The sequence below is a fragment of the Croceimicrobium hydrocarbonivorans genome (assembly GCF_014524565.1).
In the GTDB taxonomy this organism is placed as follows: Bacteria; Bacteroidota; Bacteroidia; order Flavobacteriales; family Schleiferiaceae; genus Croceimicrobium; species Croceimicrobium hydrocarbonivorans.
The window spans coordinates 1858933-1915903 of sequence record NZ_CP060139.1 but is presented as its reverse complement, the minus strand read 5'-3'; the positions used below and the strand labels follow the sequence as shown (position 1 = coordinate 1915903).

At 43.9% G+C, this 56971-nt stretch carries 57 protein-coding genes and 1 tRNA gene (2 of these 58 running past the window's edge); 25 read left to right on the top strand and 33 right to left on the bottom strand.

The genetic code is table 11. From position 1 onward, the window contains the following. The 4 genes in view from H4K34_RS08665 to H4K34_RS08650 are tightly spaced (each overlapping or abutting the next) and all read right to left on the bottom strand, a layout consistent with a single transcriptional unit that may run on beyond the window. A protein-coding gene (locus tag H4K34_RS08665) for a metal ABC transporter permease (protein ID WP_210760427.1) crosses the window boundary here: on the bottom strand, nucleotides 1–95 show its 5' end (the start). 1192 nt of this gene lie to the left of the window's left edge; the window shows 95 of its 1287 coding nt (coding positions 1–95); its start codon is at nucleotides 93–95; the stop codon falls past the left edge of the window. Next, nucleotides 79–918 carry a metal ABC transporter ATP-binding protein gene (locus tag H4K34_RS08660; protein WP_210760426.1) on the bottom strand — a complete coding sequence of 280 codons (840 nt, stop codon included), beginning with the start codon at nucleotides 916–918 and terminating at the stop codon, nucleotides 79–81. Before H4K34_RS08660 ends, H4K34_RS08665 begins: the two co-directional genes overlap by 17 nt. Then, nucleotides 915–1820 carry a metal ABC transporter solute-binding protein, Zn/Mn family gene (locus H4K34_RS08655; RefSeq protein WP_210760425.1) on the bottom strand — a complete coding sequence of 302 codons (906 nt, stop codon included), beginning with the start codon at nucleotides 1818–1820 and terminating at the stop codon, nucleotides 915–917. The genes H4K34_RS08660 and H4K34_RS08655 overlap by 4 nt, the downstream gene beginning before the upstream one ends. Continuing rightward, entirely contained in the window at nucleotides 1817–2482 is a 666-nt protein-coding gene (locus H4K34_RS08650) for a metal-dependent transcriptional regulator (RefSeq protein ID WP_246452220.1), read from the bottom strand. Before H4K34_RS08650 ends, H4K34_RS08655 begins: the two co-directional genes overlap by 4 nt. A gap of 63 nt (nucleotides 2483–2545) precedes the next feature. On the opposite strand from H4K34_RS08650, the gene H4K34_RS08645 reads away from it, so the two are divergent. Further along, nucleotides 2546–4903, top strand: a complete 2358-nt coding sequence (locus H4K34_RS08645; protein WP_210760424.1) for a TonB-dependent receptor — start codon at nucleotides 2546–2548, stop codon at nucleotides 4901–4903. Here the strand turns inward: H4K34_RS08645 and H4K34_RS08640 are convergent. After that, nucleotides 4851–5660 carry a UDP-2,3-diacylglucosamine diphosphatase gene (locus H4K34_RS08640; protein ID WP_210760423.1) on the bottom strand — a complete coding sequence of 270 codons (810 nt, stop codon included), beginning with the start codon at nucleotides 5658–5660 and terminating at the stop codon, nucleotides 4851–4853. The genes H4K34_RS08645 and H4K34_RS08640 overlap by 53 nt on opposite strands. Nucleotides 5661–5785: 125 nt before the next feature. Further along, nucleotides 5786–5859 (bottom strand) — tRNA-Asn (locus H4K34_RS08635). 91 nt (nucleotides 5860–5950) lie between these two features. Between H4K34_RS08635 and H4K34_RS08630 the strand changes: the two genes are divergently transcribed. The 4 genes from H4K34_RS08630 (at nucleotide 5951) to H4K34_RS08615 (ending at nucleotide 10128) form a co-directional block, all read left to right on the top strand. After that, nucleotides 5951–6874 (top strand): PfkB family carbohydrate kinase, encoded by a 924-nt coding sequence (locus tag H4K34_RS08630; protein WP_210760422.1) that lies wholly within the window; start codon nucleotides 5951–5953, stop codon nucleotides 6872–6874. A 127-nt stretch (nucleotides 6875–7001) separates the two neighbouring features. Then, complete coding sequence (locus H4K34_RS08625) at nucleotides 7002–7553, top strand: RNA polymerase sigma factor (protein WP_210760421.1); 552 nt, start codon at nucleotides 7002–7004, stop codon at nucleotides 7551–7553. An 8-nt stretch (nucleotides 7554–7561) separates the two neighbouring features. Then, the gene (locus H4K34_RS08620) at nucleotides 7562–9010 is read left to right on the top strand and encodes a PorP/SprF family type IX secretion system membrane protein (protein WP_210760420.1); all 1449 of its coding nucleotides are present in this window, start codon (nucleotides 7562–7564) and stop codon (nucleotides 9008–9010) included. Continuing rightward, nucleotides 9010–10128 carry a hypothetical protein gene (locus H4K34_RS08615; RefSeq protein ID WP_210760419.1) on the top strand — a complete coding sequence of 373 codons (1119 nt, stop codon included), beginning with the start codon at nucleotides 9010–9012 and terminating at the stop codon, nucleotides 10126–10128. The genes H4K34_RS08620 and H4K34_RS08615 overlap by 1 nt, the downstream gene beginning before the upstream one ends. On the opposite strand, the gene H4K34_RS08610 is transcribed toward H4K34_RS08615, so the two are convergent. Further along, a complete protein-coding gene (locus H4K34_RS08610; RefSeq protein WP_210760418.1) occupies nucleotides 10125–10643 on the bottom strand; it encodes an acetyl-CoA carboxylase biotin carboxyl carrier protein subunit in 519 nt (172 codons plus the stop codon). The genes H4K34_RS08615 and H4K34_RS08610 overlap by 4 nt on opposite strands. A 39-nt stretch (nucleotides 10644–10682) precedes the next feature. Here H4K34_RS08610 and H4K34_RS08605 point away from each other — a divergent pair, with 39 nt between their 5' ends. From H4K34_RS08605 to H4K34_RS08585, 5 genes are read left to right on the top strand one after another with little or no spacing between them, the layout of a single operon-like run. Further along, on the top strand, nucleotides 10683–12350 hold the full coding sequence (locus H4K34_RS08605; RefSeq protein ID WP_210760417.1) for a hypothetical protein: 1668 nt from the start codon (nucleotides 10683–10685) through the stop codon (nucleotides 12348–12350). A 50-nt stretch (nucleotides 12351–12400) separates the two neighbouring features. After that, a complete protein-coding gene (gene rseP / locus H4K34_RS08600; protein ID WP_210760416.1) occupies nucleotides 12401–13726 on the top strand; it encodes an RIP metalloprotease RseP in 1326 nt (441 codons plus the stop codon). Beyond that, the gene (locus H4K34_RS08595; RefSeq protein WP_210760415.1) at nucleotides 13695–16031 is read left to right on the top strand and encodes a TonB-dependent receptor; all 2337 of its coding nucleotides are present in this window, start codon (nucleotides 13695–13697) and stop codon (nucleotides 16029–16031) included. The genes rseP and H4K34_RS08595 overlap by 32 nt, the downstream gene beginning before the upstream one ends. A gap of 47 nt (nucleotides 16032–16078) precedes the next feature. Beyond that, nucleotides 16079–16849 carry a DUF4625 domain-containing protein gene (locus H4K34_RS08590; RefSeq protein WP_210760414.1) on the top strand — a complete coding sequence of 257 codons (771 nt, stop codon included), beginning with the start codon at nucleotides 16079–16081 and terminating at the stop codon, nucleotides 16847–16849. Next, on the top strand, nucleotides 16849–17265 hold the full coding sequence (locus H4K34_RS08585; protein WP_210760413.1) for a Fur family transcriptional regulator: 417 nt from the start codon (nucleotides 16849–16851) through the stop codon (nucleotides 17263–17265). The genes H4K34_RS08590 and H4K34_RS08585 overlap by 1 nt, the downstream gene beginning before the upstream one ends. Here the strand turns inward: H4K34_RS08585 and H4K34_RS08580 are convergent. Further along, a complete protein-coding gene (locus tag H4K34_RS08580) occupies nucleotides 17262–17951 on the bottom strand; it encodes a phospholipase D-like domain-containing protein (RefSeq protein ID WP_210760412.1) in 690 nt (229 codons plus the stop codon). The genes H4K34_RS08585 and H4K34_RS08580 overlap by 4 nt on opposite strands. Before the next feature lie 75 nt (nucleotides 17952–18026). Here H4K34_RS08580 and kbl point away from each other — a divergent pair, with 75 nt between their 5' ends. Further along, nucleotides 18027–19220, top strand: a complete 1194-nt coding sequence (gene kbl / locus H4K34_RS08575; RefSeq protein WP_210760411.1) for a glycine C-acetyltransferase — start codon at nucleotides 18027–18029, stop codon at nucleotides 19218–19220. A gap of 3 nt (nucleotides 19221–19223) precedes the next feature. Here the strand turns inward: kbl and H4K34_RS08570 are convergent, their stop codons facing one another. Further along, nucleotides 19224–22397, bottom strand: coding sequence for a UvrD-helicase domain-containing protein (locus H4K34_RS08570; RefSeq protein ID WP_210760410.1), 3174 nt, complete (start codon nucleotides 22395–22397; stop codon nucleotides 19224–19226). A gap of 46 nt (nucleotides 22398–22443) precedes the next feature. On the opposite strand from H4K34_RS08570, the gene H4K34_RS08565 reads away from it, so the two are divergent. Continuing rightward, complete coding sequence (locus H4K34_RS08565) at nucleotides 22444–23241, top strand: SDR family NAD(P)-dependent oxidoreductase (protein WP_210760409.1); 798 nt, start codon at nucleotides 22444–22446, stop codon at nucleotides 23239–23241. A 175-nt stretch (nucleotides 23242–23416) separates the two neighbouring features. After that, nucleotides 23417–24025 (top strand): superoxide dismutase, encoded by a 609-nt coding sequence (locus tag H4K34_RS08560; protein ID WP_210760408.1) that lies wholly within the window; start codon nucleotides 23417–23419, stop codon nucleotides 24023–24025. 112 nt (nucleotides 24026–24137) lie between these two features. On the opposite strand, the gene H4K34_RS08555 is transcribed toward H4K34_RS08560, so the two are convergent. Next, nucleotides 24138–24821, bottom strand: coding sequence for a LytR/AlgR family response regulator transcription factor (locus H4K34_RS08555; protein ID WP_210760407.1), 684 nt, complete (start codon nucleotides 24819–24821; stop codon nucleotides 24138–24140). Between the two features lie 228 nt (nucleotides 24822–25049). Between H4K34_RS08555 and H4K34_RS08550 the strand changes: the two genes are divergently transcribed. Together H4K34_RS08550 and H4K34_RS08545 are read left to right on the top strand one after the other, a co-directional pair. Next, nucleotides 25050–29006 (top strand): T9SS type A sorting domain-containing protein, encoded by a 3957-nt coding sequence (locus H4K34_RS08550; RefSeq protein WP_210760406.1) that lies wholly within the window; start codon nucleotides 25050–25052, stop codon nucleotides 29004–29006. Between the two features lie 145 nt (nucleotides 29007–29151). Continuing rightward, entirely contained in the window at nucleotides 29152–29523 is a 372-nt protein-coding gene (locus tag H4K34_RS08545; protein WP_210760405.1) for an RNA-binding S4 domain-containing protein, read from the top strand. On the opposite strand, the gene H4K34_RS08540 is transcribed toward H4K34_RS08545, so the two are convergent. From H4K34_RS08540 to porW, 15 genes are all read right to left on the bottom strand, one after another. Then, complete coding sequence (locus H4K34_RS08540; protein WP_210760404.1) at nucleotides 29504–30172, bottom strand: alpha/beta hydrolase; 669 nt, start codon at nucleotides 30170–30172, stop codon at nucleotides 29504–29506. The two genes, H4K34_RS08545 and H4K34_RS08540, sit on opposite strands and share 20 nt — an antisense overlap. Continuing rightward, the gene (locus tag H4K34_RS08535; RefSeq protein ID WP_210760403.1) at nucleotides 30169–30942 is read right to left on the bottom strand and encodes an enoyl-CoA hydratase-related protein; all 774 of its coding nucleotides are present in this window, start codon (nucleotides 30940–30942) and stop codon (nucleotides 30169–30171) included. Before H4K34_RS08535 ends, H4K34_RS08540 begins: the two co-directional genes overlap by 4 nt. Before the next feature lie 57 nt (nucleotides 30943–30999). Then, entirely contained in the window at nucleotides 31000–32409 is a 1410-nt protein-coding gene (locus tag H4K34_RS08530) for a sensor histidine kinase (protein ID WP_210760402.1), read from the bottom strand. A 101-nt stretch (nucleotides 32410–32510) separates the two neighbouring features. Further along, nucleotides 32511–33191: a hypothetical protein gene (locus H4K34_RS08525; protein ID WP_210760401.1), complete on the bottom strand. Its 681-nt coding sequence runs from the start codon at nucleotides 33189–33191 to the stop codon at nucleotides 32511–32513. Continuing rightward, on the bottom strand, nucleotides 33188–33625 hold the full coding sequence (locus H4K34_RS08520) for a hypothetical protein (RefSeq protein ID WP_210760400.1): 438 nt from the start codon (nucleotides 33623–33625) through the stop codon (nucleotides 33188–33190). Before H4K34_RS08520 ends, H4K34_RS08525 begins: the two co-directional genes overlap by 4 nt. 236 nt (nucleotides 33626–33861) lie before the next feature. Further along, nucleotides 33862–34725: an ATP synthase F1 subunit gamma gene (gene atpG / locus H4K34_RS08515; RefSeq protein ID WP_210760399.1), complete on the bottom strand. Its 864-nt coding sequence runs from the start codon at nucleotides 34723–34725 to the stop codon at nucleotides 33862–33864. Nucleotides 34726–34789: 64 nt separating this feature from the next. Then, nucleotides 34790–36364: a F0F1 ATP synthase subunit alpha gene (atpA, locus tag H4K34_RS08510; RefSeq protein ID WP_210760398.1), complete on the bottom strand. Its 1575-nt coding sequence runs from the start codon at nucleotides 36362–36364 to the stop codon at nucleotides 34790–34792. A 21-nt stretch (nucleotides 36365–36385) separates the two neighbouring features. Beyond that, complete coding sequence (atpH, locus tag H4K34_RS08505; RefSeq protein WP_210760397.1) at nucleotides 36386–36943, bottom strand: ATP synthase F1 subunit delta; 558 nt, start codon at nucleotides 36941–36943, stop codon at nucleotides 36386–36388. A gap of 1 nt (nucleotide 36944) precedes the next feature. Further along, nucleotides 36945–37442 (bottom strand): F0F1 ATP synthase subunit B, encoded by a 498-nt coding sequence (locus tag H4K34_RS08500; RefSeq protein WP_210760396.1) that lies wholly within the window; start codon nucleotides 37440–37442, stop codon nucleotides 36945–36947. A gap of 85 nt (nucleotides 37443–37527) precedes the next feature. Continuing rightward, nucleotides 37528–37725: an ATP synthase F0 subunit C gene (atpE, locus tag H4K34_RS08495; protein ID WP_210760395.1), complete on the bottom strand. Its 198-nt coding sequence runs from the start codon at nucleotides 37723–37725 to the stop codon at nucleotides 37528–37530. A 30-nt stretch (nucleotides 37726–37755) separates the two neighbouring features. After that, nucleotides 37756–38853: a F0F1 ATP synthase subunit A gene (gene atpB, locus H4K34_RS08490; protein ID WP_210760394.1), complete on the bottom strand. Its 1098-nt coding sequence runs from the start codon at nucleotides 38851–38853 to the stop codon at nucleotides 37756–37758. A gap of 97 nt (nucleotides 38854–38950) precedes the next feature. Continuing rightward, the gene (locus H4K34_RS08485; RefSeq protein WP_210760393.1) at nucleotides 38951–39343 is read right to left on the bottom strand and encodes a DUF6168 family protein; all 393 of its coding nucleotides are present in this window, start codon (nucleotides 39341–39343) and stop codon (nucleotides 38951–38953) included. After that, nucleotides 39330–39569, bottom strand: coding sequence for an AtpZ/AtpI family protein (locus H4K34_RS08480; protein WP_210760392.1), 240 nt, complete (start codon nucleotides 39567–39569; stop codon nucleotides 39330–39332). Before H4K34_RS08480 ends, H4K34_RS08485 begins: the two co-directional genes overlap by 14 nt. Next, nucleotides 39523–39939 carry a bactofilin family protein gene (locus H4K34_RS08475; RefSeq protein WP_210760391.1) on the bottom strand — a complete coding sequence of 139 codons (417 nt, stop codon included), beginning with the start codon at nucleotides 39937–39939 and terminating at the stop codon, nucleotides 39523–39525. Before H4K34_RS08475 ends, H4K34_RS08480 begins: the two co-directional genes overlap by 47 nt. Before the next feature lie 11 nt (nucleotides 39940–39950). Next, complete coding sequence (gene porW / locus H4K34_RS08470) at nucleotides 39951–42551, bottom strand: type IX secretion system periplasmic lipoprotein PorW/SprE (protein ID WP_210760390.1); 2601 nt, start codon at nucleotides 42549–42551, stop codon at nucleotides 39951–39953. Between the two features lie 173 nt (nucleotides 42552–42724). On the opposite strand from porW, the gene H4K34_RS08465 reads away from it, so the two are divergent. After that, on the top strand, nucleotides 42725–43591 hold the full coding sequence (locus tag H4K34_RS08465; RefSeq protein ID WP_210760389.1) for a M23 family metallopeptidase: 867 nt from the start codon (nucleotides 42725–42727) through the stop codon (nucleotides 43589–43591). Here H4K34_RS08465 and rnhA read toward each other — a convergent pair. Together rnhA and purN are read right to left on the bottom strand one after the other, a co-directional pair. After that, complete coding sequence (gene rnhA / locus H4K34_RS08460) at nucleotides 43588–44049, bottom strand: ribonuclease HI (RefSeq protein ID WP_210760388.1); 462 nt, start codon at nucleotides 44047–44049, stop codon at nucleotides 43588–43590. The genes H4K34_RS08465 and rnhA overlap by 4 nt on opposite strands. Further along, nucleotides 44049–44615 (bottom strand): phosphoribosylglycinamide formyltransferase, encoded by a 567-nt coding sequence (gene purN / locus H4K34_RS08455; RefSeq protein WP_210760387.1) that lies wholly within the window; start codon nucleotides 44613–44615, stop codon nucleotides 44049–44051. The genes rnhA and purN overlap by 1 nt, the downstream gene beginning before the upstream one ends. 111 nt (nucleotides 44616–44726) lie before the next feature. Here purN and H4K34_RS08450 point away from each other — a divergent pair, with 111 nt between their 5' ends. From H4K34_RS08450 to pyk, 5 genes are all read left to right on the top strand, one after another. Next, nucleotides 44727–44963 (top strand): acyl carrier protein, encoded by a 237-nt coding sequence (locus tag H4K34_RS08450; protein WP_210760386.1) that lies wholly within the window; start codon nucleotides 44727–44729, stop codon nucleotides 44961–44963. A gap of 9 nt (nucleotides 44964–44972) precedes the next feature. Further along, the gene (fabF, locus tag H4K34_RS08445) at nucleotides 44973–46223 is read left to right on the top strand and encodes a beta-ketoacyl-ACP synthase II (RefSeq protein ID WP_210760385.1); all 1251 of its coding nucleotides are present in this window, start codon (nucleotides 44973–44975) and stop codon (nucleotides 46221–46223) included. Nucleotides 46224–46292: 69 nt separating this feature from the next. Further along, nucleotides 46293–46979, top strand: coding sequence for a ribonuclease III (gene rnc, locus H4K34_RS08440; RefSeq protein WP_210760384.1), 687 nt, complete (start codon nucleotides 46293–46295; stop codon nucleotides 46977–46979). Then, complete coding sequence (locus H4K34_RS08435) at nucleotides 46960–47460, top strand: IPExxxVDY family protein (RefSeq protein WP_210760383.1); 501 nt, start codon at nucleotides 46960–46962, stop codon at nucleotides 47458–47460. The genes rnc and H4K34_RS08435 overlap by 20 nt, the downstream gene beginning before the upstream one ends. Then, nucleotides 47450–48880, top strand: a complete 1431-nt coding sequence (gene pyk, locus H4K34_RS08430; protein WP_210760382.1) for a pyruvate kinase — start codon at nucleotides 47450–47452, stop codon at nucleotides 48878–48880. The genes H4K34_RS08435 and pyk overlap by 11 nt, the downstream gene beginning before the upstream one ends. An 84-nt stretch (nucleotides 48881–48964) precedes the next feature. On the opposite strand, the gene pheS is transcribed toward pyk, so the two are convergent. After that, a complete protein-coding gene (pheS, locus tag H4K34_RS08425) occupies nucleotides 48965–49984 on the bottom strand; it encodes a phenylalanine--tRNA ligase subunit alpha (protein WP_210760381.1) in 1020 nt (339 codons plus the stop codon). A gap of 79 nt (nucleotides 49985–50063) precedes the next feature. Between pheS and H4K34_RS08420 the strand changes: the two genes are divergently transcribed. Continuing rightward, nucleotides 50064–50435, top strand: coding sequence for a hypothetical protein (locus H4K34_RS08420; protein WP_210760380.1), 372 nt, complete (start codon nucleotides 50064–50066; stop codon nucleotides 50433–50435). Between the two features lie 2 nt (nucleotides 50436–50437). Then, complete coding sequence (locus H4K34_RS08415; protein ID WP_210760379.1) at nucleotides 50438–50827, top strand: hypothetical protein; 390 nt, start codon at nucleotides 50438–50440, stop codon at nucleotides 50825–50827. Here H4K34_RS08415 and H4K34_RS08410 read toward each other — a convergent pair. Then, nucleotides 50824–51183, bottom strand: a complete 360-nt coding sequence (locus H4K34_RS08410; protein ID WP_210760378.1) for a hypothetical protein — start codon at nucleotides 51181–51183, stop codon at nucleotides 50824–50826. The two genes, H4K34_RS08415 and H4K34_RS08410, sit on opposite strands and share 4 nt — an antisense overlap. A 48-nt stretch (nucleotides 51184–51231) precedes the next feature. Between H4K34_RS08410 and H4K34_RS08405 the strand changes: the two genes are divergently transcribed. Then, entirely contained in the window at nucleotides 51232–51759 is a 528-nt protein-coding gene (locus H4K34_RS08405) for a CvpA family protein (RefSeq protein WP_210760377.1), read from the top strand. Here H4K34_RS08405 and H4K34_RS08400 read toward each other — a convergent pair whose 3' ends face one another. Continuing rightward, the gene (locus tag H4K34_RS08400; protein WP_210760376.1) at nucleotides 51760–52950 is read right to left on the bottom strand and encodes a phosphoglycerate kinase; all 1191 of its coding nucleotides are present in this window, start codon (nucleotides 52948–52950) and stop codon (nucleotides 51760–51762) included. Nucleotides 52951–53006: 56 nt separating this feature from the next. On the opposite strand from H4K34_RS08400, the gene H4K34_RS08395 reads away from it, so the two are divergent. Beyond that, the gene (locus tag H4K34_RS08395; protein WP_210760375.1) at nucleotides 53007–54143 is read left to right on the top strand and encodes a DNA polymerase III subunit; all 1137 of its coding nucleotides are present in this window, start codon (nucleotides 53007–53009) and stop codon (nucleotides 54141–54143) included. Nucleotides 54144–54146: 3 nt separating this feature from the next. Here the strand turns inward: H4K34_RS08395 and H4K34_RS08390 are convergent, their stop codons facing one another. The 3 genes in view from H4K34_RS08390 to ybeY are tightly spaced (at most 41 nt apart) and all read right to left on the bottom strand, a layout consistent with a single transcriptional unit that may run on beyond the window. After that, complete coding sequence (locus H4K34_RS08390; RefSeq protein ID WP_210760374.1) at nucleotides 54147–55028, bottom strand: class I SAM-dependent methyltransferase; 882 nt, start codon at nucleotides 55026–55028, stop codon at nucleotides 54147–54149. A gap of 13 nt (nucleotides 55029–55041) precedes the next feature. Continuing rightward, nucleotides 55042–56913 carry a tRNA uridine-5-carboxymethylaminomethyl(34) synthesis enzyme MnmG gene (mnmG, locus tag H4K34_RS08385; protein WP_210760373.1) on the bottom strand — a complete coding sequence of 624 codons (1872 nt, stop codon included), beginning with the start codon at nucleotides 56911–56913 and terminating at the stop codon, nucleotides 55042–55044. Between the two features lie 41 nt (nucleotides 56914–56954). Continuing rightward, nucleotides 56955–56971: the end of an rRNA maturation RNase YbeY gene (ybeY, locus tag H4K34_RS08380; protein ID WP_210760372.1), read on the bottom strand. It continues 406 nt past the right edge of the window; only the last 17 of its 423 coding nucleotides appear in the window; its start codon lies off the right edge, out of view; it ends in the stop codon at nucleotides 56955–56957.

The window sequence follows — 56971 nt, the reverse complement described above, 5'->3', positions numbered from 1 at the left end:
GAGCCCACCACGGCAGCCGATACCGCTAAAAGAAAAGTTCCGGCGGCCACCAGTATTAGGCTACTATCCAATATCCAGCTACTTGCTTGCTGCATCGCCCTCCCCACTTTTTTCTTTAAAGCCCTTTTCTCGCACGGGAAACTCAGAGCGAGCAATTAAATCAGACAGTTTGGACAAAACGGTTAAACGACCACCGTAGGCTTCTTGTAAATTCTCCCGGGTAAAAACATCGTCTTTGGCACCATAGGCCACCAAACGCGTATTGAGCAAAACCATGGCATCAAAGTACTGATAGGCAGTTTGTAAATCATGATGCACAATCACCACCGTTTTTCCTGCATCGCGCAGCTCGGAGAGTACCTTTAAAATGGCATCTTCCGTAGCAGCGTCTACTCCCACAAAAGGCTCATCCATTAAATAGAGATCGGCATTTTGAGCCAGCGATCGTGCCAGAAAAACCCTTTGCTGCTGCCCACCTGAAAGCTGGCTTATTTGTCGAGCTGCATATTCCAACATCCCCACTTTCTCAAGGGCCAAGTCTACCAAGTCCTGATCTGCGCTGTGCAGGCGACGCATCAAGTTAGAAGGTCGATAACGCCCCATTTCCACTACCTCACGCACCGAAACCGGAAAATTCCAATCTACCGACTCCCGCTGCGGCACATAACTAACCCTCTGGCGTACCTTATTTAAGTCCTGGCCAAATAAGCGCACATAACCACTATCGGCTTCCATTAAGCCCATGATATTGCGGAGCAAAGTGGTTTTACCGCTGCCATTCGGTCCCACAATTCCGATCAATTGACCACCCTTTAGGCGAAAGTCAATATCCCATAAAACCGGCTTGCGATTATAACTGGCGCTTAAATTATGCACCTCTAATACCGTGTCTTTATCTAATTGATTTTCAGACTTCATTTTAATGCACTAAGAATGGTTTCAACATTAGATCGGAACATTCCATAGAAATGATCGGCTCCACTTTGAGGCGGCCCCATGGCATCGGAGTACAATTCACCTCCAATCTGTAAATCCCATCCCCTTCTTTTTACCGCTTCACGCACAGCCTCAATGGCACGGGGCGATACAGAGCTTTCAACAAATACGGCCTTGACCTTTCGTGAGCTGATGAATTCGGCTAGATCACTAATATCGCGCAGGCCAAATTCAGCCGTTGTTGAGATTCCTTGTAAGCCCTTTACCTCCACTTGATAAGCTCTGCCGAAATACTTAAAAGCATCATGCGCAGTTACCAATACTCTTTGTTTTTCAGGTATTTGTGACAATTCTTTTAAAGCCCAATTGTGTAGATTTGCTAATCTCTTACGGTATCTTTCGGCATTATTTGCGATTAAATCTTTATGATCTAGTAGCTTCTCCTGCAGTTTAAGCTCCAGGCCTAAACAGATTTTTGACCATAAAGTCAAATCAAACCACACATGCGGATCATAGGCCTGCTGATAGGCGCTAGCATTTATTAAATCATTTCCGGAAAGCACCTCGGCCGCAGGATAAACACGCCCTTCCGGGAGCTTGTGAAAGAGCTTGGCCATTTTACCTTCGAGGTGTAGGCCATTAAAAACAATGAGGTCGGCTCTACTTAAGGCAAAAACATCAGCCTGACTGGCTTTGTATAAATGAGGGTCGGTTCCCGGACCCATTAAAGATTGAATTTCTAGAGAATCTATTCCCTGGCAAAGGGCGCTAGTCATATCAGCCAACATACCTGTGGTGCAAACGATCTGATATTTATCGCTATTGGGAGCTTCCTCGCAGGAAATGAGAAAAGCGACCAGGAGCAAAGACCACCAGATTCTCATATCCTGGAAATATAAATATTAGAACAGGCCATGGCCGAAAGACGAAACTCCTCACCTTGATGACTTACTAAAACACTGGAATCGAATGGCTCAATATGAATCACCTTCATTTCATCCCCCAATCGAATACCCAGCTTTGCGACATAGCTCAAAAAGTCGGGCGAGCTATCTTTTACGCCCTTTACCAAAACCTGTTCTCCGGCACTGGCCTTATCGAGAGTAAGATTTTCGCGCATGGGAAAAATTCCTCTTTCATCCGGAATAGGATCTCCATGTGGATCGAATTGGGGATTACCTAAATATTGAGATAGGCGCTCGGTTAATTTCTGAGAGCGCACATGTTCCAGCTGCTCTGCAATTTCATGCACTTCCTCCCAGCCGAAACCTAGTTTGTCTACCAGGAAAGTTTCCCAAAGTCGATGCTTTCGTAAAATGCGAATCGCCAAAACTTGACCTTCTTCACTTAAGCGACTACCCTTATAAGGTTGATAATGGATAAGCTCCTTTTGCTTGAGTTTTCGCAACATGTCTGTTACCGTTGCCGCCTTGGTATCCAAGCGCTCCGCAATAGCATTGGTGTTTACCAAATTGCCTTCCATACCACTGATAAAAAATATGGCTTTGAGATAATTCTCCTCGGTTAAGCTTATTTCCAATTTCAAAGGGAATCTAGAATTTTTTCAAAAGTATAAAAATCATTTTTAGATTTGCCTAAAATTTTTCTTTTGCGAACAGCAATTTCCTCATTATTAATTTTTTGGACCTTAGGCATAAGTGCTCAAGGTATAAGTGGACATATTCACACCAGTTCCGGCCAAGCCCTAGAAAAGGTAAATGTTCAGGTAAAATCGCTAGGGATCGGTACTAGCTCCGATGCAGAAGGGCACTATCATTTAGATTTGAAAATCCCGGCTCAAGGGCTAATCATCGAGTTTAGCCATGTGGGCTATTTAAGTCAGAGTCTTAAGCTTAAGCCTGGAAACCATCATTTGGATATCCAATTGCAAGAAGACCATTTAGGTCTGGAAGAAGTAGTGGTGAGTGGTAGCCGGCAAGCGATTAAGCGTCATCAATCACCTGTGATAGTTGAAACCATAAACAATAAACTTTTTGAACGTGTATCGGCATTGAGTTTAGCCGAAGGGCTTTCCTTTAGCCCGGGCTTAAGAGTGGAGAACAATTGTCAAAACTGCGGCTTTACCCAGCTTAGAATTAACGGTTTAGATGGAGCTTACTCCCAGGTCTTACTCAACTCCCGTCCCATTTTCTCCAGTCTTATGGCGGTTTATGGTTTGGAAATGATTCCGGCCTCCATGATCGAAAAAGTGGAGGTTGTACGTGGTGGTGGATCTGCTCTCTACGGCGGAAACGCTATTGGTGGAACGGTAAATATCATTACTAAAGAAGCCACCGAAAACGGCTTTCATTTGCAAAGCCAGGTTCAAGCTATAAACGCAGAGGCCTGGGAACAGAGTCATAGCTTAGGTACCAGCTACGCTGCCGATGACTTGAGTTACGGTTTTAACCTATTTGCCTTTAATCGAAATCGACAAGACTGGGATGCCAATGCCGATGAGTTCTCGGAAATAACCCGGCTTCGAAATCAAACCTTGGGTCTTAATGCCTTCTGGAAACCTAAAGCTCGGAGCAAATTGTCGCTTGACCTCTTTCATATTTCTGAATTTCGTCGAGGAGGCAGCGATTTTGATCTTCAAGCCCATCAAAGTCGAATTGCCGAGCAATTGGAACATCAGATCCTTGGTGGAGGACTGGCCTGGGAGCAACTTTCCAAAGATGCCAGCCGACAAATCTCCATTTACAGCTCTGCTCAAAATACCCAGCGAAATAGCTATTATGGTGCTGGTGGACGGATTATTCCCGCTGGTGATAGCATCCGCGAAAGCGATCTACTGGCGCTTAATGCCTATGGCGACGCCCTGGATTATACTTTAATTGGTGGCTTCCTTATCAATCAAAAACTAGACGAACAGTGGCAAATAAGCCTGGGAAGTGAATACCAAAACAATAAGGTGAAGGAGCAAATGCCGGGTTATCAGCGGAGCATTGATCAAAGCTTAAATACCTGGGGCAGCTATTTACAAAGTCAATTTGAACTAAATGAACGCTGGAAACTACATGCCGGTATTCGTTTGGATATCAGCAATCTTAATGGAATCTATCAACTGTCTTCCACTAATTTCAATCAAAATAGCCAATTCATTAATTGGTCACCAAGGTTTAACCTCCAATATATACTTAATGAAGATTGGCAATTTCGAGGTTCCTATGCCAGAGGTTTTCGCATACCACAAGCTTTTAATGAGGATTTACACATTGAAACTGTTGGTGGAGCCGCTCTCTTTATTCAGTTGGATGAAAATCTAAAATCTGAAGAAAGTCATAGCTTTACTGCATCCTCGGAATATTTGATTATCAATATCTTTGGAGAACATAAGCTATTATTTTCGGGATTTTACACCTTACTTTTGGACCCCTTTGTGTTAAGCAATCGACAGGCCTTAGCCAATGGCACCGCGGTTCAAACCAAAACCAATGGTGATGGAGCGGTGGTAAAAGGCCTCAACCTGGAATATCAGGGAGCCTTGCGCAGTGGATGGCAGTGGCAGGCTTCCTTCACAGCACAGCAATCTTTGTATACCAAAGAGCAACTTCTTTGGCAAGATGAAGAAAGCGAAGCCAATTCGGTAGGGAGCAAATATTTTCTGCGTAGCCCCAATCTCTATGGCTATCTAAGTTTGGCTTATGACCTCAATCCAAACTGGACCTTAAGCTCTGCTCTTAATTATACAGGACCTATGTATCTAAGTAGATTGGTAAATCCAGTTTCTGAAGAGTTGGAAATACTACAGAGCGAGGATTTCCTTGATTGGCAAATAGCGGCCGAGTTTAAAATCCTCCGCAGCAAAAAATGGAAGACTTCTATTAAAGCAGGAATTAAAAATCTAATGAATGCTTATCAGGATGATTTGCCCTATGGTCCAGAACGGGACGCCTCTTATATATACGGACCTATTGTACCGCGGACTTATTATCTGTCCATAAAACTGGACTTCCTCCCTTAAGCGGGTACTCCATCAACTGCATTTGTTCACCATCGAAAACCCCATAGGTGAAATATTGAATCCAGTCGCCGAGATTAATGTAGCGACTGCCAGCCTCATTAAGCTGTATATCCAAGGGCAGGTGACGATGGCCAAAAATGAAATAATCTCTATAAGCCTCTTGCAGCATTTCTTTGGCGTAGATCGCCAACCATTCATCATCCTCACCTAAGAAAACTGCATCTTTATGCCCGCTTTTTGCTCTGGAACTGCGCGAGAAATAATCGGCTAGACCGATGCCAAAATTGGGATGCAATCGGGCGAAAGCCCACTGCAAGAAGGGATTCTTAAATATTTTCTTGATGAACTTATAGCCATGGTCTCCCGGGCCTAAGCCATCACCATGACCTATATAAAAGCGCTTTTGGTTCCATTCTCTTTCTTGCGGCTCCCGATAGAGTTTTAAACCAATCTCCTTCGGCAAGTAATCAAAAATCCACATATCGTGGTTTCCGGTAAAAAGGTGGATAGGTATTCCGGCATCACTGAGTTCCGCCAGTTTGCCTAAGAGGCGTACAAATCCTCGTGGCACAGCCTTGCGGTATTCGAACCAAAAATCGAAAACATCGCCTACCAGAAAGAGCTCGGCTGCATCCGACTTAATATGGTCGAGCCACTGCACAAAATGCTTTTCACGCTCCAAGCTCGAAGCATAATCGGGCACACCCAGGTGCAAATCACTGGCGAAGTATATCTTTTTGCCGGGCTCTAATTGCATGGCAGCGAAGATAGGTAATGCTTACAATCCTTGCAGCCTGAATTTTGACTGAGGAAATAAAGGAGGCGCCTGAAAATCAAGACATAAAAAAAGGCGTCTATTTCTAGACGCCTTCGCTGTTTTTGCGCTCCCTCTTGGGCTCGAACCAAGGACCCTCTGATTAACAGTCAGATGCTCTAACCAACTGAGCTAAGGAAGCATTGTTGTGAATCCCTCATAAAAGGGCTGCAATATTAGCACCTTCCGATAAATTACACAATATTTGCGGCAAAATTTTTAAGCCTTCTTTTATGAGTCTTTTAATCGTAGGCACAGTTGCCTTTGACGAATTAATCACTCCCTTCGGAGAGTCTGGCAGAATTATCGGAGGATCAGCGACTTACGCCTCTCTATCTGCTTCTAATCTTTGTAAAGATATTTCGATCGTTTCCATCATCGGAGAAGATTTTCCGGAAGAAAAATTAGCCTTAATGCGTTCCAAGGGCATCGATACCGAAGGAATAAAACGCGTAGAAGGAGGCAAAACCTTTTTCTGGAAGGGTAAATATCATAATGATATGAACTCTCGCGACTCCTTAGCGACCGAATTAAATGTCTTAGCAGATTTCGATCCGATTTTACCCGAAAAAGCGCGCGAGGCCGAATACCTGATGCTGGGAAATTTAACCCCGGCCATCCAGATGAAGGTATTAAAGCAAATGAAGCAACGTCCGAAGTTAGTGGTTATGGATACTATGAACTTCTGGATGGATATTGCCATGCCCGAATTAAAAGAGGTATTAAAGGAAGTAGATCTGCTTACCATTAATGATGAGGAGGCCCGCCAATTAAGTGGCGAATATTCTTTGGTGAAAGCCGCCGCTAAGATTTTTGAAATGGGCCCTAAATACCTGATCATTAAGAAAGGGGAACACGGCGCTCTATTGTTCCATGGTAAAGAATTATTCTATGCACCAGCCCTTCCTCTGGAAGAAGTATATGATCCTACCGGTGCGGGCGACACTTTTGCCGGCGGTTTTATTGGTCATGTTTGCGATTCGGATGAAGTAAGTTTCGAGAGTATGAAGCGCGGAATTATTTACGGATCTGCCTTAGCTTCCTTCTGTGTAGAAGAGTTTGGCACCCATAAATTGCGCGATTTAGACCGCGGAGATCTTCACGATCGGGTGATGCGATTCATCAGTTTGACAGATTTCGACATGAAAATGTCTTAATTCTTAGAATCTTACCCAACTTATCAACAAGATTAAACGTCATTCTTTTCCCGGGGAATGGCGTTTTTTATTGAACCGAGGGCAAAACCCTTTAAATTCAATAAATTAGCCGGAAGAATTGGGATCCATGAACATCGAAAAGCATTTGCTGGAAGGTTGCATCCGCGGTGAGCGGAAGGCCCAGTATGAGCTCTACAAGCTCTGCTACGGGATACTTATGGCTGTGTGCTTTCGATATGAAAGGAATAAGGAAGATGCTGAGTTTCTGTTGAATAAGGCCTTCCTGAAAATTTTAAATAATCTGGAGTCTTACTCCAGCTCTGTGCCTTTCGAGGCTTGGATTCGGAGGATTACCATCAATACAGCAATTGATGAATATCGAAAGAATCAACGCTCGAAAGTGGATTATGTAGAAGAACCCATGCAGCTGGCTTCGCTCAGTGAAATGGACTACAATGAAGCAGAAAAACGCTTTGACGCCGAGGAATTATTAGCCCTGGTGCAAAAGCTTCCGCCAGTGAGTCAGAAGGTTTTTAACCTCTATATCATTGACGGATACAACCATAAAGAAATTGCTGAAAAGCTGGGAATGAGTGAAGGAACCAGCAAATGGCACCTCAGCAGTGCCCGCAAGAAATTGCAAGAGATGATGCGTAACTTAATGGACAACGTAGCCTAAGAGCAGTAATGACCGAAAAGGATCTAAAAAAGCTGTTTGAAGATAAGCTGGAAGGCCAGAACTTTGAGTTCAATGAGGCCAATTGGGAAGCATTTGAACAAATGTCTGACCCCGGCGAGCCTATGTCTGAGCAAGAGTTTAAAAAGCTCTTCCGCGACAAAATGGCTCAAGCCTCCTTCCCCTTTAATCCTGCTAACTGGGACGCTCTGGAAGAAGAGATGGGCCCAGAACATGGTATGTCCGATTCTGAGCTACAAACACTCTTCGACAAAAAGATTAATCAGTCACAGTTTGCCTATAATCCCGATAACTGGGCGCGAATGGAGGCCATTCTCGACCAGAGAGGACGCAAACCATTGGCTTTCTACTGGCGCAGTGCCGCCGCTATTTTAGCCGCTGCCGGAATTAGTAGCCTATTGCTTTTCCAAAATCAGGCGAATCAATTTGGGCCTGTAGAAATAGCAGTACCTCAGCAAAATATTGTGGAAACTGCTCCTGCCGCGAAAAGCCCGGTAGCAGCCGAAACTGTGGAAATGCCTGTCAGCCAAAGCTCCGAAACTGTTGAGAACAATAGTCCGGCCTTAAGCAGCAATGATGCCTCAACTACTGGCAACGGAATTGAAAGTCAGGATTTGGCTTATGTTCAGGATAATAGTGCGGTAGTAATAGGTGCTCGTCCAAGGGAAAGCAGTCCAGCTGTTCAAGCATTGTACATTGAACCAAATCCCAATTTACAGGCGAGTGATTTGCATCCTATCAATGTAAATCTGGATGCTGAATTAGCCCCCCGCCATTTTGTAATACAGGATCTTCCATCGTCAGAGCCAGTAATCGAACCTTATATTCCGCAAGCCTATTCTAAAGTTTACGCTAGTGGCGGCCCTGTTATTAGCCAAGCTTTAAACGGCAAAATGGGCGGCCCAGGCTTTAGTGCCGGTTTAGAGTATGAATATGGATGGAACAAAATCTCGTCTATCCGCACAGGAATTATCTATACTCAGACTGGTGATATAGGTTTGGAAACCATGCACGATAGCACCTTCTTCGGCTTGGGCCGTACCGAGGTACAAACGCAACGCCATTATAAGAGCTTGCAAAGTATTCGCATTCCTGTAGCCTATCAGTATAAACTGAACTCACAGCACAGCTTTGGATTAGGTCTTAATACAGATGTCCTCCTTTCAGTGCGAATGGATGAAACCAAAACCACCACCGTATTTAAGCAAGATCCAAAGGTTGAGCATAAAGAATACAATCAATCCATGAACAGCTTTGCTCCGGTGAACTTCTCTGCCAGCCTGAGCTACGAATTTCAATACTCCGAACGTTTGAGCTTTGCCTTAAGCTATGCTTTGCCGCTCAACGATATTACCCAAGACCAAGCTCAAAATTTTGCCGCTGACCACCGTCCGGGTCAGGCCAACCTCCAACTACGATACCTCTTATTCAAGAACTAATGAAAAAGGTATTTGGACTCCTTGGTATTACAGCGCTTCTTTTATCCAGCTGTAAGGATGATGATGGCATGGGTCAAACCAGCTTTATCGAAAGTCCTCGCTTCTACATCAACGCCACCGTAGATGGACTACCCCTAAACTTAAGGGCCGGAGAAAGTGGTTATCAGATGTATACCAGTTATGAGGTGCAAGATTCTGTTCTAAAGATGAAAGGCATCCTCGCGGTAGATACCCCTCAACTTAAAAGAGCATTATGCATCGTGATCCGGGGATCGGAAATCATCGCTAATAGCAGCTCACCCGATCCAGGAACGGCCCTTCAACAAGGACCATTGCCCTATAGCGACCCTAGTGGAAGTACCGTACAACCTGGTTATTACGATTATTTCTTTGCGGCTGATACTATCAACGGACATATTCCATTGATGTGGAAGACGCCCAATAGTAGCTATTATGGCGACAGCTGTAGCCTTATTGGAATTAATCAGGAGAATTACAATAGCTTCAGCGTAGAAATGCAAAGCCAAGGGCCCTTATCCTGCACCCCCTCGGTTAAGCACACCATTTACACCGGCCAGAGCGATAAAGCCCAGGTTTATATTTTAAAGAGCACCAACTCCGAATTACAAGCGGAGGTTCAAAGTCGAATTGGCAATGTGAAAAATGTAAACTGGCAAATCGCCGGTCAAAATGCAGGAAGCGGAACCATGGTAAATCATTCTGTGATTGGCTTTCAGCCAGGTTACCGCGTAAAAGCGGAGATTGAGTTTGAATCGGGAGGAATAGAGATAATCGAAAAAGTAGTACTTCCGGGTAGCCCTACTTGTGATATCAATATCGATTACCGTAAACAAGGTCACCGGGTTCCCAATGCACACAATTTAGCCACGGTAGAATTGCAATACTTCGACCAGAATGGTAAGATGTACAGCAGTGCCTACCCCAATGCTCAGGGCTATTTCGAAATTGAATCTTTGGGTGAATACTTAGATGCCGCCGCATCCAGCCACAAACATAAACGCTTTAGCTTCTTGGGTGATGCCATCTTAAAAAGTGCCGATGGATCTACCTTGCAGGTAAATAATATCTTCGGAAGTTTCGCAGTAGCCTATCCCTAGGCTTCGAACTCAATTAAGATCTGATTCTTTTCTACCGCTTGGCCGGTTTCGCAGCGTATTTCTTTTACCACGGCATCACTTTCAGCTTTAAGAACATTCTCCATTTTCATGGCTTCCAGTACTAATAAAGCCTGGCCTTTTTTGATGCTATCTCCGGGCTGTACCTTAATTTCCAATACCAAGCCTGGCATAGGCGCTTTCAAATCATTAACCGCAGCATTAGCTAAGTGCTCCATGCCCAAATCCTTAAGCAAGAGGTCGAAACGGTCAGCTCCTTTTACGGGGTAAGCCTCACCATTTACCTCAATTAAGAATTCTTTGCTGTCATAGTCCGCTTCCAAAATTTGAATTTGGTAGCTCTTTTGATCTTTTAAAAGGTGGAAACCTTTGCGGGCATCGCCCTTCAGGTCTAGCTCCAAAGGCAATCCATTCATGCGGATTTCACCACTATTGGGAACTACCTCAACCTTATAATCCTGGTCATTGACTTTAACTTGATACTTTTCACTAGCCATGATCGCCTACTTTTGCAACAGCTAAATTAAGCATAAGCCATGCATCGATCTGCTTTTTGGGCCCTTTTATTCATTCTCTTTTACGCATCAAGCCTTAGCGCCCAGCAAGGCAGCCTTGAAATAAACTGGCATTATCAGGAAGGCCAAAGTCAAACCATAGAAGCCTGGATTCATCCGGCCGATCGTGGAGAATCCTGTTATATTCTGCGCTCTGCAATTATTGAGGAAGTAAGGCTTAGCGAAGGTCGTTTAAAAGAATTGCTGCCTTATCAATATGAGGAAGATCGCCTTTGTTTTCGCCTTCCGGCGGAAGCCGATACTAAAGCCAGAGCTTATATCCGATATCGAATTGACTGGTCCAGTATGGAATCTTCTGCCTTTATCGCCTTGCTCGAACCGGGATTTGTTCTCAATGCGTTAAATGTAGAAGCGCCTTCCGCCAATGGAGATGCGGGTCAACTTTTTCCTGCACCTGCAGATGGAGACAAACAACATATTCGCTTAAACCTGTCACTTCCTGAAAAGCTACGCTTGGAATCTCCTTTAAAGGCAGAATTTGAAGTAGTTCAGGAAAAACAACTTTCACACTTTTTAAAATCTGAGCAGGCCCTTCGCATGAGCGACTTTTACCTGGCCATCGGCGATTTTCGGCATTTTGATCTTGATGATGTACAAGAAAACATTGCCGATCAAAACATGATTCTGGAAGATCAAAAGATTGAGGATTTTCAGGGTCGACATCAAAATTTGATCAATTATATAGCACGTGAAAAAGACTGGATGTTTACCCGCGAAGGCTTATTGGGTCTATCCGGCATAGAAGCTTCCACCGCAGTTCCAAGCTTTCCCAAGAAAGAGGATCTCAAGGGAAGTGCCAATCATCTGGCTATCCAAATTGCCATTTTGGAAGAGTTTTTTAGTGAGGATTGGCAGCAGCATTGGGCGCAATACTGGAAAGGGCAAATGAGCGATACTGATTGGCAGGAAATGCTTCGCAAATACAAAGCAGAAGGAAATGAAAATCCATTGTTTTGGCACTACTACCTAGCCTTTTATCTGGAAAGCAAAGGATTAAGCTGGGCAGACACCAACCAGGTTATTAGCCCACAGGATTCTCTCGAAATTGCGAAAGCAGGCTATTTTCGAAAATCACGAAAAGCCTTGATTGTTGATATTAACTACCGCTTGATGGCCCGCGAAAATCGGCTTTATCTCTACACTGAAATTGCCGATAGTATAATCCTGCCAACTGAAATAACAGGTCAGCTGAGCTTTCAAGCAGATAGTCAAAGCTTTGATATAAAAGCAAACTTGAAGCAGCAGGATACCCTCTTTATTGAAATTGCGGAAGCTCCCCGAAGCTTGTATCTTGATCCAGACCCATGGGGTTTAATTAGCTGGCGCGAAAACCGTCCTTTAACCTATTTACTTTATGACCTATCTCAGGGTCCTAATCCTGAAATTCGACGCCAGGCTTTGCTTAAATTATTGGAAAGTGCACAGCCCAAATTGCTAACTACCGTAGTAGGTGTAGCGCTGGATAGCGAAGATCCAGAACTCCGAAAACTGGGGCTGGAAAAGTTCTCGTCCCTAAGGCCGGATGGCAAAAATAGATTGCGCTCCAGCCTTGAAGCTATGGCCCAAGATGAAGCGGATGTTAAATTGAAGCAAAAGGCCCAAGAGCTCTTGCTCGAAATGGAACCTTGAACCATAAGGAATTGGTAGATTTGCTGCTTCCGAAATTTTGAAGATACTCGATGGAAATCATTATACAGGCCTCCCAGTTTTTACTCTCCTTATCCCTGCTCATTATTCTGCATGAGCTCGGACACTTTATTCCGGCTAAGATTTTTAAAACCAAGGTGGAAAAATTCTACCTCTTCTTTGATTATAAGTTCTCGCTCTTTAAAAAGAAGATTGGAGAAACGGTTTATGGCATTGGCTGGATTCCCCTGGGCGGCTATGTGAAGATTGCCGGGATGATCGATGAGAGCATGGATACCGACCAGATGAAGGAAGAACCCAAACCCTGGGAATTTCGTTCAAAGCCGGCCTGGCAGCGATTGATTATTATGGTAGGTGGGGTAACCGTGAATGTGATCTTGGCGATTGTGATTTATATCGGAATGTTCATGTACTATGGTGAAGCATACCTTCCGATAGATAATATCGAAAACGGCCTGATGGTAGGTGAAAAAGGTAAAGCTATTGGCCTGGAAACCGGTGATTTGGTTACTAGTGTTGATGGTAAAGCCATTGCCCGTTATTCGGAAATCAATAAAGAGCTAGTTTTAAGTGAAAACAGCATTGGTATTATCCGCAATGGTGAAGCCATGGAAATTCAGGTTAATCCAGAAGATAAAGCCAAACTTTTAGAAGGAGATGGCGCCATCGTTCAACTGCGTTTTCCCTTTGTAATTGAAGCATTTGGCGATACTTCTTCTGCTAAAGATGCAGGGGTTGAAGTTGGGGATTGGATTAAAGCTGTAAATGATCAAGAGAACCTTACGGCTGATATGATCCATGACATTATCCCCGAATATGCTGGCGATACCATTCAATTAGGTCTTTTACGTGGTGATGAATATCTGAATATCTCTGTAGCTGTGCCCGAGAGTGGGAAAATTGGCATCGCGCCTCAGAATAAAATTGAGCTGAAAAAATACTTCCAATTAGAAAGTCAAAAATTCACCCTGGCAGAAGCTATTCCCGCAGGATGGAACAAGACAACTGGTGTTTTAAAGGATTATATCCGTCAATTAAAAATGATTTTCACCCCCAGCACCGGTGCGTATAAGAAAGTGGGTGGTTTTATCGCAATTGCATCTCAATTCCCTAATGAATGGGATTGGGAATGGTTCTGGGGCATTACTGCCTTCCTAAGCATTATGCTCGCCTTCTTAAACATATTGCCTATCCCGGCCCTGGATGGAGGCCATGTGGTATTCGTTTTAATTGAAATGATTACCGGCCGCAAACCATCAGATAAGGTGCTCGAATATGCGCAAATGGTAGGCTTTTTCATCTTATTGGCGCTAATCGTACTGGCCAATGGTAACGATATCCTCGGCTTATTTAAATAGAGCGCTAGGCTTAGTTTTTTTCCTCCTTTGGGGCTGGAACTCCTATGCCCAGGAAGCTACCTTAGAAGTACAGCTCAAAGACCTTTACAAAGGAGAGGCCTTAGCAGGGGTGCGTCTTACCATTCACGAAACGGAGCAATCCAGCTTTAGCGACAGCAGTGGTTTTATCCGGATGAGTTTACTGCCGGGCCACTATCATTTGCATTTCGAAAAAGAAGGCTACCTGGCCGAAGAAAGGGATCTACATTTTCCCGAAGAGAAGAGCCTTATTCTGGCCATGATCCCCAGTAGGATTGAGCTAGATGAGCTTCTCATTGAAGATGGAATGCTCAATCAAAGTCGAAAAAAGTATTCTCAGGAAATGCTCATTCTGCATCCCAAAGAGGAAGAGCAAGCCTCCCAAATTGATTTGGCTTCAATACTGGAAAGAATGCCCGGGATTAATGCCCTCAATACAGGCCAGGGTATTTCGAAACCTGTTATTCGCGGTTTTATGGGAAATCGGGTAGCGGTTATCGATCAAGGAATTAAGCAAGAAGGTCAGCAATGGGGCTTGGATCATGGTTTAGAAATCGACCCTTTCCAAGTGCAAGGTATGGAACTGATCAAAGGACCGGCCGCGCTTCAGTACGGAAGTGATGCCCTGGCTGGTGCCCTGAGACTATTGGCGGAGGATCTACCGGAAAGAACCTGGTCTGGCGGACTGCAAAGCGTTTATCATAGCAATAATCAGGCTTGGGGAAATTCGGTACATGCTGCCTATCGAAAAGATAAATTCAGCACTAGCCTACGCCTTAGCCGCAAGCGCTACAGCGACTTTAGGGTACCCGCTGAAAGCTTTACTTATAATGGCTATATCCTACCCATTACCGATCACACTTTAAAAAACACTGCTGGCGAACAACAATCTGCGCAGTGGAATATTAACTGGAACAGCAATCAATACCGGGCGCGTTATAGCTTCTCTGTTTATGATCAGAAGCAAGGAATGTATCCCGGAGCAACCGGCATTCCTCGGGCATTTGATGTGGGCAATATCGGGGAAACCCGCAATATTGATTTGCCACGCCAGGAAATTCAGCATTACAAAGCCTATACCCTGCAAAACATTAAAATTCAGGATCATTGGTTGGAAATCGAAGCCGGTTATCAATTTAATGACCGGGCCGAAAAAAGCTTGCCCCACGCTCATGGCTTTGCTGAACTCGACAGTAATGACTATCTCGCGCTGGGACTTAAACTCCACAGCTTACAGGCCAATGCGCGCTATCGTTTCCATTGGCTAGAGCAAGATTTCGTCGCAGGAATCGCCCAGCAATATCAACGCAATCATCAAAGTGGATTCGAATTTTTAATCCCGGAATATGGAGCCTATCAATCCGGGCTATATGTACTGAGCAAGGGTAAATTTCAAAGCAATCTCTTTTGGGATGGCGGCTTGCGTTGGGAATACCGCCAACATCAATCTCCCCAAGGTATAACTCGTTGGTGGAATAATATTGATAGCCTGGTGCTGCGCTCTCCGGCGATAGATCGCCAATTTTCTAATCTGGCTGCTGCATTTGGTCTCTCCTATATCCTACGCGAATCCTGGCAATTGAAATTGCATCTGGCCCGTAGCTTCCGAGCGCCAAATATTGCTGAGTTAAGCTCCAATGGTGTGCATCATGGTACTTTTAGACATGAAGTAGGCGATGCCCAACTTAATCCAGAAATCGCTTGGCAAGTAGATGGCCTGGTCGAATATCAGAATGAAGAATGGTTAATTCGACTAAGCCCTTATTTCTACTATTTCGAGAATATGCTCTTCCTGCGGCCCACCGCGCGATTTTCCAATTTGCCAGAAGCTGGCCAGGTGTATGAGTATCAGCAAGCACCCGCTCTACAAGGCGGGGCCGAACTTTATTGGGACTGGCATCCCTGGAAACAATTGCATTGGAGTAATGCCAGTGAATTACTGGTCAATCGAAATCTCAATACCCAATTGCCTCTTCCCTTTAGTCCACCCTGGTCTAACCTTAGTACTTTAAAATGGGAGGCGAATAGCTGGTACCTTTCGGCGGATTGGCGCTATACCTTCGCTCAAAACCGTACCGATCGCAATGAAAAGGCCAGTCCTGCTTATCATCTATTTGGACTCCAAGCCGCCTATAAATTGAAATGGGCCGATCAACAACTGCAGGTACATATTGCCGTGCACAATCTCTTTGATACTTTCTATCTACGGCATCTTTCCCGTTACCGCATATTAAACCTGCCGGAACAAGGTCGAAATATAGTGGCCGGCATTTCTTACTCTTTTTAATTGCAACATTGTTGTAAAAGCAATATGTTTGCGCAAAAGAAAAACACATGCGTAAAACTGCTCTCTTTCTATCTGTTTTAGCTCTTGGCTCTGCTTGCTCTAATGACTCTGACAATCAGGATCTGGACGCGCCAGTGATCCTTTCTGCTACTTTAAACGGAGAAGATCATGATTTAGAATTCAATGCTGGAGAAGCCATTAACCTGGCGGTAGAGGTTTCAGACAATGAGGCCTTGGGTCAATTAAAGCTTGATTTGCACGATCAATTCGATGGCCATAGTCATGGTAAACTTTCCAGCACCTGGACCCTTAGTGAAGTTTATAATTTAAGCGGTAGCCAAACTACTTTTAAGGAAAGTCTGCAAGTGCCCGATCCGGTAACCGCCGGTCCCCACCACCTCATCTTAAGGCTATTGGATGCGGCTGGAAATGAATCTGAATTCACCGAACTCGACTTTGTCCTTCGCAATGGCAGCGAACCTCAAATTAGTATTACCGACCCTGATTTCTCTCAAGGTTTCCAGATTACTAAAGGTCAAAGCTTTAATCTTACTGGTAGCGTGACCGACAATATCGATCTGGCCGAAATAGTAATTCAAGTGCGCGAAGAATCTGAACACAGCCATAAAAGCTATTCCAGCACCATTTTCTCCTTTGATAAGGATTTGGATGGAGGCTCCGACCTCAGCTTTGATTTAGGAAGCCTTAGTATCAGCATTCCTTCTACAGCCGAGATTGGACATTATGAATTGTACATTAGCGCCAAAGATTCAGAAGGAAACTACGGTATTTATACCGCCGAAATTGAAGTGATTTAATGACAGATACAGCTGAAGAAATCTTACGCTCCCATGGCCTGCGCAGAACGCTGGGCCGTATTCAAGTACTCCATTTTGTGATGCAGCAAAAAGCCGCTGTTTCACATAGCGAACTCAGTCAGGCCTTTGAAGGAAAACTCGACCGGGCCAGCTTATACCGCACTTTACAAGATTTCGAACAGCAGGGTCTTATTCACAAGGTTCCGGATGATGTGGTTTCGGTGAAATACGCCTATTGCCACGGTTCTTGCTCTCCGGAGCATCATCATGATTCGCATTTACATTTCAAATGCCACAATTGCGATCAAACCTATTGTTTGGAGGAAAACACCTTACCTAAAATTGCTGTGCCAGAGGGTTTTATCCCAGAAAGCACGGAGGTTTTAATTCATGGTATTTGCCGGGCTTGCGCCTAATCCAAATGCTCCCAAATACGATCAAACTCTAAGCGGAAGGCCCTCAGCAATACAGGGTCTTCGCTTAATACAAGGTTCTCATAATTGCGCTCCGCCGCCGAACGGGTCCAATTATAACTGCCCGTTAGCAATACCTTATCATCAAAGAGGGCGAATTTATGATGCATGTGATCCTCGGTTTTATCCAAAAGAATAGGAATCCCAATTCGGTGTAAAAAATCGATATCCGAGCCCATATCTTCACTCTTGTCATTATCGCTAATAATGCGCACCCGCTTTCCTACTTTGTAGGCCGAAACTATGGCATCACGGATAATATCGTCGCTAATGGTAAATACACAGATATCGATACTGTGGGCGGCAGATCGCAACTGACTTAGAATAGCATCTCGACAATCCTCTCCCGGACTAAAATAGGCCCGGCCATGCGTAGATTCCGAACCTGCCGGTTCCTTTAAAAGCTTCACACATTCGTAAAACCAGCCCAAGATCAATTCGGTTTTAGCTCCCTCTACCCGATCCATCGCGAAATCTCGCACTCTACTAAGCAGCCAGTCCCGCTGTTGAGCGTTTAATTCATGTTCAGCTAGTAAGGCTTTAAGGCTGCGTTTTTCACTGCGCGATAAAATCAGATCTTCCAGACTGAGCAATAGCTCTTGCTCCAGATTCTTAAGGTGGCTATTCATGCGCCTAAATTAGCAGAAAGCGTGCGGTCATTGGGCATGCTTTTTATCTTTGTGGCCTCACCTAAATGAAAAACTATGTACGGTAAACTACAAGCGCACTTACAATCAGAACTTCAACAAATTGAAGCTGACGGACTTTATAAGCGCGAACGCATTATCACCGGCGAACAAGGCGCCGAAATTACCGTGCAGGGTGGGCAAAAAGTGCTCAATTTCTGCAGCAATAATTACCTCGGTCTTTCTTCACATCCTAAAGTAATTGAAGCAGCCAAAGCAAGTTTGGATACTCATGGTTTTGGCATGTCGTCCGTGCGCTTTATTTGCGGAACTCAAGATATTCATAAGACACTGGAGCAAAAGATCGCCGACTTCCTCGGAACAGAGGATACCATCCTTTATGCTGCAGCCTTCGATGCCAATGGTGGTGTATTTGAACCGCTTTTAGGTGCCGAAGATGCCATTATCTCGGATAGCCTCAACCATGCTTCCATTATCGATGGAGTTCGCTTATGTAAAGCCGCGCGCTATCGCTACGAGAACAATAATATGGAAGACCTGGAAAAACAATTGCAGGCCGCTTCCGAAACCGCTCGTTTCAAAATTATTGTGACCGATGGAGTATTTAGCATGGACGGCTATGTGGCACAATTGGACAAAATTTGCGACCTGGCCGAAAAATACGATGCGCTGGTAATGGTAGACGAATGCCATGCTACCGGCTTTATCGGTAAAACCGGACGTGGTACCCATGATCTTAATAATGTAATGGGTCGAGTAGATATTATTACCGGAACCTTAGGAAAAGCTCTTGGTGGCGCCATGGGTGGCTTTACCACCGGTCGAAAAGAAATTATCGACTTACTGCGTCAGCGCTCTCGTCCCTACTTATTCTCTAATTCCTTGGCCCCAGCTATTGTAGGTGCCTCTATCGCGGTATTTGACCTTTTAAGCGAAACCACCGAATTACGTGATAAGCTGGAGAATAATGTGAATTACTTCAAAAAAGGAATTCGCGAAGCAGGTTTCGATATTAAAGACGGAGACTCTGCTATTGTTCCCATTATGCTTTATGATGCCGCCCTTTCACAACAATTTGCCGATGCACTTCTTAAGGAAGGCATCTATGTGATTGGCTTCTTCTACCCCGTTGTACCAAAGGGTCAAGCCCGGATTCGTGTACAATTAAGTGCCGCCCACGAACAAGAACATTTAGATCGCGCCATTGCCGCCTTTACCAAAGTAGGTAAGGAGCTTGGAGTTTTAAAATGATTATCAGAGCTTTAGCTTTACCACCTTTAGCTCCTCCCCTAAATAAATTAGTACCGCTTTTTGTAATTCTATGCCGGCTTCTTTAAGAAGTTGGGCATAGTCTTGCAGCTGTTGCTGATGCGCCGCTAACTCAACCCCAGTCTTGTAATCGGCTAGGTACCACCGATCATTTAAAGACACCAAACGATCGGGAATCCGCTTTCCTTGTCCAGGTACCAATAAGCTTCTTTCATTATAAACCCGGCCATCAGGGTGGTAGAGTTCCGCCAAATCTTTGTGATTCAATAAATTATTAAGCTGAGGTTTCAGCTGAATCAAGTCCTCTTCATCCAACCAGGATTCATTTTGAGCTCTTTTTAATACCTGATCAAGGTCACTAGACTTGCGGATTTGCGCTAGTAATTGATGCATCTTGGTTCCCCAACGGGCATCTGCCAGTTTATCGTGTTGCCAGTGCCTAGGCACATTGCTTATAAGTTCCAGTTTTTCCATCCAGGGCAAAGCCTTAAAGCTTTGGGGTTCGAAACCAAACTGTTCTGCCTCTTCCTTAACTGGCCCCTGGCGGCTTCCGATCTCATATATACCCGGTTCTTCTGCTTCGAAATAGCGGCTTAAGAAAGATTCGAAGCTTTGCTGATTACCAGTCTTGGACGGCATTTGGCTGATAATATGCAGCTCCTGTTCCGCACGGGTAAAAGCCACATAATAGATATTAAGGTTATCCATCATTATCCTCGAAAGCTCCTCCTCATACCAAGCTGTATACTGCGGTTGAAATTCGGGGATTGGTGGTTTTACCAAATCAATAAAGCTAAAAGAGAGGCCAAAGCTATCCGGATCCAAATCTACCCAAGCGCGAGGATTAGTAGAGCCACCACCGCTTTGCAGGGCGCCATAAGCCGATAGATAAATCACCACCGGAAATTCGAGGCCCTTCGCTTTATGCACACTCATAACTTGAATGGCATTGGTGTCTTCCGGGATGCTCAAACTTTTTTCAGATCCGGTTTCTTGCCACCATTGCAAAAACTCCGCGGTTACTGGGCGACTATGGCTTTGGTACTCCTGAATCTGATCCAAGAAGAATTGCAAATAGGGATCATTTTGCCAGGGCATTTCGAAAAGCTGCATTAATTGATAGCATTTTTCCAAAAGCTCCTGGGCCTGCCATTGGTCAAAATCAAAGGAACCAAACAAGCTGTTTAATCCCTCCCCAATCTCCTTCAAGTTCTTTTCAGACCAGGCCTTTCTAAAATCATGTGGGTCTTGACCAAAAGGGCAGAAACGCTCCGCAAACAAAGCTAGCCAAGCCCGACGACGTTCTTTATCTTTTGGGAATTCCGACATCTCCAAAAAGGAAATAATAGCCTGCACTTCAGCGGAAGCGCCAATTAAAAGGCTATCGGCAGAAAGAATTTGCAGGGCCTCTCCGGGAGCTAAGTCCAAATTTGCCTCTTGTTCCAAAAGAAATTTGGCGGCTCTACGTCCGGTTTTATTGCTTCTCGACAAAAGACAGATATCCCTTTGCCGATAACCAGCTTGGAGCAAATCGTTTATCCTGTTTAGTAAGGCCTCGTCCTCCATTTCCGGGCTGGGCCTATTGTCTAAAAGCTCCAGACTTATATAGCCTCCTTCTGCCTTTGCGGGTACTTGTTTACCCTGTTTATAAATCTCACGGTACTCGGCATTGGGCAACTCTGCACTTAAGGTTTCAAAAAAGCGGTTATTAAAATCCACCAGGCCTGAGCGCGAGCGCCAATTATGCTCCATCGGAACTACCTTTCTTTGGTAGAGCTCCCGACCAGCGACTTTATTACTAGCATCTTTATCACTAAAAAGGTCCACAAACAATTGCAGATCGCCTCCTCTAAAGCGATATATACTTTGTTTGGCATCTCCCACAATCATAGTGCTACTGCCTTCAGATGCCAGAGCATTATTTAAAAGGGGTAAGAGGTTTTCCCACTGCAGGCGAGAGGTATCCTGAAACTCGTCAATAAAAAAGTCTTGAAAACGATCCCCTAAACGTTCGTAAAGGAAGGGCGCTGGTTGCTCTCGTAGTTCTTTAGAGATAATCTTGTTGAAATCGCCAATGGGCATTCGGCCACTTTCCTCCTTTATCTGGTCTATTCGTACTTCGATTTCCCCTAATAGGGCTAAAGCATGAATTCCTTTGAGAACTCGATCTAAAATCCAATATTCTTCGAAACTACCTTCCTCTAAGTCTTTGATTTTCTTAGCTCTTTCATAAAGATCCTGGAGTATATTGGCATCATTTAAAGCCGGCTTCTTTTTCCCCTTGGTAGATGGGATATGCTCAGGCCCTTTCTCTTCGAAAGTTTCAATCTGAGTCTTATTAAATGGCTTGAAGTCCGCTTGGCTTATCGCCTGAACCCAAGAATATAAGCCTCCTCTTCTAAAATCCTCCCCAGCTAGATCCAATTCCTCGCATCGCTGTAAAAAGTCAGAAGCCTCTTTTTGAAAAGATCCCCTTAACTGATTTAACCGTCCCCGCAGTGCTGCTTCAATGTTCAGCAAAGTTTCAGGGTCTAATTCTTTGAGAGCTTCCAAATAGGGAAAGGCCCGCTCTTGAAACAGTTCCTTTCCGCGATTTATCAAAAGCCTGCGACTGTCAAATGCGCTTTCATCATCAAGCTGTTGGCGGATATAACGTCGCAATACTTCCGTAAAAGGACCTTCCTCTTCCAATTCATCCAAAAGACGATCTACCGCCTCTTCCAGGATGCGGTCATTATCCAGCTCTACTTGAAAATGACCATTAATATTAAGGTCCTTGCTAAAGCTGCGAATCAGGCGATTGGTAAAACTGTCGATGGTAGACACATTAAAGGCCGCATAATGATGCAGGATGCCCGATAAGGCAGCACTAGCTCGGTGTTTTAACTCGATGGGATCAATCGCTAGTTCAGCGGCTAATTCCTCGGCATAAGCCCGATCTCCTGCTTCAATATCCGGATAGGACTTTAAGAGCTTTAATTGCTTGATGAGGCGAACTTTCATCTCACCAGCGGCCTTTTTAGTAAAGGTGATGGCCAGGATATGCATGAAGCGCTTTGCATCTTTAGTACTCAAACAACGCTTTAAGTAATTGCGCACCAGTTGAAAGGTTTTTCCCGAACCGGCTGAGGCATTGTAAATAAGGAAGCGTTCGTGCATGGAGGACATTTGAGCCTAAATTAGCAAATAAGAAAAGGTCTAAAGGATGGCGGCAAATTACTTTGAAAACAAGAAAACCTGGATAACCGGAGCCAGTTCCGGAATTGGCAAAGCCATGGCTGAAGAGCTAGCCAAAAAGGGAGCCAAGCTGGTTATTAGCGGACGTCGCAAAGAAGTTTTAATGCAATTGGCTAAGGAACTTTTAGTCTTTGGAGCTCAGCAGGTAGAAGTGTTGCCTTTTGATTTAGAAAAGGAAGCGGAGCGCCAAAATGCTCTTGCCGAATTGCAAAAAATTTGGTCGGCACCCGATATTCTCATCCTATCTGGAGGCCTATCACAGCGCTCCTTAATTAGAGACACAGAATTAAAAGTGTACCGCCGTTTAATGGAAGTTGACTATTTGGCCAATGTAGAACTCAGCAAAGCCTTTATGGACCGCTGGCAAAATGGACAAGGGCAAGTGGTCGTCATCTCCAGTCTGGTAGGTAAAATCCCCACTCCCTATCGCTCGGGTTACGCCGCCGCCAAACATGCCCTGCATGGATTTTACGAAAGCCTGCGTGCAGAAGAACCCCATATTAAGGTAAACTTGATCTGTCCGGGATTCATTCACACTCAAGTATCAGTAAATGCCCTCACCGGAAACAATGAGGCCTTGGGTGAGATGGATCAAGCCCAAGCCAATGGGATGCCCGCAGAAGTCTTTGCCAAAAAAGCTTTAAAAGCCATTCAAAACAACAAAGCCGTGGCACTAATTGGCGGGAAAGAGGTTTGGGGCGTTCAGCTCTTTCGTTTTTTCCCAGGCCTTTTTAGAAAAATTATTGGCAAGGCCCGTGTTCGTTAAAGCTTATATCGACTCAGGAAATCTATTCATAGTCAAAAACTAAGCAATTCTATTTTTTAATAAGTAATTTTGATGCCGCTTCAACAAAGAATAATTCCTGTTGAAGTTTGGGACAAACTTTCTTAGCGATAGATTTGTTTCGATTACATAAAGTATCAACTAAAAAATATCAAACATGGCTTTTGAATTACCAGCATTACCTTATGCTCACAACGCTTTAGAACCACATATTGACCAGCAAACCATGGAAATCCACCACGGTAAACACCATGCTGGCTATACCACCAAATTAAACGCCGCTATCGAAGGCAGTGATTTGGCAAACCAATCTATCGAAGACATCCTTGCTAATGTTTCCAAGCATGGCGGTGCCGTTCGTAATAATGGTGGTGGCTTCTACAACCACAGCTTATTTTGGACTGTAATGGGTCCTAATGGAGGTGGAAACCCTTCAGGTGAATTAGCCTCTGCTATCGACGAAGCTTTCGGTTCATTCGAAGCTTTTAAAGACGCTTTCGCTAATGCCGCTGCTACTCAATTCGGTTCAGGTTGGGCCTGGTTATCAGTAGATGGCAATGGTAAGCTTCAAGTAAGCAGCACTGCCAATCAAGATAATCCTTTAATGGATGTGGCCGAAGTAAAAGGTACTCCCATCTTAGGTTTAGACGTTTGGGAACACGCTTACTATTTAAAGTATCAAAACCGTCGTCCCGACTATATCGAAGCTTTCTTCAATGTAATTAACTGGGACGCTGTAGCTGCTAATTACGCTGCTGCGAAATAATTTAATTTCTGACTTCGAAATCCCTTTAAGGGATTAGAAAAATAAGCCCCGTCTCTCAGCAGAAAGACGGGGCTTAATATTTTTATAGGGCCCTAATGTTTTGGGTCCCTAGCTATTTAGACTCTGAAATTCGATCGATCAGAATCTTTTTATTATTCCGGCTAACAGGAATTTCCTGACCCGCTAAAAAGACCGTGTTTTCCTCCAGCTTCTGAATCTTATCGAGGTTTATAATATGTGATTTATGCACACGTAAAAAATTATCCGGAAGCTTCGCAACAAAGGCTTTCATGGTACTATGCACGATGTAGCGCTTCTCCTCAGTAACCACTTTAATATAGTCACCCAAGGCCTCTACAAAAGAAATATCATCCACGCTTAACTTCACTAAAACACCGTCTGATTTAATGAAAAGTGAATTTTCAATTTCTTGTCTTTTCAGGTTTTCTTCATAATAACGGGCTCTTTGCACCGCCGATGAAAAGCGATCCATGTCGATGGGCTTAGAAATATAGTCGGTAACATCGTATTCAAAAGCTTCAAAAGCGTAGTGCTTTTTAGCGGTTACCATAATAACTTGAGGAACTTCTTTAAAGCTAGCGAGAAATTCAATGCCACTCATTTCGGGCATTTCAACATCTAGAAAGATCAGGTCTACCTCCCTCTTTTGCAAAGCGATACGTGCCTCAATGGCATTAGGATATACACCTACCAATTCAAGGTCGCTAACTTTTGAGATGCATGACTTTATCGCTTCCCTTTGAATGGGGTCATCATCAACAACAATACACTTCATGTGAGAGGAATGAATTCTTAACAAAAATGGCTCTAAAATGTATAGTACGCAAGAATTCCTCTATTTTAGCGCTTAAGCCTTGCCCCACAAGCCTTTGAGCTTGTTTCTTTTTATTCGTTTCAGGCTTTCTTTCAACCACTTATCGACACATTTTGCAGTTCATCTAATAATTAACAGGCCTTGTTAATAAGGAGATTAGGTTTGCTGGGTAATTCAATTATTACAGCTATGAAATTCTGGGGTATTACATTTTTTGTAGCGTTGGCCTTAAGCTTACAAGGTCAAGTTTTAACCGTGACCAACACGAATGATTCGGGTCCCGGTTCGCTACGTCAAGCAATCACCGATGCCAATGCAAACTGGAGCATCGATCGTATCGAGTTTAACATTCCTACTTCCGACGCCGGTTACAATGCCAGCACCGGAGTATTCACCATTCTGGTAACTTCCGCTGAGTTGCCCAGCATTAACAACCGTGTTTTAACCATCGATGGCAGCACTCAAACTGCTTTCACTGGTAACACCAATACCACCATCTTCGGAGCCGGTGGTACTGTAGGTTGTGATGCCGTGGCTTTAGCGCAGGTAGACGGTCCCGAAATTGAGATCGTTGACGGTGCCGGTAACTTGAAGTGGGGATTACAAGCTACCGAGCGTTACATTACTATTAACGACCTGGCTATCCACAGCTTCGGTAACGGATGGTTCATCTATGACAATGCCAACCTTTTGGTTCGCGGTGGCGGTGGCTACTTCGAAGCCTTTAATATGGTTTTGGGTTCTGAAGCTCATCAGGATATGGCTCCTGCCGGAAGCGATATCAATGGTGCTCCTAACTTCCAAGCTTTAGGCGTTGACGATGGTAAATTCCACCACAACTATGTGGCTTATGGATCTACCATGGGTGGCTTCCTTCGCACCGGTTGTGCCGACTGGGAAGTTTATCAAAACGACTTTGCCCACAATGGTTTGGTAGATCAAATTACCGATGGTTTAGATGTAGCTGATTTCACTGAAAACTGTGTAGTTAAAGAAAACCTTTTCCGTAACAATGGTGCCAACGGTTTGGATACCTACAACTCTCACGGTGGTCACCAAATTGAGAACAACACTTCTTACAATAACGGTCGCTTAGGTAACGAAACTTCCGGTATGCGTATCTATGGAACTTACGGCGACACTATCGTTAAGAACCTTATTTATGACAATGTGGGTGCCGGTATCCTGGTTACCAGCGCGGCTGAAAAACACCATATTACTCAAAACTGCATTTACAACAATGGAAACGTTATTCCTGCTGTTGCTCCTTTAACTACTTCCAAGCAATTAGGTATTGACTTATTAAGCTCTAGCGATAACCATCGCAAGGGAACCGGTACCTATGTTACTTTAAACGACAACAATGATGTTGATGCCGGAGGTAACCAATTGCAGAACTTCCCTATTATCGATGCGGTAATCATTAACGGTGCTAACCTTACTGTAAAAGGATTTGCTCCTGCCGGTGCTACCGTAGAATTCTTCGAAGCTGATGAGTATACTGGTGCTTATATGCCTCAAGGTAAAAGCTTCCTTTTCTCTAAAGTTGAAGGTAGTGGCGATGATATGGATGCCAGCACCGGATCTTATGGTCCTGGTTTAGTAAATGGAATTGCACAGGGTACTGAAAGCAATGCCAACCGTTTCGAGTTTACCGTTCCTGTTCCTGCTGGCTTTGTAGCTGGAGATGCTATCACTGCTACCTCTTTCCTTACTGCCAATGGTACTTCTGAATTCTGTGGTGCTTTCACCGCTGTAAACGGAAGCGGAACCTTAAATGTAAACCCAGAATTGAACTGTGTTTATATCGACGTGAACAATGACGTGGTGGCTAAATTCGGTTACCACAACCCTAATAACTTTACTGTAAACATTCCTGTTGGAGCTAATAATAGCTTTAGCCCATCTCCACAAGGTCGTGGCCAAAACACCAGCTTTATTGCCGGTACCCACAGCAACGAGTTTACAGTTACCTTCCCTTCTATCAGCGCTTTGAGCTGGTACTTGGATGGAACTACTGTTACAGCAGACATTAACAGTGTTCGTTGTCCTGCCGACTTGCAGGTTACTCAAACCGTTACTAATAACACTCCTAATGTTGGTGATTTGGTAACCTTTACCATCCACATCGACAACCTTACTTGCGGTGTACCTGCTACTGCCGTACAGATTCAATATGTTATTGATGCGAACTTCACTTATGTAAGTCATGCCGGACCTAGCAGCGGAACTTACAATGCCGGAACTGGTTTATGGACTATTCCTGAAGTGGTTTGTGGTACTGGTCAAAGCTTACAAGTTACCGTTCAGGTAAACGGAAATGGTAGCAACACTGCCTCTGTATTGAGTCAAAATCAACCCGATCCTGTAAGCAGCAACAACAGTGCTAGTGAAAACTGTGCTACTGGTTCTTCAGGTTCCAATAACGGTGGTATCGAAAGTGAAGGTTCAATGGCCCGTTTAATTGCCGCCCGTAACTACGAGCGTATCATCCGCGGACAGCATACTTTCTACGATCGCATTGCTCAGCAACCTACTTTGAGTGATATGCAAAGTCAGCAATTAGGTAAAACCGGAGCTTTAAGCGACTACTTACCTGCGGTAGGTCCTCAAAACGCTCCTGCGGTAATTGCTACTCCAACCGATCTAATTGGTATCACCAATGCCTTAAACGTATTCTCTGTAGATTACTTAAACACTGCTCAGAACCGTTTAGGAAGCATCCTGGCCATCGAAACTCAGAATGAGGTGTATAACCACACCAAAGTGATTTGCGACCGCTTAAACGGTGCCACTTTAGAGAATATTAAATTGATCAATATCAAGGGTCACACCTTTATCCTTTCTCACTTAGATCAAGGTGAAGGTTTGGTAGACATGGCTGTAACCTTTGTAGCCTACAAGAAAGCCAATGGCACTATTGAAATCGATGCTCGTTGGAACCAACAAGAATATGATATCCAGCCTTCTGATAAAGTATACAACTTCCAGGTTTGGTCTGTATCTGAAAGCTTAACTCGCCAATTGGTAGAAGACATCCTTACTTTAATGGAAATGGATGGTCCGGTAAGCAGCTTAACCAGCAGCAACGTTGCAGTACCTACTGCCTATGTTAAAACCGGTCACTATAAGGATGGTAAAATCTTCCTTACTATGGTAAACACTGTAGGTGCCAGCGAGATTAACATCATGGCTAACCGTACTATCAACGAGCAAGCTACCCGTACTCAGTTTGGTGAATTGATCAGCCTTGATCCTGCTAAACGTGAAGAAACTGTAGTTTGGAACACCGGATACTTATTCGACTCTGGATTCGAAATCTTGAACGATATCGGTGGTGGTCGCGATGTATTGTACTTAGCCGATGGTGCTTGGGGAATTGACTTCGAGCGCGTAGTAGGTGCCAACAGCACTAACTTCAATACCCTTACTGAGAGTGGCTATACCTTCGATAACTCTAAAAAACACTTAGAGCGCGATGTACAGTTCACCGGTAACTTAAAGAACTATGTGAGCATTTACCGCATGTTGCGTCCTGGTCACAAATCTGTAGACTTAAGTGCCTACAACCAAATGACCTTTGAAGCCAGCTTAAGCGGATTGAACGAGATTATTGTAACCTTGGTAAGTGGCAATATCACTAACTGGAGCGAGCAATACCGTATCACTGTGCCAGTGCAAAATGCCGCTATGGGAACATACAGCATTGATTTTGCCGACTTGGTTTCTGCCGGAAACACCCCGCTTGACCTGAGCAATATCTTAAACGTGACTTTCTCACTTGTTGGTGACTATAACAACTTCGTTCCGGTAAGCTTCGACATCGCCAATGTAGAATTCAATGGCAATGGCAACCCTGTAAGCACTGCCGAGTACGGACAAGTACAAAATGGATTGAATGTTTATCCTAATCCATTTAGCGGTGCTGCTCAAATTGACTTGCACTTAGACAATAGCAGCGATGTGCGCGTAGAGCTTTACGACTTAAGCGGTAAGATGGTAGATCAGGCAGCTTTAGGCTTCCAATTTAAAGGAACCAACACCATGGTTTACCAACCTCAAGCCGAATTACTGGAAGGTGTTTACCTGATGAAGGTGATCACTGATAACCGTAGCTACACCCAAAAAGTGGTGTACCGTAAATAGTGTAATTACCCCCTCTATATCCGAAGGATCCCGGCACCCACTGTCGGGCTTCCTTTTTCAGCAGAGAAATTATAACGTGTAAATACCCCCTCTATATCCAAAGGATCCCGCGCAGTACGCTGCCGGGATTCTTTATTTTTGGCCCATGCGTATAGATAAGTACCTCTGGTGTGTTCGCAAATACAAAACCCGCAGCCTGGCTACAGATGCCCTAAAAAAGTCGCGGGTAATTATTAATGATGAGCCGGCCAAAGCCTCACGAGAAGTGAAGGTGGGCGATAGAATTGGTTTCCGTAAGGATGGTGTGCTTTACCAGGTTGAAGTTTTGGACATTCCAAAATCGCGGGTGGGCGCCAAATTAGTTCCAGATTTAATCAGAGATATCACCACGGCTGAAGAGCTCGAAAAGCAGCAATTCATCAATATGATGCATAAGCTGAGCCGACCTCGTGGCACCGGTAGACCCACCAAAAAGGAGCGTCGGGATCTTAATGACTTTATGGATGTGGATGAGTAGGAAAAACCTCCTCCAACAAGGCCTTTAAAGGCGCGTTATAAATATCATGCTTCCCTTCAAAACGATGAAGGTCGGGATGAAGACCCTTTTCCTTCAAAAAGTTTAAATGCTCCTCTAGTCGTTCCTCACTAATAAATTCATCATCATCGCCGCAAAGCATATGTAATTCCTTGGGGCGAAAGTTTTCGAGGGCCGCTTCAAAATCGAGATCGGGAGGAAAGGCTCCGGCCCAATTTATCAAGGTTTCGAATTTTAATTTGGTGCTATTGGCCCATCGGCAAGCGGTAGCTACGCCCTGCGAAAAACCAAATATGGCCACCTTTTCAAAGCGCTGGTACTCCATTATCATCGCCGCCACTTGATCTAACATTCGGCAATAGTCATCAATATCATTGAGGCGATCTTCCTTAGTCATCCAACTGGAGCCAACTCGGCCCGAAGATCCTTGTAAATAAAAGCGATGCAATCCTTCGGGTGCCACAAACAGAATATCGGAGCGCTGCGCCTTTTCAAACTTGCGCAGGAAGAATTCCGGATGCTGCCCATATCCATGCAGAACAAAGCAGAGATAGGGCTGTAAAGACGACGGCTCGTTACTGAGGTAGTAGCGAGCCGTGCGTTCTATTTTAAAGTCTTTGCGAATGCTCAAAACTGAGGTTTGCGTTTTTCTAAAAAGGCGGTGGTCCCTTCAGTAAAATCTTCGGTGCCGAAGCATTTTCCAAATTCTTCAATTTCCACCTTAAAGCCATTCATGCCATCGGTATAACCGGCATTCACACACTTAATTGCACTGTGAATAGCATTGGGTGAATTTTGGGCAATTTTAGCCGCTAAGCCTTTGGCCGTAGGAAGCAATTCGTCTAATTCAGTAAGGTGATTTACCAGACCCATTTCATAGGCACGATCGGCCTTGATCATTTGGGCGCTGAGAATCATTTCCAGGGCTCGGCCCTTGCCTACTAATTGAGCTAAACGCTGGGTACCGCCATATCCTGGAATCAAGCCCAGAGTAACTTCAGGTAAGCCTAATTTGGCATTGTTGGAGGCGATGCGAATATGTGCACTCATCGCTAATTCCAAACCACCTCCCAAAGCAAAGCCATTTACGGCAGCGATTACGGGCTTACTATAGTTCTCGATATAGTCGAAAAGACTCGTCTGCCCTAAGGCCGCTAATTCGGTTCCTTCGGTTACGGAGAAATTGGCAAATTCTTTAATATCGGCGCCAGCCACAAAGGACTTTTCGCCACTTCCCGTTAAGATCACCACCCGAACTTCAGCATCATTTTTCAGTCCTTCGAGGGCCTGATGCAATTCGGCGATAGTTTCTTTATTTAAGGCATTAAGTTGCTTAGGGCGATTAAGGGTAATTACCGCAATTGAATCGCTTATTTCCAGTAGCAGATTGTTGAATTCCATGATTGTTTCATTGGGTGCCCTGCAAAAGAAATGAATTCCCTCGGATTTAAAAACTTCCTAGTCCTCGCTTTGCGCGGATAGAGGCAGGTATACTCGAAAACAAGTTCCTTCACCCAATTTGGTTTCGAATTCGATGCGCCCGGAAAAGCCATCTACAATTCGTTTTACCAAAGCCAGGCCTAAGCCCATTCCACTGGATTTGGTGGTAAAGCGAGGTTCAAAAATCTTGGTATGCTGCGATTCCGGAATTCCACTGCCATTGTCGCAAACTTCAATAAGGGCCTGTTCTCCCTTCCGCGAAAGCGAAACTACCACCTGCTCCTTTCTACCCTCGGGCACGGATTGCAAGGCATTGTTGATGAGGTTATTCATTACTCGAATAAGCTGATCCGGATCAGCATAAATCTGCAGATCCTCATCTTCTGCCTTAAACTGCACATTATGCTCTGGATATAACATAGCCACCCTACGTACCAATTCCCTTACGGGGAAGAGTTTTAAGCGTAGTTCGGGCATAGAGGCAAAGCGAGAGAAAGCAGCGGCGATATTGCTCAGAGTGTCGATCTGATCAATCATGCTTTCCGAAAACTCACGCAGTTTCTCAGGGTCATCAGTGCGCAGGCTCTTTTCGAGGTATTGCACATTGAGTCGCATAGGCGTAAGCGGATTTTTAATTTCATGCGCCACTTGTTTGGCCATTTCACGCCAGGCACTTTCCCTTTCGGTTTGAGCCAATTTAGCAGCGGAGGCCTCCAGCTCTTGAAGCATGCGGTTGTATTCCGCCACCAGAGTCCCAATCTCATCCTGGTATTTCCATTCCAGTTGATAATTTCCTCCTTTGAGTCGGGTGTTTTTTATGTGCTCACCAATGAGTTGCAAGGAACCGGTGATGTAATTGGAAAGGAAATAGGCCATCAAACTAGCCCCTAAAAAGAGTAGGAAGTATATTTCCGTTAATCGCCAGAGAAAGTTCCTTAAATCCTCTCTGCTGAGGTCCTCCGCATCGAAATAGGGCAGGTTAATAATCGCCACTGGCTTGCCCTGGTAATTCCGGATAAAATCGAAAGTGGAGAGGAAGTCTACCGAATCGGTTTTATAACGACGTAATACCTGATCGGCGGTTTGGTAAAGACGCTCCATCAGGTCGGGATCAATCTTGGTCGGAATAATGCCACTTTCGTGGAGATGGGGTGTAGAGGCGATGAGCAAATTCCCGTTAAGCCCATAGATATTGATATCCAAACCATTGATCTGCGCAAGATCACAAACCTTGGTATCAAAGAGGCTTACAATGCTATCGGTATTGTTGATGAGCTCTTGATCGCGCAAGAAAAAGTTAATGGATTCCAATACTGCGAACTCCTTACGTTTGAGGCGTTCTTCGTGGTATTGCTCATTTTCTTGTTTAAAGTGATAGAAGGAAATGGTTCCGGTTAAGAGGAATGAAATGGCGAGGATAAGCAGCATCGAAAAAAAGATGCGTCCTCTAAGGGTAAAGGGTATCCAGCTCCTGTTGATCACGTGGGGAAGTTAGCAAAATGCGGGCCGGAAAACTTGATTCTAAAAAATCAATAAGGCCGCCCGCGACCTAAATTATAATGCAGTCCCATTTGCAAGGAAAGCGAGTAAAAAGGATCGCGTCTTTCGACCGTATTTAGGAACCAATACCATTGATAAGGAATGGCTAGGTGCAATCCCCACTTGCTTTTAGACCAGGGGTTCCATTCGAGGTAAAGCTCCGCCAATGCACCTAAACCTCCGTGTTTATCGTAGTTGATCTGAACTTGAGAGCCTGTCCAGCCTCCAGAATACAATAAGTTTGGCTTACTTACTACCGGCAGAAAGCTAAAGAGACCTAATTTTGGGTAAATGCTAAAGCTGCGACTCCAACGCAGTCTATAGCCATAAGCCAAAGAAAAGTCTAAATAGCGAAGCACATCCGATTGATATTCTGCGGGATCATTATTCTGACTCTTGATCTGCAAATCTTGATACTGAATATCTCGGAATACGTAGGCTCCTGCAAGCCATAAACTGGAGTGATCTTTTATTTGCCAATTAAACTGAAGGCCGGCCAGCAATTGTTGGCGAGGCAGGGCCTTATCATTTAGGTACTCTGCAAAGGATTTATAATGCGGACTATAAGATTCGCTTAATATGCCAGCCCCGATATTTAATGATAAAGAACTTTGGCCTGTAACATTTAGGCTGATAAGGAGTACGAAAATTTTAAAAATCAAAAACTTCATAGGCTATATGTCGTGCTAATTCCTATTGTTATTGCGCCGGTCGTAAAAGCTCCCACATAAAGCCCTGAAGAAATATGCTGGTTGATAGCATAACTATACTTTGCCCTTAAGCCCAAAAATGGACCGAACTTCGAAGGCACATGAGCGTGTCCACGGTATTCTTCAAAATCATTATCTGAAACTAAAACACTTAGGCCCAACGGCATAAGTAATTGAAACCGATGCTTTTGAAATTGAAATTCCTTAGCGAGTGCTAAATAAAAGTCATAATTACGGGCATGATTGATTGGCTCATATTGATCCTCCATAAACCAGCGATGATACTGAAAGCCCACAATTGTTTGAAGTTTACCCCGGTTTCGTATTTCGAGTTCCAGATAGCAGGAATATCCATTCTTGTATTGACTTCGATAATCTGTAAAAAATACTTCCAAAGTACTTAGGCCTATTTCAATTGCTGTCAGGGATGGCCAGGCTTTCGAGTTTTGCGCTTGCAGACTTGCTACGCTGAATAGAAAAAGCCAAAGGAAGTTTCGCATCAATACAGTAATAAAAAAGGTTGAGGTTCTTAAATGTACATTTTCCCATTAAAAGTTCCCAAGGCAAAAGTTAAGGCATAAAAAAACCCCGACTGTAAAAGCCGGGGTCTTTTAAACAATAACAAGAATTTCTAGCCGTCGGCCAGGGCATTGGCACCACCTACGATCTCGAGAATTTCGTTGGTAATAGCCGCCTGACGAGCTTTGTTGTATTCCAGACTCAGGTTACGTTTCAGTTCCTGAGCGTTGTCTGTTGCTTTATGCATAGCGGTCATACGCGCTCCGTGTTCAGAGGCATTGCTATCCAATAAAGCTTTGAAAAGCTGTGTTTTTAAAGACTTAGGAATCAAATCTTCCAAAATCTCTTCTTTGCCGGGCTCATAGATGTACTCACCAGCAGCAGTACCCTCGCTTTTAACCTCGCGAATAGGTAAGAACTGCTCACATTGTACACGCTGAGTAGCAGCATTAACAAAGCGGTTATACACTAATTCGATGCGGTCATATTCGCCATCAAGGAATTTCTGCATTAGCATTTCTGCTACTTCACTGGCATTGTCGTAGCTCAAATCTTCATAGATAGAGTTACGCTCACCAATGGGAGCAGAGGAACCACGTTTTACCAGAATTTCTCCGGCCTTCTTACCCATAAAGAAGGTGTCTACCTGGGCATTGCTTTCGGCTTGATAAGCCATTACGCGTTTTACCACGTTGGCATTAAAAGCGCCACAAAGACCACGGTTCGAAGAAATGGCAACCAATAAAACCTTTTTAACGTCGTCAGTTTGGCGGCTGTACTGCCCTTCTGAAGAGTCCAAAGTCGCACTTACGTTCACCAGAATTTCTTCTAGCTTTTGCGCGTAAGGACGGAGTTGGGTAATCGCATCCTGAGCTCGCTTGAGCTTAGCAGCAGATACCATCTTCATGGCAGAGGTAATCTGCATGGTGCTACCTACCGAGGTGATCCGACTACGTAGTTCTTTTAAGTTGGCCATATTTTAAGGCTTAAAGCTTTTACCGAAGCCCTCCTGATGGAAGGCCTCGGAAAAGAGAATGCTATTAATATTTAGCTGCCAGTTCTTTAGCAACTTTCTCGATAGTTCCGGTGATCTCGTCGGTAAGTTTACCGGCTTTCAATTGATCCAGAACATCGCGATGCTTATTGTCCATGAAATCCAAGAACTCTACTTCGAACTCGCGGATTTTCTCCACCGGTACATTGTTCAATAAAGCTTTGGTTCCAACGTAAATAATCGCAGCTTGTTTCTCTACTGGAAGCGGGCTGTTTACACCTTGCTTCAAGATTTCCACGTTACGCTTACCTTTATTAATTACCGCCATGGTAGCAGCATCAAGGTCAGATCCGAATTTGGCGAAAGCCTCTAATTCGCGGTACTGAGCCTGATCAAGCTTAAGGGTACCAGAGATCTTTTTCATGGATTTAATCTGAGCGTTACCCCCTACACGAGATACGGAGATACCTACGTTAATCGCAGGACGTACACCCGAGTTAAAGAGATCAGATTCCAAGAAGATCTGTCCGTCGGTAATCGAAATTACGTTGGTCGGAATATAGGCAGATACGTCACCCGCCTGAGTTTCAATAATTGGCAATGCAGTTAAAGAACCACCACCTTTTACCTTGTCTTTTAAAGACACAGGAAGGTCGTTCATGTTCTTCGCTACATTATCATCAGCGATCACCTTAGCTGCACGCTCTAATAAACGTGAGTGAAGGTAGAATACGTCACCAGGATAGGCCTCACGACCTGGAGGACGACGTAAAAGCAGAGATACCTCACGGTAAGCTACCGCTTGTTTAGAAAGGTCATCATATACGATCAGAGCAGGACGACCTGTATCGCGGAAGTACTCACCAATCGCAGCACCAGCAAATGGAGCATAGAACTGCATTGGAGCAGGATCAGAAGCGTTAGCCGCAACGATTACAGTGTAATCCAAAGCGCCTTTTTCTTCTAGGGTTTTAGCAATACCGGCTACGGTAGAACCTTTTTGACCAATCGCTACATAGATACAGAATACAGGCTCGCCAGCATCGTAAAATTCGCGCTGGTTAATGATGGTATCCAGAGCAACGGTAGATTTACCAGTCTGACGGTCACCAATAATCAACTCACGCTGACCACGACCTACAGGAATCATCGCGTCGATCGCTTTGATACCAGTTTGCATAGGTTCGTTTACTGGTTGACGGTAGATTACACCCGGAGCTTTACGCTCTAAAGGCATTTCGAAAGTTTCACCTTCGATTGGTCCTTTACCGTCGATTGGGTTACCTAAGGTATCCACCACACGACCCAACATTCCTTCACCTACATTGATAGAGGCAATTTGTCCGGTACGTTTTACGGTAGACCCTTCTTTAATATTTTCGTCGGCACCAAGCAATACGATACCCACATTGTCTTCCTCGAGGTTCAGTACGATACCGCGTAATCCGGAATCGAACTCTACCAATTCACCAGCCTGAGCATTGCTCAGTCCATAGGCACGGGCAATACCGTCACCTACCTGGAGGATGGTTCCTACTTCTTCGAGGTCTGCTTCACTTTTGAAACCAGAAAGTTGGTTTCTCAGAATTGCTGATACTTCAGCGGATTTTACTTCAGCCATGTTGCTTGAGCTTATTGATCCTTAAAAATCTTTGATGTAGTGATTGTCTTTAAACTGGCGACGCAGGGTTTCCAACTGATGCGCCAAACTACCGTTGTAGCGTTTATCGCCAACGCGTAATACCATACCGCCGATGATTTTCTCATCCACGTTCTGGGCTAATTCTACTTGCTTACCAGTATAAGCTGATGCTTTTTCGGTAACCGCTTTAACCTCATCATCACTAAGGGCATAGGCAGTGGTTACACTTACCTTTTCAATGCCTTTGTGCTGAAGGTACATATTTTCAAAAGCCTGAGCGATTACACGCAGGGAACCTTCACGACCGTGATCTACCACAATGTTCAGGAAACGAGCGCTTAAATCGCTGATTTTCTCCTTGAAGATTTCTTGGAGAATTGCTTGTTTTTTGTCGCCTTTTACGATGGGGCTACTCATCACGCTAGTCAATTCGCGGGACTCATTCAAAGTAGCAGAAACCAAACGCATGTCTTCGCGGATGGCTTCTACCTGGTCCTGTTCTTTGGCCAGATCGATGAGGGCTTTGGCGTATACGCGACCTAACTTGGTTACTACCATGTTAGTTTAATTTAAAATTGTCTAACTGGTCTTTTACCAAATCACCTTGCTTGGCTTTGTCATCGAGTTCGCGACGTAAAACCATCTCTGCGATTTCGATAGACATTTCTGCCACCTGGTTTTTAAGATCGGTAACGGCCGCCATTTTTTCGTTTTGAATTTGCTCCTTGGCGTTCGCAATAATCTTTTCGGCTTGGGCGCCAGCTTCAGACTTAGCATCGTTGATCATCTTGTCTTTGATCTCACGCGCTTCTTTCAAAATAGTATCACGCTCTGCGCGGGCTTCGGCTAGGATACGCTCATTGTTAGACTGAAGAAGCTCCATTTCGGCACGGGCCTTTTCGGCGGAAGCCAAAGAATCTTCAATGCTTTTTTCACGCTCTTCTACTGCACCTAAGATGGGTTTCCAGGCAAATTTGCGTAAAACAAACAGCAGGAGAATGAACAAAATAAGTTGCCAAAAAAACAGGCCAACTGAAAAATCTTCTAATAATGCCACTTTATAATCTTTTATTCGGTTCGTTCAAAAATCAGGGAACCAAAGGCGACAGCCAACCGCTGCTCACCTTTGGTCTTTAAGTTTCTTAGGCTGCAAACAGAGCAGCGAAACCAATACCCTCGATAAGAGCCGCAGCAATAATCATTGCAGTTTGGATCTTACCAGAAGCTTCAGGTTGACGAGCGATAGCTTCCATAGCGGAGCCACCAATACGACCGATACCTAATCCGGCACCGATTACGATCAAACCTGCACCTACAATTTCAGGAATTGCACTTTCCATGGTCTTTGTGATTTAGCATTAATAAAAATCTTAGTGGTGTTCATCATGTACCTCAACCGCAGAACCGAAGTAAAGGGCAGAAAGCATGGTGAAAATATAAGCCTGTAAAAAGGCCACCAGTAATTCGATAATCGATAAGAAGAAGGTTAATCCGAAAAAGGCTCCCGTTGCGAACCAATTTCCGAAAATAAAGATCAAGCTAATGATACTCATGATCACTACGTGTCCCGCCAGGATGTTCGCATACAAACGAATCATCAGAGAGAAGGGCTTTACAAATAATCCCAAAATCTCAATTGGCATTAAGATTACACGCATCAAATAAGGCACGCCTGGCATCCAAAAGATATGCGCCCAATAATCCTTTCTACCAGAGAATTGAGTCAAGAAGAAAGTAATTAAGGCCAGGCCCATAGTAACAGCAATGTTACCGGTAATATTAATTCCCAATGGAGTTTGACCGATCATATTGGCCATCCAAATAAAGAAGAATACGGTAAGGAGGTAAGGCATAAAGCGCTTGTAGTCCTTCTCCCCGATATTGGGCTTGGCAATATCATCGCGAACGAGGATTACCAAAGGCTCCATAAATTTTGCAATACCACGTGGTACAGGGTCTTTGCGGTATTTTTTAGCCACCGCTCCGAATAACCAAAGCAATAAAATGCCTACCAGAATGGTACTGAATACGGTTTTGGTAATGGAAAAGTCGATGGGTTTTGCGTTGGTCGCATGATGCTCCTCATCGTAATGAATAGTACCTTCAGCATCGGTTTTGTAAATCTTACTATGGTATAAACGGAAGTAAGAACCTTTGCTTTCTACGGTTTGATTTTCACTGTGATGGAAGGCCGAAGACATGAAGAAATGCAGTTCGCCTTCATCCCAAAGGATTATGGGTAAAGGAAACTCTACAGAGGTTCCGCTGGCATGATCGCCCCAAAGGTGAAAGCTGTGACTGTCTTTGAGGTGGTGCTCTTTAACTTCAGCAATCTGCTCTTTGATAGATTTCTCATCCTGTTCCTCATGGTGTCCATGTTCATCACCATGTTGATTGCTCGCATTAGCCGCCCAAGAAAATGAGAAGGCTAAGAGGAAGGCTAAGAATCCGAATCTTTTGATCTGCATAACTCGGCGTTCAGAGGTCGTTTAAAAATCAGCGCAAAAGTAAACATATTTGCTTTCCAAGTTGCCAATTTTTAAAGCTTCTTTTTTTCGCAGATTTTCAGGCCTTATTTAAGCTGCGTAATAAAACGAATGATTTGAAGGCCAAACAGATAAGATAGGGAACAAAAAATGAGCTGAACTCGAGGCTAGTGATTTCTCCGTCTTCCTTATACACCGGGTAAAAGGCCAAAAAGAAAACCAGGAACTTTAAAAGGCTGCCAGCCATGAATATAAAGCCCAAATAATCTTGTTTCTTTTGGGCGATTCGCAGCATTACCGTTAGTATAATTTGCGCGGCCAGGAGGTTAAAAAGGTAAGCTTGCCAGGTAAGGCTGGCCCCGATGGGTATCTGGAGATAGTTTAAAACGGCGTAGTGTATACCAAATGCCAGAGCTAAAATGAAGAGCAAAACGGCCTGCGGATATTGCGAAAGGCGATCATTTATCATCATCGGACTGAATTCCTTTTAAGAATAGATAAAGGCCCAAGCCCATACCTATAAGAGTGCCCAGCATAGTAAACCAGGCTTTGTTGAATTCGTATCGGGCATCCAGCCACTTGCCACCATAGGCCCCTAAAAATATCAAGGCACCCATTTGCAAGCCCAGTCCCGAATACTTGGAATAGGACTTAAGAGATCTTTTCAGATCGTCTTTCTTCTTTTCGGGCGGAGTCATTTTTATGGATATCGCGCACCACAGCTCCCATTTTACAGGATCCACTGAATTCTGCGCCGGGTTCAATCGCCAATTTAATAGTAAAGATATCGCCTTCTACACGGGCAGATGCTTCCAAATTAAGCAGGTCTTCTACCACCATAGTACCTTCCAAGCGACCGGAAATACGTGCAGATCCGCACTTCACCTCTCCCTTCACTCGGCCTTTTTCTCCGATAACCAGTTTGCCAGAAATACTAATGTTTCCTTCAATCTCACCATCCACCCGAAAGTCGCCCTCAGAGTGCACATTTCCTTCAATAGAAGTACCTTGTAGGATTCGGTTGCTACTGCTTGGTGCGACGTTTACTTCCTTCGTTTTTTTAATCATATCCCCTTATCCTATTTATAGTTCTCGTCAAAAAAGGCTTGGTATCCTTTAATGTCCTGATTTTTATAGAAATCTGTAAAGTTAGCGTTCGAAATTACAAATTGTTTAAAATCCACAGAGATCAACAATTTCTCCAGCGCTTTTTCACTGTTCAAAGTGCGATAGTACTCCTGCGCTTGTTTTTGATTGGCCAAGCCACTTACCATTACGACTTGCCATTCAGTACCCATTAAAATACTCTTTACCAAGAGGCGATTATTGGGGAAGTACTTACTGTTAAAGTCCGAAAGGTTAATCTGTACCTGATTGGCACTTACTTTTCCATTCGGTACTAATAAAACATATCGATGCTGCGAACTAAAGTCACTGCGATAGGTGGCAGTCTTTTTAGCGGATTTTTCATCGCCCTCCGCCTTGGCATCCTGACCCATGGCGTTCAATATTTTTTGAGCTTCCGCAGATTCTGGGGTTCGTGGGAAACGCTTTAGTACCTCTTCCAAGCTGGTACGAAGCTCCTCCATTTTACGCAGGCCGGCCTCGCAATAGGCTGTTAATAAGAGGAAGCGGGCACCATAACGACTGTCTTCATAGGCCTCGAAGCCAGTCTTGGCCGCGCTTAAAGCTTGGCGATAACGCTTGGATTCATAATCCTGATAAGCTGCAGCATAAGCTCGTTTGGCTTCCGACTCATCTACATCCTTCACATCTTTTCCTTCATTAAGGATCAGGTAGGCGTATTCGGATTTAGGATAAGTACTTAAAATGAGGTTCTTATATTTCGTGCTATTGGCCTCATCCTCCTTTAAAAGGTAAATACGATACAGTAAATACCAGGCCCGAGCGCGATCTTGATAGTCTGGATAGCGTTGTAAAAGCTCGAGTACACTTTCGGAGGCAGCCAATAAATCTTTAATATCCTCTTTATATAGGATGGCATTATCCAAGAGAGCCATTTGAATTAAACTATGGCTGGTATCCATCGCCGCAGAATCATTGGGGATTTGTGCCAAATAAGTTTGAGGATCATACCTAGGATCCAGTTCTTTTTCGCCCGTAGCCCCCTCGCCATTGGCTCCCGCCTCAGTATTGGTGGGATCTTCCAATATCACCGACTTATCCTTCCGACGCCAATTATCCTCCAATTTTCGATTGCCCCATTTGGCTACAAAGCTGGATACTCCGGATGAGCGAATAGAAGGATTATAGAAATAAAAGCTTTGGTTGGCATTTCCAACCCCGGCTAATCCGCCAATTCCACTGCCATTATTGGTACCTGAATTAAAAGCCAATTGATCCATTTCACGCTCCTTAGCGCGCAAGGCTTCTTCGTCAGCTTCTTTTACTCGGTCAATTATCTCATTAATCGCTTTCAATTGATCCGCATCACTCAAGGACGCTAAGGCTTGCAAACTATCTTGCAGGGCAATAGTTTGCAGATTCGCTACCAATCGACCCAGGCTCTTTTTAAACATCGCCACCTGAGCATACTTAGGGTGGTTTTTAGGTAAAAACTGATAGCAGCTATCGTAATAAGCCTGGCTCTTTTCGTACTCTTTATCGTCAAATCGAATCTCCGCCAACCACAGGTAACTCAGGCCCTTTTGCTTGTCATTTTGGGTACTTACCCGGATCGATTTATTTAAGTAATCATCACGATCCAGCTCTTCACCCAGCTTTTGGGCTACTTCGGCCATCACATAATAAATCTGATCGCGGTTATCGTAGTTCTTTTCATCGCGCAGCATTTTTTCCAGGTCATCGTAGGCCTTGCTGGGATCCATTAATTCGATATCGTAATTGCGGGCTTGATTTAATTGCGCATTAAAGAGCAAATCATAAGGCGGTCCCTTGCGAATTACCCGATCAAACATTTGGCTGGCCTCATAATCCTGACCTTGTTTTGCCAAAAGCTGACCACAGATATAAAGCCAGCGAACTTCCAATTCCTTATCCTCTGTTTTTTCCGCCGCTTGAATTAAAAGCTGATAGGCTTCCTCATAATGTCCCTGAACAAATTCGAGATGAGCGAAGGAGGCAAAAACATCTGCATTAAGATGTCTGGCCAAGCTGGTATTGCTGTATAGTTTTTCGAAACGCGCCTTAGCTGGAATAAAATTTTCCATTCCCGTTTCAGTTTTCGCCGCCCAAAGTTCCGCTTCCGCTCTAATCTCCGCGTCCCGAAACTTTTGGATCACATAGTTGAAGGTCTCCAGAGCCGCCGCATAGTCTTGCTTAAAATAATGCGCCTTACCCATTAATAGGTAGGCATCATCTATATAGTTGTTCTTTTGCTTGCCATCGATAAGCATCGAGTGGTTCTGGATGGTTTTACTGCCCTTTTCCAGAGATTTCTCCAGATCGGGTTTAACCCCACTAATAGTTTCTTCCGTGCCTTCTCGGTAAATGGATAAAAAGTCATCGTAATCGTCAACATGCTGTTTTTTCAGCTGAGTACGAGCTTTTAATAAGGCTTGTTCGCCATTAAAAAGGATATTGTACTTGCTGACCATACGGTGGTAGGTCCGCGCGGTAAAAATATCTTTAGTGCGAGAGCAGGCGCCCAGGATAAGCAGAGCGGCTATTATGAATGTCGAATAGCGTAATAATTTCAAGTGACGCGCGTGATGTCGGTTCGGTGTGAAATAACAATTATTGCGCAAAAATATTGTAATCTCAATACTAAGTTCCCTATTCCTGCGCTTTTAAGTCTTTTAATCTTTCCTTTCCTAAGAATCGCAAGGCCTAAAAAGCGCTTTGCCTTTGGATTTTCTGATATTTGCAAAACATGGCTTCAGAGAAAAAAGAATCCAAAAAGCTCATCACTAAGCTGCGAAATAAGTATCGCCTGGTGATCCTGAACGATGATACTTTTGAGGAAAAGCTAAGTTTTAAACTCAGCCGGCTCAATGTATTTGTGGTTTCAGGCTTATCGGTAATCCTCCTAATTGCCGGTACTACATTATTAATTGCCTTTACTCCTTTACGAGAATATATCCCTGGTTATTCCAGTACTGCGCTTAAGCGCGATGCGATACGGTTGGCCCAGGTTACGGATAGTCTCGAAAATCAACTGAATTACAATTCCCTCTTTTTGCAAAATATTCAAGGGGTAATAAATGGACAGGAGCCTCTGGATTTGAGTGATGATCAAGTGGTAGATAGTCTTAACCAAAGCCGCATTAATCTTGCCATCAGTAAAGATGATTCGCTGCTGCGCAAAATGGTGGAGGAAGAAGAGCAGTTTAATATTCCGGTTGAAGGTCGGCGACGTCTCAATTTAGAAAGCCTCAATTTCTTTATCCCGATCAAAGGATTAGTAACTCAAGCCTTTAACCCCGAAGAGGAGCACCTGGGAATTGACATTGTAGCCAAAGAGAATGAGGTGATTAAAGCAACCCAGGATGGTCGGGTAATTTTTGCCGAATGGACCGCAGAAACCGGATATGTAATGATTATCCAGCACGCCGAGAAGTTCATCTCGGTGTACAAGCATAATTCAGCCTTATTAAAAGCTCAAGGGCAGGATGTTTCTTCCGGTGAGCCCATTGCCATTATTGGTAATTCGGGCGAATTAAGTTCTGGTCCACATCTGCATTTCGAGCTGTGGTATAATGGTTATGCCGTAGATCCGCAGGAATATATTTCCTTCTAAAGCCCTTCCAAATTCTCAAAGCCATGGTCAATCGGCAAGCCCTGACCTTCGCTCGCCGCCACAGCTAAACGATCGCAGCGTTCATTTTGCGGATGATCATTATGGCCCTTTACCCATTGAAATTGCACTTGATGTTTCTGCAACATCGGAATTAAGCGCTTCCAGAGGTCAATATTTTTCTTGCCTTTAAAGCCTTTTTGAATCCAGGATCGCAGCCAGCCTTTATTAATGGCATCCACCACATATTTAGAATCGGAGACCACCCGTACTTGCTGACCCGGATTTTTTAGGGCTTCCAAGCCTACAATTACCGCTAGGAGCTCCATGCGATTATTGGTGGTACGACGAAATCCGCCCGACAATTCTTTGCGATGGGGCCCTGCTTCAAGGACAATACCGTATCCGCCCGGTCCAGGGTTTCCCTTGGCCGCGCCGTCTGTGTAAAGGTGAATCTGCATTAAATATTAGGCAGCAGGTATTCGATTACAGAAGGGTAATGGCGGTATTCCAGCTCTCGCACTTTGTACTCTACGTCTTCCCAACTGTCTTCAAAATCAATCTCCACTTCTTCCTGAAAAATGATCTCTCCTTCGTCATAATTTTCATCCACATAGTGAATGGTGATCCCGGAAATCTCATCTTCATTCTCCACTACGGCCTGATGAACGTACTTTCCGTACATACCCGGACCGCCATAATCTGGCAATAAAGCAGGGTGAATATTGATGATTCTTTTTTCGAAAGCTTGAATTAATTCGGCAGGAATTTTTCGGAGAAATCCAGCAAGAACGACTAAATCGCAACGCAGGTTCTCTAATTTCCCTTGCAGGGTACCGTCTTCTATCTGACTGTTAGTGAGCACAGTAGCCTGCACTCCCAATTTCCGGGCCTTGTCTAAAACCCCAGCTTTTGGGTTGTTGGTAATTATTGCAACAACCTTAGCCAGATCGCTTTCTTCGAAATAACGCACTATGTTTTCTGCGTTAGTCCCTGAGCCAGAGGCAAGGACAACAATTTTCTTCATGGCAAATGTCTACCCGACGAAAATACAAAAGCAAACAAACCAAAGACAAATAAGCCGTGGCATTTTGATTTATTTCCTTTCTTTGCAGCTTATAATTTTAAACAAATTATCATGTCAGAAATCGCTTCTAAAGTAAAAGCTATCATCGTAGATAAGCTAGGAGTAGACGAAAACGAAGTAACCAACGAAGCTAGCTTTACCAATGATCTGGGTGCAGACTCTCTGGACACTGTAGAGCTGATTATGGAATTCGAAAAAGAATTTGACATTCAAATTCCAGACGACCAAGCAGAAAACATTACCACCGTTGGTCAGGCGGTTGCCTATATCGAAGAGGCTAAAAAATAATTCCCTCTTATGGAACTGAGAAGGGTTGTAGTAACAGGATTAGGAGCATTAACTCCTATCGGTAACGACGTGGAAACCTACTGGCAAAATTTGCTGGCGGGTAAAAGCGGTGCGGCCCGAATCACCCGTTTTGACCCTGAAAAGTTCAAAACCCAATTTGCTTGCGAGCTGAAGGATTTCAATGTGAATGACTTCATTGATCGCAAGGAAGCTCGACGGATGGATCGCTTTACCCAGTATGCACTGGTTACTGCCGATCAAGCCGTAAAAGATGGCGGTTTGGAAGGTTTAGACCTGGATCCGGACCGCGTTGGGGTGATTTGGGGTTCTGGAATTGGCGGCTTAGACACCTTCCTGGAAGAGTGTTTAAATTTTGCCAAAGGTGACGGAACGCCACGCTTTAGTCCGTTCTTTATTCCTAAAATGATCGCGGACCTGGCCCCCGGTCATATCAGCATTAAGTACGGGTTCCGCGGACCAAATTATTCGACAGTTTCGGCTTGTGCCTCTTCTACCAACTCCCTGATCGACGCCTTTAACTTTATCCGTTTGGGTAAAGTTGATGTATGTCTTGCAGGTGGTAGTGAAGCCGCCGTTAACGAAGCCGGAATGGGTGGCTTTAATGCCATGCACGCCTTAAGTACCCGTAATGATTCTCCAGAAACAGCCAGCCGTCCTTTTGATAAGGATCGTGATGGATTTGTATTGGGAGAGGGTGCCGGATGTATCATTCTGGAAGACTATGAGCACGCAAAAGCCCGTGGTGCTAAAATTTATGCCGAACTGATTGGTTCCGGTATTAGCGCCGACGCACACCACATTACAGCTCCACATCCTGAAGGACTGGGCGCTAAAGGTGTAATGCAACAAGTGCTAAACGAGTCTGGTGTGAAGCCTGCCGACGTTGATTATATCAATGTACACGGAACTTCCACCCCTTTGGGAGATGTTGCTGAATTAAAGGCAATTAAAGAGGTTTTTGGTGAAGATGCCTATCGTTTAAACATCAGTTCTACAAAATCCATGACCGGTCACCTATTAGGTGCGGCTGGAGCCGTAGAAGCGATCGCCGCGATTTTAGCGATTCAAAACGATATCATTCCTCCTACCATCAACCACTTTACCGATGATCCAGAGATTGATCCCAAATTGAACTTGACTTTCGACAAAGCTCAAAAACGTGAAGTACGCGTGGCAATTAGCAACACTTTCGGGTTTGGCGGTCATAACGCCTCCGTTATGTTCCGTAAACTAAGCTAATCTCGCTACCGCTTGATGTTATCTTTTTTAAAAAAATGGAATTCCCGCCCTAAACAAGGCGGGAATTTTTTGTTTCAGATCGAAAACTTAACCGGCTTTAAACCGCAAAAAAGCGATCTGTACGAACTCGCCTTTACCCATAGTTCTGCGGCTAAAGAAAACTCTAAGGGCCTCAAAATGAATAATGAGCGTCTGGAGTTTTTAGGTGATGCTATTTTGGGAGCGATAATAACGGACTACCTCTACCGGATTTACCCCCTTAAGGAGGAAGGAGAATTAACCAGTCTGCGCAGTAAAATTGTGAGTCGTAAGCACCTTAATGAACTAGGTGCCAATATGAATCTGGAATCTCTTCTACGCTATACGCCCACCCGTGGAACCCGCGCTAAATCGCTGAATGGCGATGCTTTTGAAGCCTTAATTGGTGCCCTTTATATTGACCATGGTTATGCCGCCTGTCAGCGCTTTTTAGAGAAAAGAGTACTACAGCAATTAGACCTGGAGAAATTAGCCGTGCGCTTGACTTCCTATAAAAGCTCCTTACTTGAATGGGGCCAAAAGGAAAAGAAGTCCGTGCAATTTAAATTGGTGCGAACCGAGGGCAAAAGTCATGATCCCATCTATCATGTAGCCTGCCTTTTAGGACAAAGAGAAGTGGCAAAAGGACAGGGCCCCACCAAAAAGAAAGCGGAAGAGGAAGCAGCAAAATCCGCCTTTCTGCATTTAAATTTGCCGAATGGCGAAGTTCAAACTTGATCTCGACGAATTTCATTCGGGTAGTCATACCGGCTTTGGCATTTTAAGTCGGGAGGGCGCATTAAATCTTTGTTACCATCTTAACCTTGAGCTTCCTGAGCTGCGGCTGAAACGATTAAATGAAGACCTTTATAGCGATCATAAGGGTATGCGTTTCTATTTTCGGCTCTTTGGTTTTTACGATGAAAATCAAGAATGGGACTTAAAAATGGTCGAAAATCGCTCCTATCGCAGTGATGGCGAAAGCCCTGCAGCTATTGGCCTTTTTGAAGAAAGCCCCGAAGCTGAAAAAAACTGGCTACCAAATAAGGAAGGTTTCAATTTTTTTCTTTGGTTTGATGGAAATAAAGAAAATGTAAATTTTACACTTAGTTGGGAAAAACGTCTTCGCTCCTGCTCCAAAATCCATCAGGCGAAAGCCTTAAGTGAAAAGGAAATGGCGCGAATCAACAAAACAATAAAATACACACATGGCCTATAACAAAGCAAAAATCGTAGCTACTCTCGGACCCGCTTCCAGCGACTATGAGGTAATGGTAGAAATGGTGAAAGCCGGCGTTAATGTTTTCCGCATTAATTTCTCGCACAGCTCTCATGATGCCGCCCGTGAAATTGTAGATAAAGTACGCAAGCTCAATGCAGAATTGAACACCAATATTGCGGTTTTAGCGGATCTTCAAGGTCCAAAACTGCGCATTGGTACCGTAAAGGAAGGTGCCGTTTTAAAAGTTGGGGATACCTTAACCTTTACCAATAAAGAAGTAGAAGGTTCTGCAGAACAAGTTTTTATGACCTATCAGCAGTTTGCAACCGATGTTAAAATCGGGGATCGCATTCTGATTGACGATGGTAAAATATTACTGGAAGCCACCAAAACCAACTCCAAGGATGAAGTAGAGGCCAAGGTAATTCAAGGTGGTCCTTTAAAATCGCGCAAAGGCGTGAACCTTCCTAATACCCGCATTTCCTTACCCTGTTTAACTGAAAAGGACCTAGCAGATCTGGAAGTAGCCATGGAATGCCGTGCAGAATGGGTGGCCCTTTCTTTCGTGCGAAATCCTAATGACGTTTATCAGCTGCGCGATATCCTGCAGAAAAATAACGCCCCCTGTCACATTATCTCCAAGATTGAGAAGCCTGAGGCCGTTGTAGAGATTGATGAGATTATAGAGGCCTCTGATGGTATTATGGTGGCTCGTGGCGACCTTGGTGTAGAAGTTCCTATGCAAGGCGTTCCATTGATCCAAAAAATGATCGTAAACAAGTGTCATTTGATGGCCAAGCCAGTGGTAATTGCTACCCAAATGATGGAAAGCATGATCGAAAACCTTACTCCTACCCGAGCAGAGGTGAACGACGTGGCCAATTCTGTTTTAGATGGCGCAGATGCAGTAATGCTCAGTGGCGAAACCTCGGTAGGTAAAAACCCAGTGGAGGTTATTAAAGCAATGAGCAAAATTATTGCCCATGTAGAAGAGAGTGGCCAAGTAAGTGTGCGTGAAGAAAACCCGCCTCGCTATCGCAACAAGCGTTTTATCACCGATTCCATTTGCTATAATGCCAGTAAGGTGGCCGATCAAATTGGAGCGGCAGCCATTCTTACCATGACCTTTAGTGGTTATACGGCCTTTAAGATTTCGGCCCACCGCCCTAAGACCAGCATTTTGATGTTTACCTCTAACCGTAATATTCTCAATACCATGAGTTTATTATGGGGGGTTCGCGGTTTCTATTATGATAAAATGGTAAGTACGGATGAGACCTTTGCCGATATCAAACAAATGGTAATCGACTCAAATTTGGTGAGCGATGGCGACCTGATCGTTAAAATTGCCAGTATGCCTATTCACGAAGAAGGCATGACCAATATGTTGAAGATTTCCAGCATCAGCGAAAGCTAGAAGCCCAACTTTTATAAAATAAGAAAAGCCGTCTCGGAGATTCCAAGACGGCTTTTTTATGCTGTTTATTCTTGAGAACTACTACTAATATGCAGCTTTAAATTGTTCCAGGAATTTTAAATCATTTTCAAACAACATACGGATATCGGGAATTTGGAAACGGTGCAATGCGATACGCTCCACGCCAATTCCGAAGGCAAAACCCGAGTATTTCTCAGGATCAATACCGTTGTTTTTCAATACATTAGGATCTACCATTCCACAACCTAAAACTTCGAGCCAGCCGGTGCCTTTGGTCATGCGGTAATCGCGCTCATTCTCCAGTCCCCAGTACACATCCATTTCGGCACTAGGCTCGGTAAACGGAAAATAAGATGGACGCAAACGAATTTTAGTTTCCGGCCCGAAGAACTCCTGTGCGAAGAAGAGTAAGGTTTGCTTTAAATCGGCAAAGCTCACGCCCTCATCAATATACAGGCCTTCTACCTGATGGAAAAAACAATGCGAACGGGCGGATATTGCTTCATTACGAAATACCCTTCCGGGTGATAATGTACGAATGGGAGGCTTGGAGTTTTCCATTACCCGAACTTGAACGCTAGAGGTGTGGGTTCTTAAAGCCCAATCTGGATCACGCGCCACGAAAAAGGTGTCTTGCATATCGCGGGCAGGATGCTCTTCTGGAAAATTTAAGGCGGTGAAATTATGCCAATCGTCTTCGATTTCCGGTCCTGCGGAAACATTAAATCCGATCCGTCGGAAAATAGATACGATTTCGTTTTTAACCAGGTTCACTGGGTGACGAGAACCCAAAGATTGGAAGTTCGCAGGACGACTTAAATCTTCACCAGATCCGAGGTCAATCTGCTCTTCTGCAGCTGATTTCAGCTCGTTAACCTTAGCTGCGGCCCTATTCTTTAACTCATTTAAAGGTTTACCGAACTCACGTTTTAGATCGCCGGACATTTCCCGAAAATCATTAAACAAAGCGGTGATTTTCCCTTTCTTTCCGAGCATTTCAATTCGAAATGCCTCTATCTCAGCGGCCGTTTTACTGCCGAAATCTTCCACCTCACGGAGCAACAAATCAATGCGTTCTTTCATTCTCTGATGCTAATAAGCCAATCGCCTGCGTTAATTATTATATTTGGGAGCACAAAGATGATAATTATTTAGCACAGTCATGTCCAAGTTTTACCGTTCCTTACTTGTTCTGAGCCTTGCTTTTTTCGTTCTCGGAGGATGCTCCAAGGACGATCGTGATTTTGCCCTCGACCTCTACGTGACGGTTGAAGATGGTACTATTGCCGCTCAAAATGCTTTGGTTCATATCTATGCCCCGGTAGACAATACCACGGTCGACTATTACTTGTACAGCGACGAGGAAGGGAAGGTATCCATTAGTCTGAAAAATAAAGCTGTGGTTGAAATCGTTGCCACTAAGCGCCCTTATAAAAGCTGTACTTTCGCAGAATTGGAGCGCGGAGTGAAAACAGTTTATCTTGATATGACTATTTCCGGAGATCCAGATAGCGGATGCAGAGACGATCAATGATTATGAAAAAAGCAATTCTTGGCCTGAGCATTTTGGGCACATTCCTACTTTTTTCTTGTGAGAATAAGGAGTTAAACCCCGAATATCCTTTCACCATTGTGGTTAAAACCCATGATGATTCTACTCGGGTTCAAAACGTATTTGTAGAAGTTGCAGCACCTATTTCTGGCAATGCTGTATTTATTGAAGGCTATAGTAATACTGAGGGCGAGGTAGATTTTGAATATGACAAAGCAGCGACATTAAGCGTTCGTGCTTCTCGTGGAACCCGCCCTGAATATACTTGGATTGGTTGTACTGAAATCCGCTTACTCCCTAATGAGCGTGTGATAAAAACTGTTTATATCGAGCCTTACGATACGCTTTTGATCGGTTGTTCTTTCGATCGTTAATCTTCCCAGATTTCTTCATCAAAATAGCGAATCACCGCTTCTTTCATCAAGATACTTTGTTCTCCAGCCTTTAAATGTGGAAGTTTTTTCTGCAGCTCATAATGAGGCCAGCCTTCCTGATCTTGTCCGATAAGCTCATAATAACCATAGGGGCTTAATAAGCGACATATGGCAATATGCATGAGTTCTAATTTTTGATCTTTTTTAAAGTTCTTTCGCTTAGGCGGAAGGCCTAATTCGCGCACTCCAATCAAAAACAGAACTACATCAATATCAGGTTCTTCTCCATCACCAAAGCGCTCTTTTACAAAGCTTATTATCCTATTCCACTTATTTCTGTTTTCTTGCTCTAGCATTTTCTAAGCATTTGTATTTATCTTGGCGCCTTCAAGCCCACTTAAAATTTGGAATATTCTGCTCTAGACATTGTCCTTTTAGCCCCCATAGTTTTCGGGATAATTAAGGGTTTCATGAAAGGATTTATTCGCGAACTCGCGGCAATACTCGGTATTTTTATCGGAATTGTGGCGGCTTACCTATTAGCGGATAATGTTTTTAAATACTTCACGATCTATTTCGAATCCGTGGATTTCGAATTGAAGATTATCAGCTACGTGGTGGTATTTTTCGGTACTATCTTATTAGTTAATTCCTTGGCCAGCCTTATGACCCGAACCATGAAGCTTATTGCTTTAAATGGAATTAACCGTTTGATGGGTGCTGTTTTTGGAGCCGTTAAATGGGCAATGATTGTAACATTGGCCGTTTTCTCCCTCAATAAAATACAGCAGAATAATACCATCTTCCAAAAAAGCACCTTAAAGCAAAGTCAGGTTTACCAGCGCTTTTTGGGTTATAGTGAAGAGATCGCCAAAGCAGTTGGCTTCGACGATCTCGTTGACAAACAATATCTGATTAAGGACGCTGACTAATTAATCGAGAATAGCAGCGATTCCTGGTAAAGTTTTTCCTTCTAAAAATTCGAGCATTGCTCCGCCGCCGGTACTTACATAACTTACCTGTTCGGCCATATTGAATTTTTTGATCGCAGCTACGGAGTCTCCTCCCCCTACTAAACTAAAAGCACCCTTTTCGGTTGCGGCCACAATTAGCTCACCAGCTTTCTTAGTACCCTCCGAAAAGTTCTCAAATTCGAAAACTCCGAGAGGCCCGTTCCAAAGTAGCGTTTTACTGGCCTCTATAATTGGCGCGAGCGAAGAGATCGTCTCAGGACCGGCATCTAATCCCATCCAACCATCTGGAATGCTCTTAGAAGCCACGATTTCGCGTTTTGCTTCATTGCTAAAATCGTCGGCAATTACAGAATCAATGGGTAAATGAAGTTTAACACCTTGTTTTTCAGCGGCTTCCATGATTTTTTGAGCAGTTTCCAGAAAATCATCCTCCACCAGGCTATTTCCAGTGCTTCCGCCTTGAGCTTTTAAAAAGGTAAAAGCCATTCCTCCACCGATGATCAGATGATCAATCTTGGGAAGTAAATTTTCGAGCACAGAAATTTTAGAAGAAACCTTCGCACCACCCACAATTGCGGTAACTGGTTTCTCACCTCCATGTAAAACCTTATTTACATTATCGATTTCCTGTTGTAATACTAATCCAAATGCTTTGCGATTGGCAAAATGTTTGGCAATGATGGCCGTTGAGGCATGCGCACGGTGTGCAGTACCGAATGCATCATTAATATAAAAGTCACCATTCTTTGAAAGAGCAAAGGCAAAGTCCTCATCTCCCTGAGTTTCGCCCTTATGGAAGCGCAGGTTTTCGAGAAGTAAAATGGTATTTGCTGGTAATTGATTCGTTGCTTCCTCTACGCCGGCTCCTACACAATCGTTAATAAACTGAACATCCATACCGCTCAGCTCGCGTAAATGAGCCACCAAATGCTCTAAAGAAAACTTAGCTTCCGGTCCATTCTTTGGTCGACCCAAATGTGACATTACCACCGGGCGGCCACCCTTTTCTACAATCGCTTTAAAGGTGGGAATATGCGCCTGCATGCGACTATCATCCGTAATATTTTGATTGTCATCTAAAGGAACATTGAAATCTACCCGCACTAAAACCCGGGCACCATCAAAGTTTAAGTCATTTAAGCTTGGCATTTCTTGTAATTTTGAAGCGAAAATACGCCGCTTTGGCTTAAATAATCGCAAAAGGCATGTTATTAAAAGAAGTACCCGGGCTAGAGGCCGAAAAGACCAAATTACTGGACTCCGTAAAGCGTGCCCATAATAGCCATGCCCAGCTTTTTTACGGCTTATCCGGAACCGCAGCCTTCCCCTTGGCCCTGGCCTACGCGCAATATCTCGCTTGTAAAAACCCTGGTGAAACGGATAGTTGTGGTGAATGCAATCATTGCAAGCAATTTGATAAGCTCACTTATCCAGATTTACATTTCTCCTTTCCCTTTGCTCGTGTAGCGGGTGCACCCCGAGAGTTAAATTGCGAGTACTTCCAGAAAGAATGGCTCGAATTCATTGCAAAACGCAGCATCTTTCATTTAAATGATTGGCTCACTCAATTAGATGTAGCCAATAAACAGGCCCAAATTAATGTGGATGAAGCGGCCCGTATCATTCAAAAGTTAAGCCTTAAGTCCTATAGTGGTGGACCTAAATTTGTGATCCTGTATTTACCCGAATATCTTCATGGATCTGCAGCCAATAAACTACTTAAAACCCTAGAAGAACCCAGTGATAAGAGTATAATCATTCTGATTAGCGAAAACCCTGAAAAGCTTTTACAAACCATTACCAGCCGTTGCCAAAAGCTCTACATCCCAAGGTTAAATCCAGAACAAATTGAAAGCTATTTGCAGGGCCAGGGAGTTAATGCCAATGAAGCACGTACTGCAGCCAGCGTGGCCGAGGGAGACCTGGTTCAAGCTTATAAAATTGCCCTCGATAGCGCTCGATATAAACTTTTCGGTCAACTATTTCAAAATTGGATGCGTGGCTGTTACGGTGCCAAAGTGAAGGATATTTTCGCCTTTGTAGATGAATTTTCATCTTTAGATAAGGAAAGCCAAAAAGAAGCCCTTCGCTTCTTTATTCAAACTTTAGAGCTAGCCTTTGCTCTACCTCGCAGAAGTTTAGCCCTTGCCCATCCCATTTACCAAGAACTATCCTTTAAGTTAGATGGCTTTGCCTCTGTACTGCATCCTAAAAACACTAGAATGGCAATGGAGGTTCTAGAAACAGCCATTCATGATCTCAGTAGAAATGGCAATGCTAAAGTGATTCTTAGCGATGCCAGCTTTAAGTTCAGTAATTTACTTAGAATTAAGGAAGCCTAGGCTTTAGTCCTTACGTAGCACATAAATTAAGCTACTCATATTCTTAGCCTTAGAACCGGCTAAATTAGAACGTAATCCCTGATAAAAAGCCTGTATCGGGCGCATCGCACCATGTCTATTCTTCTCACTTAAAAGTGAAACATAGAAACTATCAAAAGGCATATTCTCAATTTTCTCCAATTGGAAATGATGCTTCTGCGCTAATCTTTGTAAATCAGATTTTGCAAAATGCCAAAGGTGTAAAGGAACATCATAGGCAGCCCAATCATCACCATAATTATCTGCATCTAAAGATTCATGGTTAGGAACTGCGATAACTAAGCAGCCCCCTTTAACCAAGCGAGTATAGAAATACGCAAGCGTTTCATTTAAGTCTGGTATATGTTCTAAGACATGCCAAAGCGTAAACACCCCTACCGACTCCTCTTCCAAGGTCCAGCGTTCTTCCGGAGATAATAATTCCAATCCCTTACGTGCAGCATTCTCCCGCGCAACTTCAGAGGGTTCAAAACCCTTAACTGTCCAATTCTTAGTCTTGGCATAGGCTAAGAATTCACCAGTACCAGCACCATAGTCAATAAGAACTTTAGACGGTGCTGCCAAGGAAGCTACCAAATCAAATTTTGATTTTATAGCTCGCTTACGTACAGCTCCGTATACCTTATCCATCAATGATCCGGTACCATCAGTATGACTCACATAATCATCGCTCTCATAATATGCAGCCAATTCTGCACCCTCAGGGGCAGGATTGGTTAGCCAAAAGCCACAAGATTTGCAGGCATCAACATTGAAGGTTTCTTTGGTACCCCTGTAATAATAAGGCTTTCGTACCGACTCTAAATTTTTAGCGCCACATACTGGGCAAGAGGAATGTTCTTTCATGTTTCACGTGAAACTAACGGCCCATATAGACCAATAATACACTAATATCTGCAGGACTTACCCCACTTATCTTCTTCGCCTCCTTTATACTGGTAGGCTTCATCTCCGTTAACTTCTCACGAGCTTCGTAGGACAAAGATTTGAGCTTATAATAATCAAAAGCCTCAGGAATCTTTAAATCTTCCAAACGATCAATCTTTGCTGCGGCTTCTTTTTCTTTTTCTAAATAACCAGCATACTTAGTTTCGATCTCCACTCTTTCAATATTCTCCTTTTGCAAGGATTCTTTATCTACAACAGCTTTAAAAGCCACTAAACCTTCAAAATCTGAAAACTGCAACTGAGGGCGTGCAATAACCTTCTCAAATTTCATAGTCTGTTTTAAAGGACTTAAACCCTTAGATTCTAATATAGGATTAGCTTCAGCTTGACTGATACTATAAGAAGAAACCCAATCTTGTAAAGCTTTTGTTTTAGATTGTTTCACGTGAAACTCCTCGATTCGACTATCAGGTAATAATCCAATGGAATTACCTAAAGGACTTAATCGCTCATCTGCATTATCCTGTCGTAAAAGAATTCGATACTCTGCACGACTGGTAAACATCCGATATGGCTCCTCTGTGCCTTTGGTAATTAAATCATCGATTAAAACACCGATATAAGCTTGATCACGACTTAAAACTAAAGGCTCTTCCTCCTTCAAAGCTAAAACAGCATTAATACCTGCCATTAAACCCTGACTAGCAGCCTCTTCATAGCCGGTAGTACCATTAATTTGACCGGCAAAATAAAGCCCCCTAACCAATTTAGTCTCTAATGTATGTTTCAACTGAGTAGGTGGAAAATAATCATACTCTATTGCATAGCCTGGACGAAATATCCGCACATTTTCAAAGCCCACTACCTTACGCAAAGCCTTTTCTTGTACCTCTTGAGGTAAACTAGTACTAAAGCCATTTACATAGATCTCCACCGTGTTCCAACCTTCCGGCTCAACGAAGATCTGATGACGGTCCTTATCCGCAAAGCGATTGATCTTATCTTCAATGGAAGGACAATAACGCGGACCGGTACTTTGAATAGCACCATTAAACATCGGAGAACGATCAAAACCTTCCTTTAAGGTATCATGTACTTCAGGACTCGTATAGGTGATATAACAGCTTCTTTGTTCTTTTAAAGACTTTGTTTCAGAACTAAAAGAGAATTTCTCGGGAATTTCATCACCTCTTTGTTCTTCCATCTTGGAATAATCCAAAGAACGTCCATCCACTCTGGGAGGGGTACCCGTTTTCATTCGACCAGACTCAAAACCAAGTTGGATTAATCTCTCTGTAATACCAGTGGATGCACGCTCGCCGGCTCTACCACCACCATAATTCTTGTCGCCAATATGAATCAATCCATTTAAGAAGGTACCATTGGTAAGAATGACTTTGGAGCCAAAAATTTCAACTCCCATACCAGTCTTCACACCCTTAACCTGCTCTCCTTCCACGATCAAGTCCACGACCATATCTTGGAAGAAATGCAATGATGGAATGGCTTCCAAAGACAAACGCCATTCCTCCGCAAAACGCCAACGATCACTTTGAACCCGTGGAGACCACATTGCAGGACCTTTAGAACGATTAAGCATTCGGAATTGAATAGCGGTTTTATCACTAATAATTCCTGATAAACCACCCAAAGCATCAATTTCTCTCACAATCTGACCCTTGGCAATGCCTCCCATAGCAGGATTACAAGACATCTGGCCAATAGTCTGTAGGTTCATCGTAACCAATAAGGTCTCCGCACCCATATTAGCACTAGCTGCCGCAGCTTCCGCACCAGCATGGCCTCCTCCAACTACAATAACATCGTACTTCTTATTGATCATAACAGTTTCACGTGAAACGTTTTAAAGAATCTGAATTCCAATTATTTGGGCCGCCAAA

What these genes read in the sequence shown, in the direction of transcription:
- H4K34_RS08660 (WP_210760426.1), bottom strand. Translation starts at nt 918, where the DNA reads ATGAAGTCTGAAAATCAATTAGATAAAGACACGGTATTAGAGGTGCAT.
- H4K34_RS08655 (WP_210760425.1), bottom strand. Translation starts at nt 1,820, where the DNA reads ATGAGAATCTGGTGGTCTTTGCTCCTGGTCGCTTTTCTCATTTCCTGC.
- H4K34_RS08640 (WP_210760423.1), bottom strand. Translation starts at nt 5,660, where the DNA reads ATGCAATTAGAGCCCGGCAAAAAGATATACTTCGCCAGTGATTTGCAC.
- H4K34_RS08630 (WP_210760422.1), top strand. Translation starts at nt 5,951, where the DNA reads ATGAGTCTTTTAATCGTAGGCACAGTTGCCTTTGACGAATTAATCACT.
- H4K34_RS08625 (WP_210760421.1), top strand. Translation starts at nt 7,002, where the DNA reads ATGAACATCGAAAAGCATTTGCTGGAAGGTTGCATCCGCGGTGAGCGG.
- H4K34_RS08620 (WP_210760420.1), top strand. Translation starts at nt 7,562, where the DNA reads ATGACCGAAAAGGATCTAAAAAAGCTGTTTGAAGATAAGCTGGAAGGC.
- H4K34_RS08615 (WP_210760419.1), top strand. Translation starts at nt 9,010, where the DNA reads ATGAAAAAGGTATTTGGACTCCTTGGTATTACAGCGCTTCTTTTATCC.
- H4K34_RS08610 (WP_210760418.1), bottom strand. Translation starts at nt 10,643, where the DNA reads ATGGCTAGTGAAAAGTATCAAGTTAAAGTCAATGACCAGGATTATAAG.
- H4K34_RS08605 (WP_210760417.1), top strand. Translation starts at nt 10,683, where the DNA reads ATGCATCGATCTGCTTTTTGGGCCCTTTTATTCATTCTCTTTTACGCA.
- rseP (WP_210760416.1), top strand. Translation starts at nt 12,401, where the DNA reads ATGGAAATCATTATACAGGCCTCCCAGTTTTTACTCTCCTTATCCCTG.
- H4K34_RS08595 (WP_210760415.1), top strand. Translation starts at nt 13,695, where the DNA reads ATGGTAACGATATCCTCGGCTTATTTAAATAGAGCGCTAGGCTTAGTT.
- H4K34_RS08590 (WP_210760414.1), top strand. Translation starts at nt 16,079, where the DNA reads ATGCGTAAAACTGCTCTCTTTCTATCTGTTTTAGCTCTTGGCTCTGCT.
- H4K34_RS08585 (WP_210760413.1), top strand. Translation starts at nt 16,849, where the DNA reads ATGACAGATACAGCTGAAGAAATCTTACGCTCCCATGGCCTGCGCAGA.
- H4K34_RS08580 (WP_210760412.1), bottom strand. Translation starts at nt 17,951, where the DNA reads ATGAATAGCCACCTTAAGAATCTGGAGCAAGAGCTATTGCTCAGTCTG.
- kbl (WP_210760411.1), top strand. Translation starts at nt 18,027, where the DNA reads ATGTACGGTAAACTACAAGCGCACTTACAATCAGAACTTCAACAAATT.
- H4K34_RS08570 (WP_210760410.1), bottom strand. Translation starts at nt 22,397, where the DNA reads ATGCACGAACGCTTCCTTATTTACAATGCCTCAGCCGGTTCGGGAAAA.
- H4K34_RS08565 (WP_210760409.1), top strand. Translation starts at nt 22,444, where the DNA reads ATGGCGGCAAATTACTTTGAAAACAAGAAAACCTGGATAACCGGAGCC.
- H4K34_RS08560 (WP_210760408.1), top strand. Translation starts at nt 23,417, where the DNA reads ATGGCTTTTGAATTACCAGCATTACCTTATGCTCACAACGCTTTAGAA.
- H4K34_RS08555 (WP_210760407.1), bottom strand. Translation starts at nt 24,821, where the DNA reads ATGAAGTGTATTGTTGTTGATGATGACCCCATTCAAAGGGAAGCGATA.
- H4K34_RS08550 (WP_210760406.1), top strand. Translation starts at nt 25,050, where the DNA reads ATGAAATTCTGGGGTATTACATTTTTTGTAGCGTTGGCCTTAAGCTTA.
- H4K34_RS08545 (WP_210760405.1), top strand. Translation starts at nt 29,152, where the DNA reads ATGCGTATAGATAAGTACCTCTGGTGTGTTCGCAAATACAAAACCCGC.
- H4K34_RS08535 (WP_210760403.1), bottom strand. Translation starts at nt 30,942, where the DNA reads ATGGAATTCAACAATCTGCTACTGGAAATAAGCGATTCAATTGCGGTA.
- H4K34_RS08530 (WP_210760402.1), bottom strand. Translation starts at nt 32,409, where the DNA reads ATGCTGCTTATCCTCGCCATTTCATTCCTCTTAACCGGAACCATTTCC.
- H4K34_RS08525 (WP_210760401.1), bottom strand. Translation starts at nt 33,191, where the DNA reads ATGAAGTTTTTGATTTTTAAAATTTTCGTACTCCTTATCAGCCTAAAT.
- atpG (WP_210760399.1), bottom strand. Translation starts at nt 34,725, where the DNA reads ATGGCCAACTTAAAAGAACTACGTAGTCGGATCACCTCGGTAGGTAGC.
- atpA (WP_210760398.1), bottom strand. Translation starts at nt 36,364, where the DNA reads ATGGCTGAAGTAAAATCCGCTGAAGTATCAGCAATTCTGAGAAACCAA.
- atpH (WP_210760397.1), bottom strand. Translation starts at nt 36,943, where the DNA reads ATGGTAGTAACCAAGTTAGGTCGCGTATACGCCAAAGCCCTCATCGAT.
- atpE (WP_210760395.1), bottom strand. Translation starts at nt 37,725, where the DNA reads ATGGAAAGTGCAATTCCTGAAATTGTAGGTGCAGGTTTGATCGTAATC.
- atpB (WP_210760394.1), bottom strand. Translation starts at nt 38,853, where the DNA reads ATGCAGATCAAAAGATTCGGATTCTTAGCCTTCCTCTTAGCCTTCTCA.
- H4K34_RS08485 (WP_210760393.1), bottom strand. Translation starts at nt 39,343, where the DNA reads ATGATGATAAATGATCGCCTTTCGCAATATCCGCAGGCCGTTTTGCTC.
- H4K34_RS08480 (WP_210760392.1), bottom strand. Translation starts at nt 39,569, where the DNA reads ATGACTCCGCCCGAAAAGAAGAAAGACGATCTGAAAAGATCTCTTAAG.
- H4K34_RS08475 (WP_210760391.1), bottom strand. Translation starts at nt 39,939, where the DNA reads ATGATTAAAAAAACGAAGGAAGTAAACGTCGCACCAAGCAGTAGCAAC.
- H4K34_RS08465 (WP_210760389.1), top strand. Translation starts at nt 42,725, where the DNA reads ATGGCTTCAGAGAAAAAAGAATCCAAAAAGCTCATCACTAAGCTGCGA.
- rnhA (WP_210760388.1), bottom strand. Translation starts at nt 44,049, where the DNA reads ATGCAGATTCACCTTTACACAGACGGCGCGGCCAAGGGAAACCCTGGA.
- purN (WP_210760387.1), bottom strand. Translation starts at nt 44,615, where the DNA reads ATGAAGAAAATTGTTGTCCTTGCCTCTGGCTCAGGGACTAACGCAGAA.
- H4K34_RS08450 (WP_210760386.1), top strand. Translation starts at nt 44,727, where the DNA reads ATGTCAGAAATCGCTTCTAAAGTAAAAGCTATCATCGTAGATAAGCTA.
- fabF (WP_210760385.1), top strand. Translation starts at nt 44,973, where the DNA reads ATGGAACTGAGAAGGGTTGTAGTAACAGGATTAGGAGCATTAACTCCT.
- H4K34_RS08435 (WP_210760383.1), top strand. Translation starts at nt 46,960, where the DNA reads ATGGCGAAGTTCAAACTTGATCTCGACGAATTTCATTCGGGTAGTCAT.
- pyk (WP_210760382.1), top strand. Translation starts at nt 47,450, where the DNA reads ATGGCCTATAACAAAGCAAAAATCGTAGCTACTCTCGGACCCGCTTCC.
- pheS (WP_210760381.1), bottom strand. Translation starts at nt 49,984, where the DNA reads ATGAAAGAACGCATTGATTTGTTGCTCCGTGAGGTGGAAGATTTCGGC.
- H4K34_RS08420 (WP_210760380.1), top strand. Translation starts at nt 50,064, where the DNA reads ATGTCCAAGTTTTACCGTTCCTTACTTGTTCTGAGCCTTGCTTTTTTC.
- H4K34_RS08415 (WP_210760379.1), top strand. Translation starts at nt 50,438, where the DNA reads ATGAAAAAAGCAATTCTTGGCCTGAGCATTTTGGGCACATTCCTACTT.
- H4K34_RS08410 (WP_210760378.1), bottom strand. Translation starts at nt 51,183, where the DNA reads ATGCTAGAGCAAGAAAACAGAAATAAGTGGAATAGGATAATAAGCTTT.
- H4K34_RS08400 (WP_210760376.1), bottom strand. Translation starts at nt 52,950, where the DNA reads ATGCCAAGCTTAAATGACTTAAACTTTGATGGTGCCCGGGTTTTAGTG.
- H4K34_RS08395 (WP_210760375.1), top strand. Translation starts at nt 53,007, where the DNA reads ATGTTATTAAAAGAAGTACCCGGGCTAGAGGCCGAAAAGACCAAATTA.
- H4K34_RS08390 (WP_210760374.1), bottom strand. Translation starts at nt 55,028, where the DNA reads ATGAAAGAACATTCCTCTTGCCCAGTATGTGGCGCTAAAAATTTAGAG.
- mnmG (WP_210760373.1), bottom strand. Translation starts at nt 56,913, where the DNA reads ATGATCAATAAGAAGTACGATGTTATTGTAGTTGGAGGAGGCCATGCT.